Origin of the sequence: Pseudoduganella guangdongensis, from assembly GCF_009857475.1 — a bacterium.
Taxonomy (GTDB): domain Bacteria; phylum Pseudomonadota; class Gammaproteobacteria; order Burkholderiales; family Burkholderiaceae_D; genus Rugamonas; species Rugamonas guangdongensis.
Genome location: NZ_WWCJ01000006.1, coordinates 112,983 through 168,633 on the forward strand (window position 1 = coordinate 112,983; position 55,651 = coordinate 168,633).

At 64.7% G+C, this 55,651-nt stretch carries 51 protein-coding genes, 1 tRNA gene and 2 pseudogenes (2 of these 54 only partly in view); 16 read left to right on the plus strand and 38 right to left on the minus strand.

Annotated elements, in window-relative coordinates:
* A protein-coding gene (locus GTP41_RS09825) for a helix-turn-helix domain-containing protein (protein ID WP_161025406.1) crosses the window boundary here: on the plus strand, positions 1 to 265 show its 3' portion. 548 nt of this gene lie to the left of the window's left edge; 265 of the gene's 813 nt are visible here — the last part of the coding sequence; the start codon falls outside the window, past its left edge; the stop codon is at positions 263 to 265.
* 105 nt (positions 266 to 370) lie between these two features.
* Here the strand turns inward: GTP41_RS09825 and GTP41_RS09830 are convergent, their stop codons facing one another.
* From GTP41_RS09830 to GTP41_RS09855, 6 genes are all read right to left on the minus strand, one after another.
* Entirely contained in the window at positions 371 to 577 is a 207-nt protein-coding gene (locus GTP41_RS09830) for a type II toxin-antitoxin system MqsA family antitoxin (RefSeq protein ID WP_161025407.1), read from the minus strand.
* Between the two features lie 176 nt (positions 578 to 753).
* Positions 754 to 1,632, minus strand: a complete 879-nt coding sequence (locus tag GTP41_RS09835; protein ID WP_161025408.1) for an SMP-30/gluconolactonase/LRE family protein — start codon at positions 1,630 to 1,632, stop codon at positions 754 to 756.
* The gene (locus tag GTP41_RS09840; protein ID WP_161025409.1) at positions 1,632 to 3,041 is read right to left on the minus strand and encodes an MFS transporter; all 1,410 of its coding nucleotides are present in this window, start codon (positions 3,039 to 3,041) and stop codon (positions 1,632 to 1,634) included. The genes GTP41_RS09835 and GTP41_RS09840 overlap by 1 nt, the downstream gene beginning before the upstream one ends.
* Positions 3,042 to 3,094: 53 nt before the next feature.
* Positions 3,095 to 4,675: an aldehyde dehydrogenase (NADP(+)) gene (locus GTP41_RS09845; protein WP_161025410.1), complete on the minus strand. Its 1,581-nt coding sequence runs from the start codon at positions 4,673 to 4,675 to the stop codon at positions 3,095 to 3,097.
* Positions 4,675 to 5,586, minus strand: a complete 912-nt coding sequence (gene kdgD / locus GTP41_RS09850) for a 5-dehydro-4-deoxyglucarate dehydratase (protein WP_161025411.1) — start codon at positions 5,584 to 5,586, stop codon at positions 4,675 to 4,677. The genes GTP41_RS09845 and kdgD overlap by 1 nt, the downstream gene beginning before the upstream one ends.
* A 177-nt stretch (positions 5,587 to 5,763) precedes the next feature.
* The gene (locus tag GTP41_RS09855) at positions 5,764 to 6,495 is read right to left on the minus strand and encodes a FadR/GntR family transcriptional regulator (RefSeq protein ID WP_161025412.1); all 732 of its coding nucleotides are present in this window, start codon (positions 6,493 to 6,495) and stop codon (positions 5,764 to 5,766) included.
* A 135-nt stretch (positions 6,496 to 6,630) separates the two neighbouring features.
* Here GTP41_RS09855 and GTP41_RS09860 point away from each other — a divergent pair, with 135 nt between their 5' ends.
* Together GTP41_RS09860 and GTP41_RS09865 are read left to right on the plus strand one after the other, a co-directional pair.
* Entirely contained in the window at positions 6,631 to 7,332 is a 702-nt protein-coding gene (locus tag GTP41_RS09860) for a FadR/GntR family transcriptional regulator (protein WP_161025413.1), read from the plus strand.
* A 75-nt stretch (positions 7,333 to 7,407) separates the two neighbouring features.
* Positions 7,408 to 9,180 (plus strand): pectate lyase family protein, encoded by a 1,773-nt coding sequence (locus tag GTP41_RS09865; protein WP_161025414.1) that lies wholly within the window; start codon positions 7,408 to 7,410, stop codon positions 9,178 to 9,180.
* Here the strand turns inward: GTP41_RS09865 and GTP41_RS09870 are convergent.
* The 4 genes from GTP41_RS09870 to garD are packed head-to-tail and all read right to left on the minus strand — an operon-like array spanning position 9,177 to position 14,065.
* Positions 9,177 to 10,793 (minus strand): glycoside hydrolase family 43 protein, encoded by a 1,617-nt coding sequence (locus GTP41_RS09870; RefSeq protein WP_161025415.1) that lies wholly within the window; start codon positions 10,791 to 10,793, stop codon positions 9,177 to 9,179. The two genes, GTP41_RS09865 and GTP41_RS09870, sit on opposite strands and share 4 nt — an antisense overlap.
* Positions 10,790 to 11,674 (minus strand): aldose 1-epimerase, encoded by an 885-nt coding sequence (locus GTP41_RS09875; RefSeq protein ID WP_161025416.1) that lies wholly within the window; start codon positions 11,672 to 11,674, stop codon positions 10,790 to 10,792. Before GTP41_RS09875 ends, GTP41_RS09870 begins: the two co-directional genes overlap by 4 nt.
* Positions 11,671 to 12,486, minus strand: a complete 816-nt coding sequence (locus GTP41_RS09880; RefSeq protein ID WP_161025417.1) for an NAD-dependent epimerase/dehydratase family protein — start codon at positions 12,484 to 12,486, stop codon at positions 11,671 to 11,673. The genes GTP41_RS09875 and GTP41_RS09880 overlap by 4 nt, the downstream gene beginning before the upstream one ends.
* A 16-nt stretch (positions 12,487 to 12,502) precedes the next feature.
* Positions 12,503 to 14,065: a galactarate dehydratase gene (gene garD, locus GTP41_RS09885; protein WP_161025418.1), complete on the minus strand. Its 1,563-nt coding sequence runs from the start codon at positions 14,063 to 14,065 to the stop codon at positions 12,503 to 12,505.
* A 158-nt stretch (positions 14,066 to 14,223) separates the two neighbouring features.
* On the opposite strand from garD, the gene GTP41_RS09890 reads away from it, so the two are divergent.
* From GTP41_RS09890 to GTP41_RS09905, 4 genes are all read left to right on the plus strand, one after another.
* On the plus strand, positions 14,224 to 15,627 hold the full coding sequence (locus tag GTP41_RS09890; protein WP_161025419.1) for a glycoside hydrolase family 88/105 protein: 1,404 nt from the start codon (positions 14,224 to 14,226) through the stop codon (positions 15,625 to 15,627).
* Positions 15,628 to 15,639: 12 nt separating this feature from the next.
* Positions 15,640 to 16,851, plus strand: a complete 1,212-nt coding sequence (locus GTP41_RS09895; RefSeq protein ID WP_161025420.1) for a BT3233 family polysaccharide utilization protein — start codon at positions 15,640 to 15,642, stop codon at positions 16,849 to 16,851.
* A gap of 83 nt (positions 16,852 to 16,934) precedes the next feature.
* Positions 16,935 to 17,450 (plus strand): hypothetical protein, encoded by a 516-nt coding sequence (locus GTP41_RS09900; RefSeq protein ID WP_161025421.1) that lies wholly within the window; start codon positions 16,935 to 16,937, stop codon positions 17,448 to 17,450.
* Between the two features lie 10 nt (positions 17,451 to 17,460).
* Entirely contained in the window at positions 17,461 to 17,799 is a 339-nt protein-coding gene (locus GTP41_RS09905) for an HD-GYP domain-containing protein (protein ID WP_229502809.1), read from the plus strand.
* A gap of 1 nt (position 17,800) precedes the next feature.
* Here the strand turns inward: GTP41_RS09905 and tnpA are convergent.
* A pseudogene (gene tnpA, locus GTP41_RS09910) lies at positions 17,801 to 18,204 on the minus strand (IS200/IS605 family transposase).
* A gap of 21 nt (positions 18,205 to 18,225) precedes the next feature.
* On the opposite strand from tnpA, the gene GTP41_RS09915 reads away from it, so the two are divergent.
* The 4 genes from GTP41_RS09915 to GTP41_RS09930 all read left to right on the plus strand — a co-directional run bounded on the left by GTP41_RS09915 (position 18,226) and on the right by GTP41_RS09930 (position 20,464).
* Complete coding sequence (locus GTP41_RS09915; protein ID WP_161025423.1) at positions 18,226 to 19,449, plus strand: RNA-guided endonuclease InsQ/TnpB family protein; 1,224 nt, start codon at positions 18,226 to 18,228, stop codon at positions 19,447 to 19,449.
* 77 nt (positions 19,450 to 19,526) lie between these two features.
* Complete coding sequence (locus GTP41_RS09920; RefSeq protein WP_161025424.1) at positions 19,527 to 19,700, plus strand: hypothetical protein; 174 nt, start codon at positions 19,527 to 19,529, stop codon at positions 19,698 to 19,700.
* Positions 19,701 to 19,739: 39 nt separating this feature from the next.
* Positions 19,740 to 19,949, plus strand: coding sequence for a helix-turn-helix domain-containing protein (locus tag GTP41_RS09925; RefSeq protein WP_161025425.1), 210 nt, complete (start codon positions 19,740 to 19,742; stop codon positions 19,947 to 19,949).
* Between the two features lie 11 nt (positions 19,950 to 19,960).
* The gene (locus tag GTP41_RS09930) at positions 19,961 to 20,464 is read left to right on the plus strand and encodes a Clp protease N-terminal domain-containing protein (protein WP_161025426.1); all 504 of its coding nucleotides are present in this window, start codon (positions 19,961 to 19,963) and stop codon (positions 20,462 to 20,464) included.
* Between the two features lie 6 nt (positions 20,465 to 20,470).
* Here GTP41_RS09930 and GTP41_RS09935 read toward each other — a convergent pair whose 3' ends face one another.
* The 13 genes from GTP41_RS09935 to nosZ form a co-directional block, all read right to left on the minus strand.
* Complete coding sequence (locus GTP41_RS09935; protein WP_161025427.1) at positions 20,471 to 21,862, minus strand: serine hydrolase domain-containing protein; 1,392 nt, start codon at positions 21,860 to 21,862, stop codon at positions 20,471 to 20,473.
* The gene (locus GTP41_RS09940; RefSeq protein WP_161025428.1) at positions 21,859 to 23,745 is read right to left on the minus strand and encodes an NHL repeat-containing protein; all 1,887 of its coding nucleotides are present in this window, start codon (positions 23,743 to 23,745) and stop codon (positions 21,859 to 21,861) included. Before GTP41_RS09940 ends, GTP41_RS09935 begins: the two co-directional genes overlap by 4 nt.
* A 7-nt stretch (positions 23,746 to 23,752) precedes the next feature.
* Positions 23,753 to 24,121, minus strand: coding sequence for a YbaN family protein (locus GTP41_RS09945; protein ID WP_161025429.1), 369 nt, complete (start codon positions 24,119 to 24,121; stop codon positions 23,753 to 23,755).
* Between the two features lie 7 nt (positions 24,122 to 24,128).
* Positions 24,129 to 24,704: an MEDS domain-containing protein gene (locus tag GTP41_RS09950; protein ID WP_161025430.1), complete on the minus strand. Its 576-nt coding sequence runs from the start codon at positions 24,702 to 24,704 to the stop codon at positions 24,129 to 24,131.
* Between the two features lie 66 nt (positions 24,705 to 24,770).
* Complete coding sequence (locus GTP41_RS09955; RefSeq protein ID WP_161025431.1) at positions 24,771 to 25,079, minus strand: cupin domain-containing protein; 309 nt, start codon at positions 25,077 to 25,079, stop codon at positions 24,771 to 24,773.
* Entirely contained in the window at positions 25,027 to 26,094 is a 1,068-nt protein-coding gene (locus GTP41_RS09960) for an FAD:protein FMN transferase (RefSeq protein ID WP_161025432.1), read from the minus strand. Before GTP41_RS09960 ends, GTP41_RS09955 begins: the two co-directional genes overlap by 53 nt.
* A gap of 2 nt (positions 26,095 to 26,096) precedes the next feature.
* Positions 26,097 to 26,420, minus strand: a complete 324-nt coding sequence (locus tag GTP41_RS09965; RefSeq protein WP_161025433.1) for a c-type cytochrome — start codon at positions 26,418 to 26,420, stop codon at positions 26,097 to 26,099.
* Between the two features lie 34 nt (positions 26,421 to 26,454).
* Positions 26,455 to 26,973 carry a nitrous oxide reductase accessory protein NosL gene (locus GTP41_RS09970; protein WP_161025434.1) on the minus strand — a complete coding sequence of 173 codons (519 nt, stop codon included), beginning with the start codon at positions 26,971 to 26,973 and terminating at the stop codon, positions 26,455 to 26,457.
* Positions 26,970 to 27,794 carry an ABC transporter permease subunit gene (locus GTP41_RS09975; protein WP_161025435.1) on the minus strand — a complete coding sequence of 275 codons (825 nt, stop codon included), beginning with the start codon at positions 27,792 to 27,794 and terminating at the stop codon, positions 26,970 to 26,972. Before GTP41_RS09975 ends, GTP41_RS09970 begins: the two co-directional genes overlap by 4 nt.
* Positions 27,778 to 28,698 carry an ABC transporter ATP-binding protein gene (locus GTP41_RS09980; protein ID WP_161025436.1) on the minus strand — a complete coding sequence of 307 codons (921 nt, stop codon included), beginning with the start codon at positions 28,696 to 28,698 and terminating at the stop codon, positions 27,778 to 27,780. Before GTP41_RS09980 ends, GTP41_RS09975 begins: the two co-directional genes overlap by 17 nt.
* Positions 28,679 to 29,983: a nitrous oxide reductase family maturation protein NosD gene (locus GTP41_RS09985; protein ID WP_161025437.1), complete on the minus strand. Its 1,305-nt coding sequence runs from the start codon at positions 29,981 to 29,983 to the stop codon at positions 28,679 to 28,681. The genes GTP41_RS09980 and GTP41_RS09985 overlap by 20 nt, the downstream gene beginning before the upstream one ends.
* A 4-nt stretch (positions 29,984 to 29,987) precedes the next feature.
* Positions 29,988 to 32,150, minus strand: a complete 2,163-nt coding sequence (locus GTP41_RS09990; protein WP_161025438.1) for a 4Fe-4S binding protein — start codon at positions 32,148 to 32,150, stop codon at positions 29,988 to 29,990.
* 20 nt (positions 32,151 to 32,170) lie between these two features.
* Positions 32,171 to 34,093 carry a TAT-dependent nitrous-oxide reductase gene (gene nosZ, locus GTP41_RS09995; protein WP_161025439.1) on the minus strand — a complete coding sequence of 641 codons (1,923 nt, stop codon included), beginning with the start codon at positions 34,091 to 34,093 and terminating at the stop codon, positions 32,171 to 32,173.
* A 105-nt stretch (positions 34,094 to 34,198) separates the two neighbouring features.
* On the opposite strand from nosZ, the gene GTP41_RS10000 reads away from it, so the two are divergent.
* Positions 34,199 to 36,355, plus strand: a complete 2,157-nt coding sequence (locus GTP41_RS10000) for a hypothetical protein (protein ID WP_229502810.1) — start codon at positions 34,199 to 34,201, stop codon at positions 36,353 to 36,355.
* 25 nt (positions 36,356 to 36,380) lie between these two features.
* Here GTP41_RS10000 and GTP41_RS10005 read toward each other — a convergent pair whose 3' ends face one another.
* On the minus strand, positions 36,381 to 36,962 hold the full coding sequence (locus tag GTP41_RS10005; RefSeq protein ID WP_161025440.1) for a DJ-1/PfpI family protein: 582 nt from the start codon (positions 36,960 to 36,962) through the stop codon (positions 36,381 to 36,383).
* 123 nt (positions 36,963 to 37,085) lie between these two features.
* On the opposite strand from GTP41_RS10005, the pseudogene GTP41_RS10010 reads away from it, so the two are divergent.
* Positions 37,086 to 37,722 (plus strand): annotated as a pseudogene (locus GTP41_RS10010) (helix-turn-helix domain-containing protein).
* A gap of 81 nt (positions 37,723 to 37,803) precedes the next feature.
* The gene (locus GTP41_RS10015) at positions 37,804 to 38,733 is read left to right on the plus strand and encodes an alpha/beta fold hydrolase (protein WP_161025441.1); all 930 of its coding nucleotides are present in this window, start codon (positions 37,804 to 37,806) and stop codon (positions 38,731 to 38,733) included.
* A 5-nt stretch (positions 38,734 to 38,738) separates the two neighbouring features.
* Here GTP41_RS10015 and GTP41_RS10020 read toward each other — a convergent pair whose 3' ends face one another.
* A complete protein-coding gene (locus GTP41_RS10020) occupies positions 38,739 to 39,791 on the minus strand; it encodes a DUF5694 domain-containing protein (RefSeq protein WP_161025442.1) in 1,053 nt (350 codons plus the stop codon).
* A gap of 199 nt (positions 39,792 to 39,990) precedes the next feature.
* Here GTP41_RS10020 and GTP41_RS10025 point away from each other — a divergent pair, with 199 nt between their 5' ends.
* Positions 39,991 to 41,559, plus strand: coding sequence for a methyl-accepting chemotaxis protein (locus GTP41_RS10025; protein ID WP_161025443.1), 1,569 nt, complete (start codon positions 39,991 to 39,993; stop codon positions 41,557 to 41,559).
* 3 nt (positions 41,560 to 41,562) lie between these two features.
* Here GTP41_RS10025 and GTP41_RS10030 read toward each other — a convergent pair whose 3' ends face one another.
* Genes GTP41_RS10030 through GTP41_RS10040 form a run of 3 tightly spaced genes read right to left on the minus strand, consistent with a single transcriptional unit; the run spans position 41,563 to position 45,678 of the window.
* Entirely contained in the window at positions 41,563 to 42,396 is an 834-nt protein-coding gene (locus tag GTP41_RS10030) for a hypothetical protein (protein ID WP_161025444.1), read from the minus strand.
* Complete coding sequence (locus GTP41_RS10035) at positions 42,393 to 43,985, minus strand: hypothetical protein (protein ID WP_161025445.1); 1,593 nt, start codon at positions 43,983 to 43,985, stop codon at positions 42,393 to 42,395. Before GTP41_RS10035 ends, GTP41_RS10030 begins: the two co-directional genes overlap by 4 nt.
* A gap of 13 nt (positions 43,986 to 43,998) precedes the next feature.
* Entirely contained in the window at positions 43,999 to 45,678 is a 1,680-nt protein-coding gene (locus GTP41_RS10040; protein WP_161025446.1) for an OmpA family protein, read from the minus strand.
* A 315-nt stretch (positions 45,679 to 45,993) separates the two neighbouring features.
* Between GTP41_RS10040 and GTP41_RS10045 the strand changes: the two genes are divergently transcribed.
* Positions 45,994 to 46,713, plus strand: a complete 720-nt coding sequence (locus GTP41_RS10045; RefSeq protein ID WP_161025447.1) for a hypothetical protein — start codon at positions 45,994 to 45,996, stop codon at positions 46,711 to 46,713.
* Between the two features lie 113 nt (positions 46,714 to 46,826).
* On the opposite strand, the gene GTP41_RS10050 is transcribed toward GTP41_RS10045, so the two are convergent.
* The 9 genes from GTP41_RS10050 to GTP41_RS10090 all read right to left on the minus strand — a co-directional run.
* On the minus strand, positions 46,827 to 48,356 hold the full coding sequence (locus GTP41_RS10050; protein ID WP_161025448.1) for a hypothetical protein: 1,530 nt from the start codon (positions 48,354 to 48,356) through the stop codon (positions 46,827 to 46,829).
* 102 nt (positions 48,357 to 48,458) lie between these two features.
* Positions 48,459 to 48,890 (minus strand): helix-turn-helix domain-containing protein, encoded by a 432-nt coding sequence (locus GTP41_RS10055; RefSeq protein WP_161025449.1) that lies wholly within the window; start codon positions 48,888 to 48,890, stop codon positions 48,459 to 48,461.
* Entirely contained in the window at positions 48,878 to 49,159 is a 282-nt protein-coding gene (locus GTP41_RS10060) for a type II toxin-antitoxin system HigB family toxin (protein WP_161025450.1), read from the minus strand. The genes GTP41_RS10055 and GTP41_RS10060 overlap by 13 nt, the downstream gene beginning before the upstream one ends.
* Positions 49,160 to 49,439: 280 nt before the next feature.
* Positions 49,440 to 49,518 (minus strand) — tRNA-Ile (locus GTP41_RS10065).
* Positions 49,519 to 49,561: 43 nt separating this feature from the next.
* A complete protein-coding gene (gene rpoD / locus GTP41_RS10070; protein ID WP_161025451.1) occupies positions 49,562 to 51,802 on the minus strand; it encodes an RNA polymerase sigma factor RpoD in 2,241 nt (746 codons plus the stop codon).
* 238 nt (positions 51,803 to 52,040) lie between these two features.
* On the minus strand, positions 52,041 to 53,825 hold the full coding sequence (dnaG, locus tag GTP41_RS10075; protein WP_161025452.1) for a DNA primase: 1,785 nt from the start codon (positions 53,823 to 53,825) through the stop codon (positions 52,041 to 52,043).
* Between the two features lie 181 nt (positions 53,826 to 54,006).
* Positions 54,007 to 54,456 (minus strand): GatB/YqeY domain-containing protein, encoded by a 450-nt coding sequence (locus tag GTP41_RS10080; RefSeq protein ID WP_161025453.1) that lies wholly within the window; start codon positions 54,454 to 54,456, stop codon positions 54,007 to 54,009.
* 127 nt (positions 54,457 to 54,583) lie between these two features.
* Positions 54,584 to 54,796: a 30S ribosomal protein S21 gene (rpsU, locus tag GTP41_RS10085; RefSeq protein ID WP_005665410.1), complete on the minus strand. Its 213-nt coding sequence runs from the start codon at positions 54,794 to 54,796 to the stop codon at positions 54,584 to 54,586.
* A gap of 198 nt (positions 54,797 to 54,994) precedes the next feature.
* Positions 54,995 to 55,651 carry the 3' portion of a BaiN/RdsA family NAD(P)/FAD-dependent oxidoreductase gene (locus tag GTP41_RS10090; protein ID WP_161025454.1) on the minus strand. Its footprint extends 555 nt past the window's final position, so only the last 657 of its 1,212 coding nucleotides appear in the window; its start codon lies off the right edge, out of view — the gene reads right to left on this strand; its stop codon occupies positions 54,995 to 54,997.

Consider the following 55,651-nt stretch of genomic DNA (forward strand, 5'->3'; position numbering starts at 1 on the left):
CAAGGCGCGCGCGCTGCTGGACGCGGTGCTGTCCTATCCCGGCGTGCCGCAGCAATGGCGCCAGCGCGACCTGCGCGCCGTGCCGACGCCGACCCTGGAAACCGTGTTTGAAAGGGATGGCCGGCGCGTGGCCTTCTTCTCCACCGTCACCACCTTCGGCACCCCGCGCGACGTGACGCTGGAGGAATTGCACATCGAATCCTGCTTCCCGTCCGACGAAGCCAGCGCCGCCTTCTGCCGCGCACTGGCGGAAGGTCAGCCATGAACGAGTATATTTTCCTGATGTTCGGGAAGGTAACCCAGCCTACGAGGCCGGGGCAACAGTGGAAGTGCGCGAGCTGCCACGCACGTAACGCCGCAAGCAACGCCGCTAGGCGCGGGCGTCGACCTGCACCTGGAAGGCGCGCATCGCGGTGCCGACGCGCAGCGATTCCGCGTCGGCCATGACCATCTCGCCGCAGCCATCGCAAAAATCGCCCTCCACGTGCGGAATCACGGTGGATTCGCCCTTGTACTCAAAAGGGATATCGCGCACCGCGTGCTTCATCGCAGGCTGGTCGCAAAAGGGACAGATCATCTTTAGGCTCCGTGAAACTACTGCACGGACTCTATCAGATCGAAACTGCCCGGTAAACCAGCTTCCCGCTATGCCAGTCGGGGTTCGAAGCCCAGCTTGAGCTCCCGCATTGCAGAACCAATACGATCGGCCTCGCCATCAAATGTACAGCGCGGCGAATCCGCCACATGCGCCGCTCAGGCGGCGAACGGGACGTCCGCCACACCTTGCACGCCGGGACGCAGCAGCACAACGCTGCCCGGCCAGCCGTCGCTGACGGTGCCGTGGTCGATGGAGGTGACCAGCACGGTATCGAGCTCAGGCCCGCCGAAGCTGCACATGGACGGCTTGGCGAACGGCAGCGCGATCTCGCGGTCCAGCACGCCGGCCGGGGTGTAGCGCTGCAGCCGGCCGCCGTCGTTGGCGCAGCTCCAGTAGCAGCCGTCGGCATCGACCGCCGCACCGTCCGGGCGGCCCTGCTGGGCGCCCAGGTCGAGGAAGATGCGCTTGTTGTGCGGCGTGCCGCTCGCGATGTCGTAATCGAAGGCCCACACCATGCGCCGCTGCGGGTGCGAATCGGACAGGTACATCACCTCGCCGCGCGGCGAGAAGGCGGTGCCGTTCTGCGTCAGCATGCCGGACACGAATGGCGCCGACAGCCCGTCTTGCGCGGTGTAGCGGTACAAGTTGCCGACCGCGCGCGCCGCCGCCATGTCCATGAACATGGTGCCAGCCCAGAAGCGGCCCTGCCGGTCGCAGCGCCCGTCGTTGAAGCGCATGCCCTCGAACAGCTCGGACGATGGCGGCGCAGCCAGGCGCTCGCCCGCCACGCTGCCGTCCTCGCCCAGCGTCAGGTGGAAGATGCCGCTCTCCATGCCGGCGATCAAACCGCCGCGCGCGGCGGGCGACACGCAGGCCGCCATCTCCTGCGTTTGCCAGGAACGCGTGGCGCCGCTGGCGTAATCCAGGCGCCAGATGCGGCGCGCCGGGATATCGACCCAGTACCACGCGCCTTCCGCCGCATGCCAGGTGGGGCTTTCACCCACCATGCAATGAACTCCGCTGACTTTTTCCATTACAGGTCCGTGATTTCCTTATGCGCCGGCACCAGCGCCTTCATGATGCACCAGGCCAGCAGGTAGGCCAGCGCGCAGAAGGTGAACATGATCATGTAGCCGGTCTGGATCTGGCCCAGCGCGTTGTAATGGTCGAACAGCTTGCCCGCCACCTTGGTGATCAACACGCCGCCCAGGCCGCCCGCCATGCCGCCGATGCCGACCACGGAGCCGACGCTATGCTTCGGGAACATGTCGGACACGGTGGTGAACAGGTTGGCCGACCAGGCCTGGTGCGCCGAGGCGCCAATGCCGATCAGGAGCACCGGCACCCACACGCCCAGGTAGCCGAAAGGCTGCGCCAGCAGCACCGCCAGCGGGAAGAAGGCGATGGTCAGCATGGCGCGCATGCGGCCGTGGTAGACGCTGGCGCCGCGATTGATGAAGTAAGCCGGGAACCAGCCGCCGCCGATGGAGCCGACCATGGTCATGGAATACAGCACCGCCAGCGGGACCACCATCTCGGTGGTGGTCATGCCGTATTGCGCCGACATGAATTTGGGCAGCCAGAACAGGAAGAACCACCACACGCCGTCGGTCAGGAATTTGCCGGCCGTGAAGGCCCAGGTCTGGCGGTAGGCCAGCAGCTTGAACCAGGACGCCTTGCGCGGGGCCTCCGTTGCAGCGGCCGGAGCGGCGGCATCGGCCGCGTCGCTGTTGATGTAGTCCAGTTCCGCGCGCGACAGGCGCTTCTGGCGCGCCGGGGTTTCGTAGAAATACAGCCAGAAGCCCATCCACACAAAACCGACCGCGCCGATGATGATGAAGGCCGCCTGCCAGCCCCACAGCTCCGCGATCAGCGGCACCGTGATCGGCGCCAGGATCGCGCCGATATTGGCGCCGGAGTTGAAGATGCCGGTGGCGAAGGAGCGCTCCTTCTTCGGGAAGTATTCGGCGGTGGCCTTGATGGCGGCCGGGAAGTTGCCCGCCTCGCCCAGCGCCAGCACCGCGCGCCCGACCATGAAGCCGGCCACCGAAATCGGCACCGCGGCCAGGCCGACGCTGACAAACAGGTTGCTGACCGCCGTGCCGATCGCCACCGAGTAGGCGTGCAGGATGGCGCCGAACGACCACACCACAATGGCCAGCACAAAGGCGCGGCGCGTGCCCATCTTGTCGATCACGCGGCCCGCGAACAGCATCGAGATCGCGTACACGAACTGGAACACGGCGGCGATGTTGGCGTAGTCGTTGTTCGACCAGCCGAATTCTTTGGACAGCGCGGGCGCCAGCAGCGACAGCACCTGGCGGTCCAGGTAGTTGATGGTGGTGGCAAAGAACAGCAGGCCACAGATGGTCCAGCGGTATTTGCCGATGGCGGCAGCCGGCGCGTCGGCCAGGCCGACGGCTTGCGGGTTGTGCTGATTCATAGTTTTAATATCAGTCAAAGCGGCCGGTGTCTCCCCCGGCCGTACTACACAAATTAAATTGCCGTGCGCAGCTCGCCATCCACAATGCGCGCCAGGCGCAGTGGATTATCGTCCCGCAAGGCCGCCGGCAGCAAGGCCTGCGGCACGTTCTGGTAGCTCACCGGACGCAGGAAGCGCTCTATCGCCATGGCGCCGACCGAGGTGGTGCGCGTGTCCGAGGTGGCCGGGAACGGGCCGCCATGCACCATCGCGTGGCACACTTCGACGCCGGTCGGGAAACCGTTGAACAGCACGCGGCCCGCCTTGCGCTCCAGCGTTGGCAGCAGCTTGGCGGCAAAGCCATGATCGTCCGCCGTGCAATGCACGGTGGCGGTCAGCTGGCCTTCCAGGCCGGCCGCCAGGCGCAGCACCTCGGCCTCGTCGCGGCAAGCGATCAGCAGCGAGGCCGGACCGAACACCTCCTCCTGCAGCGCGTGGCTGGCCAGGAAGGTCTCGGCATCGACGCGGAACAGCGCAGCTTGCGCGGCGCAGCCGGCGCCCTCCTGCTGCCCGGTGGCCAGTACCTGCACGCCGTCCACCTGCGACAGGCGCCCGACGCCGGACTGGTAGGCGCTGTGGATGCCGGCGGTCAGCATGGTGCCCGCCCCCTTCGGCTGCAGCGCGGCGGCGGCGGCGGCGGCAAAGCGGTCGAAGTCGGGACCGGCCACGCCGATCACCAGGCCGGGGTTGGTGCAGAACTGGCCCACGCCCATGGTCAGCGATTCAACGAAGGCCGCGCCCAGCGCCTCGGCACCGCCGGCCAGCACGGCCGGCAGCATGAAGACCGGGTTGATCGAGCTCATTTCGGCATAGACCGGGATCGGTTCCGGGCGCGCCGCAGCGGTGCGCATCAGCGCCGTGCCGCCCTGGCGCGAACCGGTAAAGCCCACCGCCTTGATCGACGGATGCGCCACCAGCGCCTGGCCCACGGTGCGGCCGTCGCCATGGATCATGGAGAACACGCCTTCCGGCAGGCCGCTGTCGGCAACCGCCTTCTGCACCGCGCGCGCCACCAGCTCCGAGGTGCCGGGGTGGGCGCCGTGCGCCTTCACCACCACCGGGCAGCCCGCTGCCAGCGCGGACGCCGTATCGCCGCCCGCCACCGAAAACGCCAGCGGGAAATTGGAAGCGCCGAACACCGCCACCGGGCCCACCGCGATCTTGCGCAGGCGCAGGTCGGGACGCGGCGGCGTGCGCTGCGGCAGCGCCGAATCCAGCGTCGCCTGCTGCCAGTGGCCGTCGCGCACCACTTTGGCGAACAGGCGCAGCTGGTTCACAGTGCGGCCGCGCTCACCTTCCAGGCGCGCTTGCGGCAGGCCGGTTTCGGCCATGGCACGCTCGGTCAGGGTGGCACCCAGCGCATCGATATTGTTCGCCACCGCCTCCAGGAAGGCAGCGCGCACTTCCGGCGTGGTGCTGCGGTAAGCGTCAAACGCCTGTTCCGCCAGCGCGCAAGCGCGCTCCACGTCCGCCGCGTCGGCCTGGCCGAACTGGGGCAGCATGGTCGCCTTGGTGGCCGGGTTAAAGGCCAGCTGGGTGCCGGCCGCGCCGCGCACCAGCTGCTGGCCGATGATCATTTCACCGGTGAGCTGCATTATTGGGCACCCTGCTTTTTGATCAGCGCCAGCAGCATGGCATCTTCTTCCGCCGTCATATCGGTCAGCGGAGGACGCACCGGACCGCCCGAATGACCCACCAGGCGCGCGCCGGCCTTCACGATCGAGACCGCGTAACCCGCCTTGCGGTTGCGGATCTCCAGGTAAGGCAGGAAGAATTCATCGAGCATGCGGTCGGTTTCGGCGGTATTGCCGGCGGCGGTCGCGTGGTAGAAGTCCATCGCCAGTTTCGGCACGAAGTTGAACACGGCCGACGAATAGACCGGCGTGCCCAGTGCCTTGTAGGCGCCGGCATACACTTCCGCAGTCGGCAGGCCGCCCAGGTAGGAGAAACGGTCGCCCAGCTTGCGGTAGATCTGCACCATCAGTTCGATATCGCCGATGCCGTCCTTGAAGCCGATCAGGTTCGGGCAGCGTTCGGCCAGGATCGCCAGCGAATTGGCCGACAGGCGGCAGTTGGCGCGGTTGTAGACGATGACGCCGATCTTCACGGAAGCGCAGACCGCCGCCACGTGCTCGATCAGGCCATCCTGGCTCGCCTCGGTCAGGTAATGCGGCAGCAGCAGCAAACCATCGGCGCCCAGGCGCTCCGCTTCCTGCGCCAGCGCGATCGCCTGGCGGGTCGGGCCGCCGGTACCGGCCAGCAGCGGCACCTTGCCACGGCAGCTATCCACCGCCACCTTGATCACTTCCGAATACTCCGGCGCGGTCAGCGAGAAGAACTCACCGGTGCCGCCCGCCGCGAACAGCGCGCTGGCGCCGTACGGCGCCAGCCACTCCAGGCGGCCGGCGTAGGACAGCGCATTGAAATTACCTTGCGCGTCAAAGTCCGTAATCGGGAAAGAAAGCAGGCCGGACGACATGACTTTTTTGAGTTCTTGCGGGGACATCGACATCATTGACTCCTTTGTGTGGTGTAGGAACAGACTTCAGTTGTAAGTCATCGTACAACTCAATCGAAGCGAACGCAAGCAAAATCGGGGTAAAAAATCGGGGTCAGGTCTGACAATCGGACAAATCTTGCGCTGCGCGCAAGATTTGTCCGATTGTCAGACCTGACCCCGAATTTAAGCGGCGCTTTCGAAGCGTTGCTGGGCTTGCAGCAGTCGTTCGCGCGAATTGGAAAGGTGGGTGCGCATGGCCGCGCGGGCAGCTTCCCCATCCTGGCGCTGGATGGCGCGGTAGATGTCTTCATGCTCGCGGTGCACGCGTTCGAGGTAGTCGGCCGGGCGGTCTTGCGCCAGGCCGGCGGTGTTGACGCGGGCGCGCGGAATGATGGCCTGCCCCAACTGGCCGAGGATGTCGACGAAGTAGCGGTTGCCGGTGGCCTTGGCGATCACCAGGTGGAAGCGGCGGTCGGCCTCCACCGAGGCGCGGCCCTGCTCCATGGCTTGCCGCATATCGCCCAGCGCCTGCGCCAGTTCGGCCACTTGTTCCTCGCTGCGGCGCGCGGCGGCCAGGCCGGCGGTCTCGGTTTCCATGCTGATGCGCAGCTCGAGGATGGCCAGCACGTCGCGCACGGTGACAATGCTCTCGGCATCGATCCCCAGGCCGCTCGCCTGGCGCGGCTTTTCCAGTACGAAGGTGCCGATGCCGTGGCGCGTCTGCACCAGGCCGGCCGCCTGCAGGTGCGAAATCGCCTCGCGCACCACGGTGCGGCTCACGCCGTGCTGCTCCATGATGGCCGATTCGGTCGGCAGCTTGTCGCCGGGCTTCAGCACGCCGCCGTTGATGCTGGCGCTGATTTGTTCGACCACGCCCTGGGCCAGGGTGTGTCGCTTGCGGGGAAGGATAGTCATGTCCCCATTATACACGCGAGAAAGACGTCAGACATCCTATCAGAGACATCTTATTCCGGGCTTTTCTTGCGAAATTGGCCAGACCAAATTAAAATCGGGCGACCATTTCCCCCCTCTATAAAAGGCCTTGGCCGCATGAATAAGAAGACTGTCGCAACGGAGTCACATCCAGCCAGCGAACAACGCCTGTACCGCGTGGTCGCGGCGAAGATCCAGGACCTGATCCGCGCTGAAAACATCAAGCCCGGCACCCGCTTGCCGGCCGAGCGCGAACTGTCGGTGAAACTGAACGTCAGCCGCGCTTCCCTGCGCGAGGCGCTGATTGCGCTGGAGCTGTCCGGCGTGGTGGAAGTGCGCGGCGGTTCGGGCGTGTACGTGAGCGAGCAGACCACCGCCCCGTCCGACGTGACCGAGGGCGGCCCCGGTCCGTTCGAGGTGCTGGCGGCGCGCCGCCTGATCGAATCCGAAGTGGCGGCGATTGCGGCCAAGATGGCGACCGATTCGGCCATCGACGCCATCCTGCGCGCGGCGGCGGATATGGAGCGCCACCACGACGACCGCGCCAGCAACGAGCAGGCCGACCGCAACTTCCACCTGGCTATTGCGCGCGCCACCGGCAATACGGCGCTGGTGGGCGTGGTGGAGACGCTGTGGAACCAGCGCGGCACCATGTGGCATAAGCTGAAAGAGCACTTCCAGACCGAGGAACTGCGCCAGCACACGCTGGACGACCACCGCAACATCGTGGCGGCCATCGCGGCGCACGATGCGGCCGGCGCGCGCCAGGCCATGCGCGCCCACCTGGAACGCGTCACCAAAACCTTCTCGCGCGGTTGATTAAAATATTTGGCCTGACCACTTGATTGTGCGGTCAGGCCAAAATAGAATGGGCTTATCCTTTGGAGGAGCCTCATGCTGCGCCACGTCCTGCTTTCCCTTGCCTGCCTCACTTCCCTCTCCGCCGCGCAGGCGGCTGACCGCATCATCCTGACCGGCGATTCGACCGTCGCCAGCGGCGGCGGCTACGGCGACTACTTGTGCCGCCGCCAGCGCCCCGGCACGCAATGCCTCAACCTGGCCAAGAACGGCCGCAGCTCCGGCTCCTTCCGCGCGGAAGGGCGCTGGGACGAGGTGCAGGCCTTGCTGCGCAATAGCGCAGGTTTCAACCAGACCTATGTGCTGATGCAGTTTGGCCACAACGACCAGCCGGGCAAACCGGGGCGTTCGACGGACCTGGTGCGCGAGTACCCGGCCAACCTGGCGCGCTACGTGGCGGACGTGAAGGCGGGCGGCGGCGTGCCGGTGCTGGTGACGTCCCTCACCCGCCGCAGCTTCCGCAACGGCTACGTGTGGAACGACCTGGCGCCGTGGGCGGCGGCGGCGCGCGAGGTGGCGCGGCGCGAGGGTGCCGCCCTGCTGGACCTGAATGCCTTGTCGCTGGCTGCGGTGCAGGAAATGGGGCCTGAGCAGGCCGATACGCTGGCCGCGCCCAAGGGCGCCGGTTTCGATTACACCCACCTCGGGCCGAAGGGCGGCCGCTTCTTCGGCGATATGGCGGCGCGCGAGCTGGTGCGCCTGTTCCCTGCCCTCGGCCCGCTGGTCGATCCGGCCGATACGGCGCGCGGATTGGCGCGCGAGCACGCACCGGCCGATGGCTGGGCGGGCATGGAGGGCGGCACGCAGGGCGGCGCTGCCGCCGCTGCCGGCGCGGTGCATACGATCGGCACGCGCGCGGAGCTGCTGGCGGCGCTCAAGACTGCCGATGCGGCCCGCATCATCCAGGTGCGCGGCACCATCGACATGGCGGACGGCGCCAAGCCGGGCGTGGTGCGGCTGCCTTCCAACACCACGCTGATCGGGCTGGGCGAGGATGCGGGGTTCGTGAACGCCAGCCTGCAGCTGTCGAATGTGAGTCAGGTCATCATCCGCAACCTGTCGATCCGCAATCCCTGCGATCCCGCGCCGAAATGGGATGCGCAGGATGGCGCCAACGGCAACTGGAATTCGGTCTATGACGGCATCGCGGTCTCCGGCTCGCACCATGTGTGGATCGACCATAACAGCTTTACCGATGCGCCGCACACGGACGGCCAGGCGCCGCGTGAGAATGGCATGCTGAAACAGTGCCACGACGGCGCGCTGGATATTACCGGCGGTTCGGACTTTGTCACCGTGTCGTACAACCATTTCTCGCTGCACGAGAAGAACACGCTGGTGGGCGCCAGCGATGCCGCCATCGGCGATGAGGGCCACTTGCGCGTGACGTTTGCCAACAACTTCTTCGACCATGTTTCGACCCGCGCGCCGCGCGTGCGCTTCGGGCAGGTGCATTTGCTGAACAACTTCCATAAGGGCTCGCGCAAGCATGCGGAATATGCGCATGGCTACAGCGTGGGCATCGCCAAACAGGCGCGCGTGATTATTGATGCCAATGCCTACGAGATCGAGGGTGCGCGCGGCTGCGGCGATGTACTGCGCAATCCCGGCGGCGCCGATGCCGGCGCAGTGCTCGATCGCGGCTCGCAGCTGAATGGCAAGGCGCTGGTGGAATGCGGTTTGGCGGGCGACGTCGGCTGGAGCGTGCCATATCGCTTCACCGCCCTGCCGGCGGCGGATGTGCAGCCCAACGTCATGTCCAACGCCGGCGCCGGCCGCCTTGGCCTGCTGCGCCCTGCGCCGCGCTAAGGGGTGATGCGCAGGTAGTCGATGTCGGCATGGGCGCCGTTGGCGCCGCGTGCGAACAGGGCGATCTGGGCGCCGACCCAGCGCCCCATGGCGGCGTTGAATGGAACGCCGATGGGCGTGTAGAGCTTGCCGTCGGCGCTGAAGGCGAAAGTGGTTTGGCCGCTGGCGGCGACTTGCATTTGCAGGTGCATGGCCGGCGCCGGCGCGGGCAGGACGGCGCTGTCCTGTTCCTGGCATTTCTCGTTGGCCGCTTCGCAGCGTACCTGCACGATACGCACCACGCCGTCTTCGCGGCGCAGGCCTAACCAGGCGTAATTTTGTCCATACATCGCCAGGCCTGCCGCATCACCATCGGCGACAGCATGCAGTTCCAGTTTCGCGACGGCGGTGAAGGCGGGTGCGGGAAGCTTTTGCGTCAACACGGAGGGCATGGCTCGCAGCGGAGCATGGCCGCCAGGCACAGGCTGCGCGTGCAGGCGCAGATGGCCGGCGCGGGCGGCTAGCGAGTACCAGGCAGGTTGCGGATTGGCGACCCATTGCCACTGCGGGGCAAGCTGCGCCGCGTCGAACTCGTCGCCGACGGCGGGAGATGGCGCGCCCAGCGCATTCGCTCCGCGTGTGACCGGCTTGGCATGCTCGATCACCGGCTGCCCCACGCCGCTCCTGGCGGAAGGTTCGCCGATGATCGGCCAGCCGTCTGCCTGCCAGCGCATAGGCTGCAGGTGTACCACGCGGCCAAAGGCGCGCTTGTCCTGGAAGTGGAAGAACCAGTCGCTGCCATCTTCAGCGCGCACCCATGCGCCCTGGTGCGGGCCGTTGGTGGCGCTCGCGCCCTGCTCCATCACGATGCGGGCTTCGTAGGGGCCGTCGACATGCCGTGAGCGGAACACCGACTGCCAGCCGAACTCCACGCCGCCTGCTGGCGCGAACACGTAGTACCAGCCATTGTGCTTGTAGAACTTGGGGCCTTCCAGCGTCTTGTAGCCGGGCAGCGCGTTGCCGTCGATGACGACACGGCTCACGTCGTCCAGCATGCGGCTGCCATCCGGCGCCATGGAGCGCAGGCTAAGCACGTTGTTAAAGCCTGCGCGCGATCTCGCCCAGCCGTGCAGCAGCCAGGCCTTGCCGTCGTCGTCCCACAATGGCGTGGGGTCGATCAGGCCCTTGCCGGCCATGAGCAGGCGCGGCTTGCTCCAGGGCCCGGCGAAGGTTTGTGCGGTGATGACGTAGATGCCGTGGTCCGGGTCGGGATAGAAGATCCAGAACTTGCCGGCATGGTGGCGCAGGCTCGGGGCCCAGACGCCTTTGCCGTGCTGCGGCGTGCGGAAGGCGGCTTCCGGCACCAATCGCGGCAGCGCGTGGCCGACCAGGCGCCAGTTCACCATATCGTCCGATTCCAGCAGCGGCAAGCCGGGCACGTTGCTGAAACTGGAGGAGGTCATGTAATAGCGCTTGCCGACGCGGATGGCGTCCGGATCGGAGTAGTCGGCGTGCAGGATGGGGTTGCGGTAGCGGCCATTGCCGAGGTCGGGCGTCCAGGGCGCGGCGGAGGCGGAAACGGCGGCCCCGGCCAACGCGGCGGCGCCCAGCGCTGCCATCAGCAACTTGTTCATGCGATGTCCTCGACGGCGAAGGTCACGGTGCGCCACAGGTCCTGGCCCGGCGCCAGCACGGTCAGGCCATTGGCGACCGCGCCGTCCGGCAGGTTGAAGGCGTTGATTGGATGATCCACCGGCTCGAAGCAGAAGAAGTCTTTGCCCGGCGGTGCGTACAGGATGTAATAGCCCATGTCGGCCTCGATGCGCAGGCGCAGCTTGCGCGCGGGCCAGTCGATCTGCGCGCGGCCATCCCAGCCGGTGAAGGCGTTGTCCACGCCTTCACGCGGCAAGGGGCGCGGCGCGGCGCTGGAGAAGTCCCACGCGGCGGGCGGCGCCACGCGTTGGCTGGGCAGCTTGTCGGCGCCGGACAACCAGACGCCATCCGCAGCGGCGCGCAGGCGCGCCTCCTCCGGGTGCGGCAGCCACGGGTGCAGGCCCAGGCCGAACGGCAACGCGTGGGCGCCATTATTGGTGGCCTTCAGCGTCACGCGCAGGCTGTCGGCGGACAAGGCGTACGCCATGTGGGCGGTAAAGGCGAAGGGCGACGCATCGCGGCGGTAGAGCGACAGCACCACGCTGGATTCGTCGCGCGATTCGACTTGCCATGGCAGGCGCCAGCCATCGCCGTGGATCGGGCATGGTTCGCCTTCACGCGTCGGCGCGGGCGTGTAGCGGCGACCTTCGAATTCAAAGCCGCCGGGGGCAATGCGGTTGGACCAGGGAACCAGCGGGAAGCAGGCCAGCTGGCCCGGCAAGGGTTGCGCCACGCCGTCTGGCGCCGGACGCAGGACCGGCTGCGGCGTGCCGTCGGCAGCTAGCCGGTCGAAACGCGCCAGGCCGCCGCCGGCGGCGGGCAAGACCACCGCCCGCAGGCCGCCCTTGCGCAGCTCGATCATTTGAACATCGGGCCGTCGAGCAGGAACTTGCCGCCCTGGTAGATGGTGGTCACATCGTCCTTGGCCGGGAACTCGCTGCTGTCCGGGAACAGGTGCGCGAACTTGGCCGAGGAATCTTTCGGGCGGTAGCCCAGGTGCGCGGCGTAGCGGTTATCCCACCACACGGAATCGTTGTCCGACATACCGAACACGATGGTATGGCCGACGCGCGGCGCGAACAGCGAGCAGCGCAGCAGCTCGGTCAGGTCGTCGTAAGACAGGTAGGTGGACATCATGCGCTTGTTGGCCGGCTGCGGGAAGCTGGAGCCGATGCGGATGCACACGGTCTCGATGCCGAAACGGTCGTAGTAGTAGCGCGACATCTGCTCGCCGAACACCTTGGAAATGCCGTACATGCTGTCCGGGCGGGTCGGCATGTTCGCATCCAGCATGTCAGTGGTCTTGTAGTAGCCGATGGCGTGATTCGAGCTGGCGAACATCAGGCGCTTCACGCCGTGCTTGTAGGCCGCCTCGTACAGGTTGGCCACGCCCAGGATATTGGCCTGCATGATGGCCTCGAACGGCGCCTCGGTCGAGATGCCGCCGAAGTGCAGCACCGCATCCACGCCCTCCATCAGCGCCATCACCGCCGCCTTGTCGGACAAATCACAGCGCACCAGTTCCTCGCCCGGACGCGCCTCGCCCATGTCGGCGATATCGCTCAGTCGCACCACATCGGCCCACGGCTTGATGCGGTCGCGCAGCACCTTGCCCAGGCCGCCGGCGGCGCCGGTCATCAGGATGCGCTTGAAGGGTTTTGCGGTTTGCGTCATAGTCTTTTACTCCGTATCAGGTAACCGGCGCGGGGTTGAACAGCGCCAGCGAATTATGGATCTTCCAGTGTTCGGCCCAGGTCTTTTTGCCGCTCGCCACATCGAGCATCAGGCGGAACAGCTCCCAGCCGATGTCCTCGATGGTGGCTTCGCCGCTGGCAATGCGGCCGGCGTTCACGTCCATCAGGTCGTGCCAGCGCTGCGCCAGGTCGTTGCGGGTGGCGACTTTAATCACCGGCACCGCCGCCAGGCCGTAAGGCGTGCCGCGACCGGTGGTGAAGACGTGGATATTCATGCCCGCCGCCATCTGCAGCGTGCCGCAAATGAAGTCGCTGGCCGGGGTGGCGGCGTAGATCAGGCCTTTCCGCGCCAGCTTTTCGCCCGGCGACAGCACGCCGTGGATGGCGCCCGAGCCGGACTTGACGATCGAACCCATGGCTTTTTCCACGATGTTCGACAGGCCGCCCTTCTTGTTGCCCGGCGTGGTGTTGGCGCTGCGGTCAACGCTGCCGCGCTTCAGGTAATCGTCGTACCACTGCATCTCGCGGATCATGGCCTGCGCCACTTCCGGCGTTTCCGCGCGCGAGGTGAGCTGGTCGATGCCGTCGCGCACCTCGGTCACTTCGGAGAACATCACGGCGGCGCCGGCGCGCACCAGCAAGTCGGTGGCAAAGCCCACCGCAGGGTTGGCGGTCACGCCGGAGAAGGCGTCGCTGCCGCCGCACTGCACCCCCACCACCAGCTCCGAGGCAGGCACGGTTTCGCGCTTGCGCGCGTTCAGAATTTTCAAGTGGTGCTCGGCGGTCTGCATGATCGACTCGATCATCGACATGAAGCCGACATGGGCGCCGTCCTGCAGGCAGACCACATCCGGCTCGCCGGCCGGCGCGTTCGCGTTGGACGAGGTGATCGGGATCGAACCGGCCGGGAACAGGCGGGTCGGCGGCAGCTTTTCGCAGCCCAGCGACACCACCATGACCTGGTTGCCGAAGTTCGGGTTCTTGCTGATATTGCGCAGCGTGCGGATCGGCACGTCGGCGCCCGGCGCATCGATCGCCACGCCGCAGCCGTAAATATGCTCCAGCCCCACCACGTCGTCCACGTTCGGGTAGCGCGGCAGCAGTTCTTCCTTGATGCGCTTGACCGCAAAGTCCACCACGCCCGAGACGCACTGCACGGTGGTGGTCACGGCCAGGATATTGCGCGTGCCGACCGAACCGTCGGCATTGCGGTAGCCCTCGAAGGTGTAGCCTTCCAGCGGCGGCAGCGGGGCCGGCTTGCGGGTGCCGATCGGCAGGCCGTCCAGCGAACGGGCGCCGGGCATGCGCAGCACCTTTTCCGACACCCAGGAGCCGCGCGGAATGGCGTGGTCGGCATAGCCGATGGTCACGTTGTAGCGCGTCACCGCATCGCCCTCGGCCAGGTCGGCCAGCGCCACCTTGTGCCCCTGCGGCACGCCTTCCACCAGCACCAGGCCGTCCTCAAACACCGAGCCGGCCGGCAAGCCGCCGTCATTGACCACGATGGCAACATTGTCTGCCTCGTGCATCTTGATGTAGCGTGCGCCTGTAATTGTCATGTTCTTTTTTCCTTTGCGGGTCCTGGCCTTCGTTTTCAGTATGCCACACAAAAAACGCGATTGGCTAGTCCACCTTGCAGTTTTGGTCTGACCAAATTAGAATGGCCTGACCAGATGACGCACTTTCACCACACTTAAAACGTCGCACCCGGAGACCTATGAAGCCGAATTTGCCCCTGCTCGCAGCCGCCCTGGCCTGCCTGTTCGCCCTCAGCCCGGCGCATGCCGAAGGCCCTTACCGCAATCCCGACAACAAGAACCCGAACGACCAGGGTGAAGGAACCTATCCGGTGCCGTACAAGATGCCGCCGGTGGCCGAGATCAGCGCCACCCTGCACAAGGTGCGCGGCTATATGGACAGCGTGACGCCGACCCGCGTCATCAGCAAAAAAACCGGCGCCGCCATCAGCGACCTGAAAACCCCGGTGGCCGACGCGATTTTCGAGCCGAGCAAGGGCGACTTCGGCATCCAGGTGTATGAAATGGGCGTAGTGCACGCCGGCCTGCTGCGCGCCGCCGAAGCCACCGGCGACAAGAGCTTCACCGCCATGACCGAGCGCCACTTCAACTTCTTCAAGGAGACCAAGGGCTACTTCGCGGCGCAGGAAAAGCTGTTCAAGCTGGAACGCGCCAACAGTTTCTCGCGCTTCCTCGACCCGCGCTCGCTGGACGACTCGGGTTCGATGTGCGCGGCCCTGATGCGCGCGCGCGCCGCCAAAATCGGCCCGGACCTGGCCGACATGATCGCCACCTGCAGCGACTGGGTCGCCAACAAGCAATTCCGCCTGAAGGACGGCACCCTGGCGCGCAAACGCCCGCAAGCTGAATCGCTGTGGGGCGACGACCTGTATATGAGCGTACCGGCGCTGGCCGAAATGGGGCGCATGACCGGCAAGCAGGCCTACTTCGACGACGCGGTGAAAAATGTGCTGAACATGTCCGGCTACCTGTTCAACCCGCAGACCAACCTGTACACCCACGGCTGGCACGCCGGCATGCACGACGCGCCGAACTTCTACTGGTCGCGCGCCAATGGCTGGTCGGTGCTGGCCATGTCCGACCTGCTGGACGTGCTGCCGAAAGACCATCCCGGCTATCCCAAGGTGCTGGCGCAACTGCGCCTGGCGCTGAAGGGCATCGCCGAGCGCCAGTCCGGCAGCGGCCTGTGGCACCAGATGATCGACCGCAACGACTCCTACCTGGAGACCTCGGCCTCCGCCATCTTCACCTATGTGATCGCGCACGCGGTCAACCAGGGCTGGGTGTCGCCGGCACCGTATGGCTCCATCGCGCAAGCCGGCTGGGCGGGCCTGCAGACCAAGATCACCGACAAGGGCGAAGTGGAAGGCACCTGCGTCGGCACCACGCTGGCCGGCGACATGGTGTACTACTACAACCGCCCCACCAGCAAACACGCCCTGCACGGCTACGGCCCGGTGCTGCTGGCCGGCGCCGAGATGATCAAGCTGGTCTCCAATCCCAAGCTCGACATCCAGTTCCGCGTGCGCACCTACCACTACCTGCCGAAGGGCGGCACCACCGACTACCGCGAGCACCACTAAGGAGCACTGGCGATGAAAACCACCCGCATCCTGGCCGCATTGGCCGCAGCACTGCCCGCGCTGGGCGCCAGCGCCGCCGAACGCCTGGCCATCACGCTGCAGCACGACCTCGACATCGCGCGCCCGTCCGAGACGGTGACCGTGCCCTGGTCGGAAGTGAACAAGGCCCTGCCGCACGCGCTGGTGCAAAAGATCGCCGTGCGCGACGCCAAGGGTCGCGTGGTGCCGCACCAGGTCACCAATGTGGCGCCGCAGGCCAAGGATCCGCAGAATATCGGCATCGCCTACGGCGAGCTGATTTTCCAGCACAGCTTCAAGGCCGGCGAAAAGAGCGCCAGCTACACCGTGGAAAAGATCGACACCGTGGCGCCACCCGCGCCGCCGCAGACCTTCGCCCGCTACGTGCAGGAGCGGCTTGACGATTTCGCCTGGGAGAACGACAAGCTCGCGCACCGCACCTACGGCCCCGCCCTGGCCGCGCCCGCGCCGGCCGGCGTGGTGAAGGAAGTGCTGGTCACGTCCGGCCTCGACCTGTGGTTCAAGCGCGTGCCCTACCCCATTGTCGACCGCTGGTACAACAAAGGCCACGACCATTACCACCATGACGAAGGCGAAGGCATGGACATGTACAACGTGGGCCGCTCGCGCGGCGCCGGCGGCACCGGCGTCTGGCAAGGCGGCAAACTGTACGTCTCCACCAACTACGCCGGCTGGAAGGTGCTGGCCAACGGCCCGGTACGCACGGTGTTCGAGTTGTCTTACGCCGCCTGGGACGCGGCCGGCCTGCCGGTCACCGAAACCAAGCGCTTCACGGTGGACGCCGGCCATCAGCTCGACATGATCGAATCGACCTTCAGCTACGCCGGCGAGCAGGCGCTGACGGTGGCCGTTGGCCTGAACAAGAACCCCGCCGACAAAGGCCAGAGCCCGCAGATCGCCACCAAACGCGAAGGCCAGGTGCTGCTGCAATGGATCGAACAAGCCAGCAACGGCGCCTTCGGCACCGCCGTCATCGTGCCGGGCGCGCAAGGCTTCGCCGAGGATGCATTGAATGAGCTGATCCTCGCCCCGGCCAGCGCCGGCAAGCCGCTGCGCTACTACGCCGGCGGCGCCTGGAGCCGCGCCGGCGACATCACCAGCCGCGCGCAATGGGAGAGCTACGTCGCCAACGCCGCCACCCGCGCCGCCAACCCGATCCGCATACGCCTTAACAACACCCCGTAAATGTCCATCCTGGGGTCAGGAAGAAAAGTGGACATTTTCTGAGAAAATGTCCACTTCCGTTCCTGACCCCGAGGTGGACAAAAATGGCTAGCGAGTTGCAAGCGATGGAGGTGCCGGGCGAGAGCCCGCACTTCGTGCGTTCGGTGACGGAGATGGGCGATACGCGCGATGTCGTCGCCAGCGAGGATATCTACGCCAGCAATGGCACCAAGCTGCTGGCCAAGGGTGCGCGTATCGATAGCAAGCAGTTCGAAAAACTGACGCGCTATAAGCTGTCGGCGCCATTGGACCAGGTGCTGTCGTCGGAAAAGGCGACCGATGCGGAAGCGCTGGCCATCGAGTTTGATCGCTTGCTGGAGCACGAAGGGCCCTACCGCCAATTGCTGGCGCGCGCCGGCGATCCGCGCCAGCTTAAACATTGCACCGCCAACCTGCGGCTGCATTCCACCCTGGAGCTGTGCCTGACCGTCATGTCGGACAAGCATCCGGAAATGTTCGTGCACACCCTGCATAGCGCCGTGATTGCCTTTGCCTGCCCCCAGCGCATGGGCGTGGCGCCTGGCGAGCTGCCGGCTGCTGCTGGGGGCCTTGTGCCATGACTTCGGCGAGATGCATACCGATCCCCATATTCTGGACCAATCGCACCAGATCACGGCCGATGAACGCCGTTTCGTCCACGCCCATCCTTTAACCGGCTACCTGCTACTGAAGGATTTGAAGGGCTTTCCGCCGTCCGCCGCCAAGGCGGTGCTGCAGCACCATGAACGGCTCGATGGCAGCGGTTATCCGCACGGCCTGCGTGGCGAACAGGTGGACAAGCTGGCGCGCATCGTGGCGGCGGCCGACGTGACGGAGGCGGTGCTGCGCCGGCTTGATCCAATGCGCGGCAAACCCCGTCGTTCAAGGCGGGGTCAAGAGCGCGGACGGCGCAGCCGTCCATTCTATTGAGTTAATGCGGAGTTTGCTGTTGCTCTATGTATTGTCGGATGACGGCATTAGGAGCGCCGCCACATAGGAGGGTGACCATAAAGCGCCACCCTATAATTTCTGCCGTATGCTTGGGTAGTTCTTTTTACGGATCACCCGGCTGGAAGCGCCTTTCAGGCTATTCACCAGGCACGACACCGCAACCTTGGGCGGGTAGTTCACCAGCAGGTGAACATGATCGTCCTCGCCATCGAATTCCACCAGTTCCGCCTCGAAGTCAGTGCAGACGCGGTCAAGGATCTGGCGTAAGTCATCCAATATCGCCCGTGTGAAGACGTGGCGGCGGTATTTGGTGACAAAGACTAAATGGATATGCATCATAAAGACGCAATGTCTGCCATGGCGGAGCTCGCTTGAACTGTCCATAGGCCAAACTATACTGAAGGGATGCTACGCCTTCAAGCCTTCCGCTTCGAACTGCTTCCCAATGGCCAACAGCGACACGCCATGTGCCGCTTCGCGGGTGCGTGCCGCCACGTCTTCAACAAAGCATTGGCGATCCAGCAGGAAAACCATGCCGCGGGCAAGTCCTACATCGGCTATGTGGCGATGGCCAAGCTGCTGACCGCATGGCGCAATGGCCTGGAAACGCCCTGGTTGCGGGAGGCGCCTTGTCACCCCTTGCAGCATGCGCTAAAACACCTCGATCAAGCGTTCAAGAACTTCTTCGCCCAACGTGCGGCCTATCCGCGCTTCAAGCGCAAAGGACGCGGCGATGCGTTCCGCTTCCCGGATGCCAAACAGATCAAACTTGACCAAGGGAATAGCCGCATTTTCCTGCCCAAGCTGGGCTGGCTGCGTTATTGGAATAGCCGTATGGTGCTAGGTGAAGTACGCAATGTGACGGTGCGCTGCGTTGCGGGGAAGTGGTTTATTTCGATCCAGACGCAACGCGATGTCGAATCCGTGCCAACAGCGGCAACGAGCGCGGTGGGGATCGATGTGGGCGTGGTCCGGTTTGCGACATTAAGTGACGGCACTCCCGTCGAACCGACGAACTGTTTTAAGCGCCATCAGCAGCGCTTGGCCAGGTATCAACGGCAAATGAGCCGCAAGGTGAAGTTCAGCAAGAACTGGCGCAAGGCCAAGGCGCGTGTGCAGCGACTGCACGTGCGCATCGCCAACATGCGCCGCGACTTTCTGCATAAAGCCAGCACGACGATCAGTGCCGGCCATGCGATTGTTTGTATTGAGGATCTGCAGATAGGCAATATGGTCAGGTCTGCCAGGGGCACAGTACAACAAGTGGGCAAGCAAGTAGCGCAAAAGCGTGGTTTGAACCGCAGCATCCTGGATCAGGGCTGGGGCGAATTCAGGCGCCAACTGGCCTATAAAATGACGTGGGGAGGTGGCACACTGCTCGCAGTGCCACCACACCACACGAGCCAGACTTGCCCCTGTTGCGGTCACGTGGCAGCAGCAAACCGCCGCACTCAAGCCGCGTTCGAATGTATCGCATGCGGCTATCAAAACCACGCCGACGTGGTGGGTGCCATCAACATCCTAGAGCGGGGACTCCGCTTGCTAGCCTGTGGAGAGCCGGTGCATCCAGGCCACTCTGTGAAGCAGGAACCCGCCGATGCGATTGGACAAGTTTGTCCAGCGCAGTAGGAATCCTCGCCCTTTCCGCGCAAGCGGTGGCCGAAGGCCGAGGGCGAGGAGGATGTCAACCGGATAACCTGGCCAGCATGCTGACTCTGGTGCAGGACGATCCTGCCATGCTGGCGGAGCTGCGCGCCCTGCTGGACGAGATGGATTGGCTGCTGGTCGACCTGGCCAATGAGATCGACCGCCGCTCGCCGGAACTGGATGGCTTGTCGGCCGGCGCGCTGAAAGACTTGCAGGGCTTCCTGCGTCAATAAAAGTTGACAGCCCGGATATCGTCAACTAGAGTTGACGATATGACGACACTGAAATCACTTCCCTCACCTGACGATCCGGCCGAGGCGCTGGCGGCTGTGGTGGCGCTGCGCGTGATGGCCGACCGGCTCGAGCGCAGCGCGGTCGATGCCGCCCTGGCGCAGGGCTGGAGCTGGGCCCAAATCGCGGAAGCTCTCGGCGTGTCGAAGCAGGCCGCGCATAAGCGCCTGTCGCGCCCCGACCATCCATAGGAGACGCCACCATGTTCACCAGCATTAAACGCCGCCTGGCCGATATGGCCACCATCAAAACCTTGTGCATGGCAGCGGAACGGCATGCCAACGCCGAAGGCCGGCAGCAGCCGGGCGCGGAACACTTTATCCTGGCTGCGCTGGAACTGCCGGACGGCAGCGCCGCCGCAGCATTCCGCCGCTTGCAGGCCGATCCGGCCGCCTTCCGCGCGGCGATCGAGCGGCAGTATGAGGATGCGTTGTCCGGTGTTGGCGGCGGCGCGGCGCTGCCGGATGCCGTGCCGGTGACGGCGGATGGTGGCGTGTACCGGGCCGGCGCCTCGGGCCAGGCGCTGTTGCAGGCGCTGGCGGCGCAAGATAAGGCGGGCCAGCCGCTGCTGGGCGCGCACGTGCTGCTGGCGGCCAGCGCTGCGCAGCAGGGTGTGGCTGTGCGCGCCCTGCGCGCGATGGGGATCACGCCGGACGCGCTGGCGCATGCGGCGCGGCAGGAAACCGCCACCCACGCAGCGCGCTAATCGGGCTTATTTGAGGCGCAATTCGGCCGGACCGGACGACGTCTGTAGCGCCAACACGTCGCCTGCCGTCTTGCCGGGGTAGATGCCGACCGGCGTCACGAAGTAGGCGGCGCCGTCGCCCGGCCGGCTGTAGGCGACGATGGCGGGCGGCGCGCCCTTGCGTGCCACGGCTTGGCCCAGCGCGTGGTCGGCCGAGAGCTCGGCCTTGCAATAGGCGCCTTCGCGTGTGAAGCGCACCCTTCCCTTGATGTCCTCGTTGCGCCAGCGGCCATGGTAGGCGCGCGTGCCTTCGCGGCAGGCGGCACCGGCCGCTGCCGCCTGCGTCGCCCCTTGTGCCGGCAGGTACGCGTCCAGCAGCGATTCCGCGGTCTGCGCCACCGCCGATACGAAGCTGGCGTTGGCCAGCAGGCTGACAGCCGCTTTCTGCGCGGGGTAGACGCTAAGCTGGGAACGCCCGCCCTCGATCGCGCCGGCGTGGTGGAAGTACGTCCTGCCGTAGTAATCGGTGCTGACGCGCCAGCCGATGGCCTGCTGGTAGTCCTTGCCGCCGATGCCGGTGCCATTGGCGAACTGCTGCTGCGTGGTGAAACTGGCCAGCGTACGCGGACTGATGAAGGCGGGATCGAGCGTCTTCAGGCCGAAACGCGCGATGTCGGGCGCATTGGCCAGCATGCCGCCGCCCGACCATTTGTGGGTGATGTTACGGCGCGCTTGCTCGCTGCCATCGGCCGTATACAACTGCGACCATTTGGCGCCCACCGGGGCCAGCAGCTCCGCCTGCAGCGATGGCGTGCCGGCCAATTGCGCGGTGCCCGACAGCAGCGCCAGGAAGTCCTGGCGCGCGGCCTTCTCCATCACCGCCGACAACAGGTTGTAGCCGTAGCTGGAATACACGTAGGTGGTGCCTGGCACGCTTTGCAGCGGCCGGTCCCGGAACACTGCCAGCCCTTCGCCGACCGACTTGTAGGGTTGTGCGCGATCGTCGAAGCGCTCGTCGCCGAACTCGTAATGTCCCATGCCGGACGTGTGGGTGGCCAGCTGCAGCGGCGTGAACTCGTGCTGCTTGGCGGGATAGTCGGGCAGGTAGGTGCGCACCGGCCGCTGCAGGTCGATCTTGCCCTGGTCGACCAGGCGCGCCAGCATGGCGATGGTGACGAACTTGGAGACGCTGCCCAGGCGGAATTCGGTCTCCTGCGTGACGGGCAGCTTGCGCGCCGCGTCGGCGTAGCCGGCTTCGCCATGCCAGGCCAACTGGCCGTCGCGCACAATGGCGGCGGCCATGCCGGTGACGCCGGACTGGCGCTGGAACTCCTTGAGCAGTAGGTCAGGCAGGGTCTGCGCCTGGGCCGCGGAAGCGGCGGCCAGCAGCACGGGCAATGCGGTGAAAACAGCCTTCATGGTTTCATCCTCAGGATCGTGCGTTCAGTTGCGAGATACAGCACGCCCTTGCGGTCCACGGCCAGGGCGCGCAGTTTGCCGACTGCCGCGAACAGGTCTTGGTCCTCTGTGCTGACTTCGCTGTCCGCCGACATCCTGCGCAAGATACCATCGTCGAGCAGATAAAGGTTGTTTTGCGCGTCCGCCACGGCGTGCGTGATGCGGCGGAAGCGCGCCATCAGTCCGGCGCCGTCGCTGGCGCCTTTACGTTCGCGGCTGCCCGCCGCCAGCAACTGGTGGCCGTCGCTGCCGACGCGCGTCAGGTAGTGCCCGTGCAGCATGTACACCGCGTCGCTGGGCGCCACCAGCACGTCGCCGCAGCCGTCGGCGCCTTGCAGCGCGATCTTGCGTGCCACGCCGCGCGGGCGGATGCGCCACAGCACATTGTCGGCGCAGTACCAGGCCTGGCCGTTGGCGTCGGCGGCGATGCCGTGCCGGCCCAGGCCAGTCAGCACGAACGGTTCGGCGTCCTGCGCCACGTAGGCCCAGATGCGGCGCAGCGCGGGGGCGAAACCGGTCTGTTCGGGCGCCATGCCGGGCGGGCCGCTGACGAAGGAAATCATGCCTTCGGTGCTGACCCCGGCCAGGGCGCCGTTGGCGGTGACGAAGACGCCGGTGCTGGGGCGCGCCGCCATGAAGCCGTGCAGGTCGACCTGGGCGGCGGCCTGCCCTTCGCGCAGCTTGCGGAAGCCGCCTTCCTGCTGCAGCGTGCGCACCATGCCGTCCTTGTCGAGGCGGCGCAGCTGGTCGCCGTCCAGCACGTACAGGCCGCCGTCGCGGCCCACGGCGAGGCGGCTGATGTCGCCGAAGCGCGCTTGCAGGGCGGGCCCGTCGCGGTTGAGCGAGGCGGCGTATTGCAGCGGCAGCGGCTGCGGCTCGCCGCGCGCGTTCCAGCTGGCGGCCGCCAGGCGTTCGGCCAGCAGCAGGTGCAGGTTGCCGTCGCCATCGACCGCCGCGCCGGACAGCTCGCCGGTCACGTCGCCGGCGCCGAGCAAGGGAGCGATCATGCCGTTGCGTTCAATGCGGTAGATGCTGCCGGTGGCGGGTACGGTCGCCAGCAGGCGGCCTTGCGGGTCGGCAGCCATCTGGCCGGATGGCAGCTGGGCTGCTGCGCGCGGCGTCAGCGGCATGCTGGGGGCGTGGTAGCGGCGCAGGCATTTGCCGCGCACGCAGCCATCGGCCGCCGCCGCGGCAGGGCCAGGCGCGGCGTGCGTGGCGGCCGGCGCCAGCAGCTCCTGCCAGGCGCCACGGTTGTCGATGCGCAGCGCCATGGCGGCGTCGTGCACGATGATGCCGCCGCGCCGGTCGATGGCCACGCCTTGCGGCTGCAGCGGCAAGTGCTGCGCCACGGTGCTGACCACGCCGTTGCCGGCGATCCTGCGCAACGCGCGGTTGCCGGCGTCGGCCACCAGCAGGCTGCCCGACGCCTCCAGCGCCAGGCCGGCCGGCTGATTGAAACCAGCCAGGATGCCCTTGCCGTCGCCCTTCCCCGCCGTGCCGGCATGGCCGGCCACGGTGCGCACCTCGCCCGCCGCCGATATCGCCTTCACGACGTGGTTGCCGGCATCGGCCACGAACAGCGTGCCATCCGGCCCTAGCGCCAGCCCGGCCGGGGCGATGAAGCGTCCCGGCAGCGTGGCCAGCGTGCCGTCCGCGCGCAGCACGCGCACGGAAGCGCCCTCGGTGAAGTAGACGGCGCCATCGCGCCCGGCGGCAATACCGCGCGGCGCATCCAGCGGCGCGGCATGCAGCGCCACCGGCGCACCGGCCAGCACCTCCACGGAGGCGGCGTTAGCGAAAGAGGCATGGGCCAGCAGCGCGGCGGCTGCGGCAAGGGCAATCAAGCGGGTCTTAATCATCCTGCGGATGGGAAGTGGGAAGGCGCAGCAGGTAGCAGGTCACGCCGCACGCGATCAGGAACAGCATGACCTTGAGCGCCAGGTGGGGCACTTTGTACATCGAGTAGGCCATGGACGGCCACATCATCGCCATGGCCAGGATCTTGCCGCGCAGCGGGATGCCGCGCCCGTCCTCGTAGTCGCGCAGGTAGCGGCCGAAGCGGCCGTGCGTGCGCAGCCAGTTGTGCATGCGGTCCGAACTGCGCGCGAAACAGGCCGACGCCAGCAGCAGGAAGGGCGTGGTTGGCAGCAGCGGCAGGAATATCCCCAGGACCGCCAGTACCAGGAACAGGCAGCCAAGAGTGACCAGGACGATTTTCATCGCCCCATTATAGCGGCGGGCAGACCCTCGTATGCGAGTGGCACACATCGCGGCAGCCGGCGCCGTCGCCCTGGTCGAAGCTGGCCTTGGGGTAGGCGCAGAACAGCGGGAAGGACTCACGCTGGCACAACTGCGTCCACAGGTGCTCCAGGCGCATGGTGGCGCGCTGCAGGCCGTCGTCCCACAGCAGGGCCACCATCTCGCCGAAGGCGCGCACCGTCGCATGGTTTTCGCGCGCCTTGCCCATCAATTCAGCGATGGTGTCGTTGAAGCGCGCCTCGGCCGGCCAGCCGTCGAACATGAAGCGCGCCAGCGTGGCGCGCGCATCGCGCACAATGTACTGCCCGCGCAGGGAGGCCTGCGCCACGTCGATGCCCTTGCCCTCCAGCCGCTGCGCCAGCGCCGCGCGGTGCGCCGGCGTGGCAATGACGATAACCGCCTCGTTGCCGCGGAAGCCCGCCATGACAAACGCTTCCAGCGTGTCGAGGAAATCCTCCTCGTCCTCGTACACCTGTACGCTATGGTCGCAATGGGACGTATGCTGCCAGAACTCGTCGATCGCTTCGCGCCGTGTTGCTTCCATGCCCCTGTCTCCTTGGTTTAATCACCAAGAGTAACAGATGAAAGGCGCCATAAAATGCGCGCTTTGTCACCGGCGCGAATGCAGGTGGACGGCCAGCCACATGGCGCCGTCCGATACGCGCAGCACCGTGTGCGGCGTGCGCGCGGGCAGGAACAGGTAGTCGCCCGCCTTCAGCGGCTGCGCCTCTCCCGCCACCTCGAGCAGCGCTTCGCCCTGCAGCAGCACGACCCATTCGTCCTGCTCCTGCACGTATTCCTGCGCTGTGATTTTTGATGTGCTGACGATGCGCTCGATCACCAGGTTCTGGTGCGACAGCAGCGTGTCAAATCTTTCTCCCGCCGCCGGCGGCTGGGCATTCTCGTACAGGTTCCCCATGTCCTTTTCCCTGGTCAGTGCGCGCCAGCATGGCCGGCGTGGCATGCACGCGGCCCTGGGCATCGATCAGCATGGCCTGGTCCAGGCCAAGCCGCTGCGCCATTTCACACCAGCCTTGCGGACCGACCACGAACAGCGGCTTGGAATTGCCGTCCGAACGCAGACCGGGGTCCGCGCCGCCGGAAGTGATGATGGTAACCGATGCCACCAGGTCCACCGTCTGACCGGTGCGGGCGTCGATGATATGGGCGTGGCGTTTGCCGCCTTTCATGAAGTAGCGCTCGTAGTCGCCGCTGGTGCCGATCGCCTCGTTGTCGCGCAGGGCGACGCGCGCCACCATTTGCGGCCCGCGCGGGTCGCGGATGCCGACCATCCAGGGACGGTCGCCCGGCTGGCCCAGCGCGATGGCGTTGCCGCCAACGTTGACCAGGGCCGCCTTGACGTGGGCCGCGCGCAGGATCTGCGCCGCGCGGTCCAGCGCATAGCCCTTGGCGTAGCCGCCGAAGTCGAGCATCACGGCGCGATTGCGGCTGCTGACCCGGTTGCCCTCGAATTGCAGGTCGGCCATGCGCGGCCTGGCCTGCACCAGGCGCGCGATTTCGGCATCCTTCGCGCCGGCGTCCTTGATATCGCTGCTCTGGAAGCCCCAGGCGCGGATCAGGCGCCCGATGGCGGGGTTGAAGGTGTCGCCGGAGCGCTGCGCCAGATCGCTGGCGGAGCGCAGCAGGCTGACCATCTCCTGGTCCGCCTCGAACGGCTCGCCGCGCGCAATGGCGTCGTTCAGCGCCGTCAGCTGGCTGGGCTGCCAGGCGTGGTACTTGTGGTGCAGCCGGTCGAACTCGCGCAGTACGGCGGCGCCCTGCTCCTGCGCCTCCTTGGCGGAAGGGCCGTAGATGCTGACCTCCACCTGCGTGCCGAACACATGGCCCTGCACGCGGTGCACTGCATCCTTCTCCGCGCAAGCCACCAGCAGGGGTAGCAGCGCGGCGCAAGCCAACCAGCTGCGGTGCCGCATGATCAGGTCTTGATCATGAAGTCGATGGCAGCTTTCACCTCATCGTCCTTCAGGCCTGGATTGCCACCCTTGGGCGGCATCATCTTGAAGCCTTGCAGGCCGTGGGTGTACAGCATTTCCTTGCCTTGCTTGACGCGCGGCGCCCAGGCGGCCTTGTCGCCGGCTTTCGGCGCGCCCAGCACGCCAGCGGCGTGGCAGGAGGCGCAGTTGGCGGCGTAGACCTTCTCGCCGTTGACGCCGCCCTTGGCGGCAGGGGCTGCGGCCAGGGCAGCCGGCGCCAGCATGGCGGCGGCGATGGCAAGGGTCAGGGTGTGCAATGCTTTCATGATTGTCTTCCTCTAGGTTGGTGGTAAAAAATGTTCAGCGCATGGAGTTGTCGCTGGCGTCGTGCGCCGGCTGGGTGCCCAGCTTGAGCATGGCCGGGCGGATATCCGCGAAGGGCAGCACGCGGCCGCCCTCGCGCCGGGCAAAGGCTTGCGCGTCCTCCTGCCGGGCAAAGGTGCCGATGGTCGGGCCCATGGCGCCTTCGGCGCGGCTGTCCAGCACGTAAAAAGCGCTGCGGGCCTCGATCCAGTGGCCGCGCGGCTTGTGCCAGTCGGCCTTGCCCATGTCCTGCACGTAGCTGGCGCCGATGCCCTGCTGCCCTTCTTCGCCGAACAGCACTTCAAACAATTCGGCCAGGCTGCAGAAGAAATCGACGCGCCCGCCGTGATAGGCGATCTGCGCTTTCGGGCCGGGGTAGTCCTTGATGCTCATGCCGTCCAGCGCGCACACGGCATCGTCGGCCGGCTCGCTGGCGGCGAGGCTGCGCGCCGCGTCGCCGCAGGCCGACAGCAGGAGGAAGGCGCCGATGGCGGCGGCATAACGTGGGAACCTCATTTGAACCTCCAGCTGGCAATGGCAAAGGGAACGACGATCCAGGCCAGCATGACGCCAGCCAGCAGCGCCGGATTGGTCATATGCTCGGGCATCACGGTGGCCAGGCCGTACAGGCCCTGCACCTGCTCCGAGCTGAAAATGTTCAGCAGGCGGAAGACGTCGGCCGGGTTCAGCATCAGCAAGGCGCCGAACACGCTGCTATCGAGCGCGCCCTGCGACAGCACCAGCACGCCCATCAGCACCATGTCGAACACCAGCACGAACAGGAACCACATGCCGATCGCCAGGCCGCTGGCGCGGATGCGGTTGTGCGCCAGCACCGACAGGCAGAGCGAGAGGCTGAGGAAAGCCAGGCCCAGCAGGATGGCGCTACCGGCGAAGCCGAAGAAGTGCAGGGCGTCGCGCGCATCCAGCTTATCCATCAGCACCAGCAGGGCGGCGCCGAAACCGAGCGCGGTGGCGCTTGCCAGGGCTGCCGACAGGCCGACGAACTTCCCGAGCAGCAGCTCGAAGCGCGTGATGGGCAGGGACAGCAGCAGCTCCAGCGAGCCGCGTTCGCGCTCGCCCACAATGGCGTCGTAGCCAAGCAGCAGCGCGATCAGCGGCACCAGGTAGGTGACCAGGCTGGAAAGGCTGACGATGGTGACGTCGATGCCGCGATAGCCCACGCTGCCCTGCTGCGCCATGCCGAACCAGGCGATGGCCAGGGCAAACACGGCGAATACCAGGGCCACCGCCAGTACCCAGCGGTTGCGCAGGCGGTCGCGGAATTCGCGGGCGGCGATGGTGCCCGCTGCCGACCAGTCAAGCCGCGCGCGCATGGCGTCCTCCCAGTCCGAAGAACAGGTCTTCCAGCGACGGCTCGTGGATGGCCACGTCGTCGATGGCGTCGTCCAGCGACGACAGCAGCTGCAGCACCTGCATTTTCTGGCGCGGCGCGCACGGCACGCGGATGCAGTCGCGCTCCACCCGCACCTGGTGGCCGCGCAGGGCGGCGATCACGCGCGCGGCGCCGCCGGAGCGCGCCACCAGGCGGATCTCGGCCGGCATCGAGGTGCCGGCGCGCAGTTGCGCCAGCGTGCCCTGCGCCGCCACCTTGCCGCCGCTCAGGATCACCAGCTCGTCGACCCGCTCCTGGATTTCGGCCAGGATGTGCGAGGTGATGACGATGGTGGCGCCCTCCGCGCGCAGCTGGTGCAGGATGCGGTAGAAGTCATGGATGCCGTCCGGGTCCAGGCCGTTGGTCGGCTCGTCCAGGAAGACCAGCTCCGGCGCGCCCAGCAGCAACTGGGCGAAGCCCAGGCGCTGGCGCATGCCCTTGGAATAGCCGCCCACGCGGCGCCCGGCCGCTGCGGCCAGGCCGACCCGCTCCAGCACATTGCCGCAGGCGCTGCGCGCCACCTTTTTCAGGTCGGCGAACAGGTGCAGCAGTTCCAGGCCGGTCAGGTTGTCGTAGGCGACAAAGCTCTCCGGCAGGTAGCCGATGCGGCGCCGCACGTCGCGGAAACCGGCGTCGCCGGTGGCCACGCCGCAGATGCGTACTTCGCCCGCGCTCGGCTCGATCAGGCCGAGCATCATTTTGAACAGCGTGCTCTTGCCCGCCCCGTTGTGCCCGATCAAACCAACCATACGGCCGCGCCCCACCGACAGGTCGATCCCGTCGACGGCTTGCACGGCGCCATAGCGCTTGCTTACGGCGCGCAAGTCAATCAGCTTGTCGTCCATGCCATTTTCTCCATTCGGTGTTCCAGGGCTGCATGCGGGCGTGCTGGTCGATCACGCTCGGCGCGCGCAGCAGCGGGAATTGCCGCGACACGAAGCGCAGCGTTTGTACGGCCGGGCTGCTCAGCAAAAGCTTGAGCAGCGGGTATTGCCAGTGCAGGCGGTCGACCACATCGTTGGCCTGGTACAGCACATCGCCCTGGCCGTCGTTGTCCTGGTCCCAGCCGCTGTAGTTGCTCCAGTAGTTGCCCCGGCTGCGGCCCCACTCGACGTCCTTCGAGGCCACGAATTTGACCTGCTCGGCGTTGTTGATAAAGTCGTTGCCATCCACAGCGTTGTTGCTGGAACCGGCGGTCAGGTGCACGCCGGTCTGGTTGCCGATCACCAGGTTGCCGCGCAGGGTGTTGAACTCGGCGTCGTAGATGAAGAAGCCGCGCCCGTTGCCGGACACGATATTGTTCTCGATGACGGAGTCCTGGATGGTGCGCAGCATGATGCCGTGGTCCTCGTTGCCCCAGGCGACGTTGTTGCGCACGGTGAGGTTGCGCACTTCCATCAGCGCCAGGCCGCCACGGCTCTGGTGCACGGTGTTGCCTTCCCAGATGCTGTCGTGGGTGTTCATGTAGTGCGTGCCGTAGCGCACGTGGTGCACGCGGTTGCCGCGGAAAGTGGCGCGGCGCGAGTAGTCGACATAGATGCCGTCGCGCGCGTAGCTGACGGTGTTGTCGATGACTTGCGTATCGTCGGTGTTGTAGACCTGGATGCCGTTGCCGCGCATTTGCGACATCAGGTCGCGGCGGCCGGTGATCAGGTTGCCTTGCAGGACGGCGTCGCGCGACTGTTCGAGCCAGATGCCGAACAGGTTGGTCACCAGGTCGCAGTTGCTGATGTTGATGCCGTCCGAGCCGGGCATGACGTAGATGCCGGCGTTTTGCGCGCCCAGGTCGATGCCGCTGTCGCGCACGATCAGGCCGCGAATCGTGACATCCTTGGCCTTGACGCGGATAACGTCGCCTTCATACGCGGCGCTGATGGTCGGTTTGCCGATACCTTCCAGCCGGATCGGCTTGTCGATGATGAGGCGTTCGCGGTAGGTGCCTTCGCGCACCTGCACGGTGTCGCCGGGGCGCGCCAGGCGGATGGCGGCGGCGATCGATTCGCCCTGCCGCACCTGCAGCACATGCGGGCGCGCCGAAACGGCGCCTGCCACGACTGGAGCGGCGCCGGCAGCCGGCAGTGCCGTGGTGAACGCGGCCAGGGCGGCCGCGCAAAGCCTGAGGACACTCATGGTTTTACCCTGCCTTCCTTTTCAGCTCACCGCGCACCGCGTCCAGCGAAATGAAGTAGCCGCGCCCGTCGATCGGGGTCAGCGGATCGCCGTTCTTCTCGCGCGTCTTGCGCTCCTTGGCCAGCGGCGGGCAGGCGTGGTCGTCGTAGTACATCACCATGCAGTCCAGGCAGGCCAGGCATTCCTTCTGGTCGATGCGGCCCTGGGCGTCGATGGCGTGCGAGCCGCAGCCCTTGGCGCAGGCGGTGCAGGTCTCGCATTCCTTTTTGCGCTTGAGGGCGAACAGGCGGAAGAAGCTCGGCACGGCCAGGCCGGCGCCCAGCGGACAGACGTATTTGCAGTAAGGGCGCTCGCTCAGGATGGAAATACCGAGGATGACGGCGACGAACGCTGCGAACGGCCAGCCGCGATTCAGCACGCCCACCAGGAAGGTGGTCTTGAACGGTTCGATCTCCGCCAGGTGCTCGGCCATCTCCATCGAATAGAAGGAGACGCCCACCAGCACCGCGAACGCAACGTACTTCACCCACTTCAGCTTATCGTGCACGCGCTTGGGCAGCAGGCCCTGGAAGCGCCCCAGGCCGATCCAGCCGCCCAGCTTGAATGCCAGGTGCTGCAGCGAGCCGAACGGGCATACCCAGCCGCAGAACACGCCGCGCCCCCACAGCACCACCGTCACCACCATGAACCACCAGAACAGGAAGATGAACGGGTCGGACAGGAACAGCTCCCACTTCCACTGGTGGATCAGGGAATGGAACCAGGTCATCACCTGGGTGATGGACGGCTGCGCCTTCAGGTACAGGCCGAAGAAGCCGACCGAGGTAATCCACAGCAGCGTGCGCGGGATCGTGATCAGCGGCTTGCTCTTGCGGTTGGAAGCGCGCACCAGGCGGTCGCGCTGCGCATACAGCGCGGCGGTCGTCAGCAGCACCAGCACGAACAGGATGATCTCGCCTTGGCGCGCCAGCCAGGCCGCCTTCCAGGCCGGCACCGGGCGCTCGACTTTCGGGCGCCCGCCTTCCAGGTAGCGCGCCGGAGTCCAGTATTCCTGGTCGAAGTGGACGAAGACCTTGGTATGCGTTTGCAGGTCCAGCTTATTGGCCAGCAGGCTCAGTTGCCACGGCCAGGCCGGGTTGAAATTCGGTGAACGGACGATGAAGATCGCCGACTCCTGGTAGGCCGGCGTGTCGGCCGGGTCCAGGTGGTACAGGTTCAGGTAATCGGTATCGCGGAAGGTAAAGCGGTCGGTGTCCTGGCGCACCTGGATGCGGTCATAGATGCCGCCGCGCACAAAGCCCGAGCCCTTGAACGAATCCAGGCCGGTGCCGATGATGAAGATGGCATGTTCATCCTCCTTCAGGTCCTGCATCAGGCGCGCATAATTGCGTTCGCCCAGCAGGCTGCTGCCGATGCTCGGCACATTCAGGTAGCCGAAGTGCAGGTCCATGTACGGCTTGCCGTTCGACGGCAGGCCGACCTCCTCCGCTTCCACCCGCAGGTGCCGGACCGCGCCCTCCTTAACGAGCGCGGCCCAGTCCAGACGTTCGCGCAGCGGCGTGAAATGAGCGCGCGGTTTGACCATCCCCTTGAAGATGCCCACCTGCTTGCCAATCTCATACGCGCTTTGCGCAATGGTCTGGTTCTCGGCTATGGCCGTTACGGTGGCCCCGCTGATCGCATCAAGATCACCACCGTCCCGCCCAAGGCCGAGTTCCAGCTTGGCGTCGCCGGGTTTGCCGAAGTACTGCCTGACGAATTTGGTCAGCACAGTTTCGGGAATGCCCGCCAACAAAATCGGTTCCGAGTGCTTCAGAATCCGCACACCGGAAATCACACCTTTGGTATCCATGCCGATCAGCGTGACCATCGGCTTGCCCGAGTAGGCCGGTATGTCCACCACATCGGTGGACAGGAACACATAGCCGACCAGGCGCTGCTTGCCCTGCTCCAGCGCGTAGCCCTCTACATAGGCCGGCGCGCCTTTGCGCTTGGAAAATACCGTCGCCGCCGGCAGCACTTCGCTGCAAGGGGCTTCGGCGCACAAATCGGGGCCACTCATCAACGCCGCGGACAGCACGGTGTCGTACATCGAGGTGGCCGCGGCGGGCGCTGCACACAATATGGTGAGCAGCGCCGCCCACAGCAGGGGAATCAAGCGAAGCATGGATACATCACCCTTGCGGGTTAACCCTCCACCAGGAAGCGGCTGCGCATTTCAAGGTGCAGCGCGTGGCAGAAGTGCGTGCAATACAGCCAGAACGCACCGGCATGGTCAGCCTTGAAGGTGACCGACTTGGTCTCCTGCGGGTTGACGATGAAGTTGACGTTGTAGGTCGGGATTGCGCAACCGTGGGTCAAGTCCTCCACCTTGTCGTGGTTGGTCAGGGTGATGGTCACTTCGTCGCCCTTCTTGACCTTGATGACCGGCAGGCTGAAAGCCGGTGCCTGCGACATCAGGCGCACGTGCACCTTGTTGCCGTTGCGGGTGATGCCCGCGTTCTCGGCCGTCACCTTGTTCGGGAAGTCGTCCAGGTTGTAGATCTGGCGCGTCTTCACGATATCGCGGCGCACGATGATTGCGTCGTGCGGTTCCGGATACGCGGTGTGGTCGGACACGATCACCATCTTGTCGCCGGTGATGTCGATCAGCTGCTCGGTTTCGCTATGCAGCGGGCCGACCGGCAGGAAGCGGTCCTTCGAGAACTTGTTACCGGAGTTGAAGTATTTGCCGTCCGCCTCTTTGGTTTCGCCCATGGAGGCGTAGCCATGGCCCGGCTGGTAGTGCACGTCAACGCGGTCGACCACCGGCTTGGCGGACTTGTCGCCCTTGAACTGCGCGATGGCGGCGGCCACGTTCCACTTGACGATCTGGCTGTCCAGGAACAGGGTGGTGAAGGCGTTGCCTTTGCCGTCGAAGGCGGTGTGCAACGGGCCCAGGCCGATTTCCGGCTCCGCCACGACTGCATCGCGCTCGGTTTTCAGTTCGCCGTCGAACCACTTGGCCACCAGGGCCACTTCGATCACGGTGGCAGTCGGCGACAGCTTGCCGGAGCAGACCATGTATTTGCCGTCCGGCGAAGCGTTGACGCCGTGCGGGTTCTTGCCGACCGGGACGTAGCAGGTCACGGCGGTTTTCGGATCGGCGTTGGCCGCCTTGCGGCCGTCAACCACAGGCACCTTGGAGGAGCCGATGGTGGTGAACTTGCCGGCTTTGACCATTGCTTCAACACGGGCCACGTCGAAGAAGACGCAGGCGTCGCGCTCGGCCGACATCATGCCCGCCTGGTCCGGCGCGTTCTCGGTGTTGTACTGGTTGGAGCAGGCGAAGCGGCCGTCGTACGAGGTGGCGGTCAAGTCCATATTGCCGTCCACGCGCACTTGCCAGCGCACGGCCATGGTTTCCGCATCCACGCAGGTGAACAGCGAGCCCCACTTGGACGGATCGTCCAGGTCGCGGCCGTCGTTCGGGAACGGAATCGCGAATTCCGCGCCGCAGAACACGCGGGTGGTGTGGTTGATGGACTTGTCGACCGGGTCGCACTTGTCCGGGAAGATGCCGTGGAAGCCCTGCACGTTCGGCAGTTCGGTGATCTTGTCGCATTCCATGGTATCCATGCGGATACGGGCCAGGCGCGAATGGATCTTGTCGTTCACCCACAGGTAACGGCCGTCATAGGTGCCGTCCTTGTAGGAACCGTGCACGTGGTGGGTGTCGCCGGTGGTGTATTTCAGGCTGCCGTCGGCCTTGGTGCCGAGGATCGCCTTCGATTCGTTGGTGATACCCCAACCGACCATAGGATCGATATTGAAAACGGGGATCCGGCGCAGTTCGCGTCCGGAAGGAATGCCGATGATGCGGGCTTCGCCGGAGTGGCCGCCGCTGGAGAACAGGTAATAGTCGTCCAGCTGGCCCGGTTCTACGTGAACCTTGCTGCCGCTGTGCGATTTGGCCGCTGCAGATGCAGAAGAAGAAGCGGCAGCCCCCGCGCCGTTCTCTTTGCAACCCGCCAGCACACCAGCACCGGCCAGGCCGAGCGCTGCACTCTTACCCAGGAAACGACGACGGCTGCTTACTTCCGTGTCGTGCACATCACGATCGCTACCCATGTTTCAATACTCCTACTCTGTGTTATTCCAGGTAGCGACTGTACGGAGTTTGTCGAAAAATTAAATTGACTCAGGTCAAGCGCTTTCAAATTGAGAGGATCTGCCATGAAACATGTCCTGTCGTGCCTTGCTTCTGTCTTGGCCGCGAGCGGCGCGCTCGCGGCGCAACTGCCATCCATCCAGCTGGTTGAAACGTCGATGCAGGCGCAGTTCAACCTGCCCCTGACGTTCGGCCAGGTGTTCGCCAAAGGCGACCTGAAGGCCGGTGAAAGCGTCACCGCCGCCTACAAGGGCGCCGCCCTGCCGATCCAGGTCGACGTCAAGGCCACGCACGACGACGGGTCGGTGCGGCACGCGGTGCTGAGCGCCATCGTGCCGCAACTGGCCGCCGGCGAGACAGCGAGCGTGCAACTCGCATCGTCCGCCACCCCGCCCTTGATGCCACCGGCCTTGCGCCCGAGCGCGCTGCTGGCGAGCGGCTTTAACGCCGTAGTGCGCCTGAACGTGGGCGGTGTGCTGTACAGCGCCGACGCCGCGCAGCTATTACGCAGCAAGCCATACAAGCACTGGCTGAACGGCATGCGCGCCATTGAATGGCAGGTGTCCGCGCCGGTGCAGACGGCGGACGGCGTAGCGCATCCCCACCTGTCGGTGCGGTTTGCGATCCGCAACTACCCCTACCCCAATATTGAAAGCCCCGGCCCGGCACGGGTCGACATCACCTTGGAAAACAACTGGGCCTTCGAACCCGATCCGAAGAACGTCACCTACGATGCCGAGATCCTGGTCAACAACCAGCCTGTCTACAGCAAGGCCGCGCTCACCCACTTCCACCACGCGCGCTGGCGCAAGGTGTTCTGGACCGGCGCCGAACCAAAACTGCATGTGCGGCACGACGCGGCCTACGCCTCGGCCTCCGGCGCCGTGCCCAATTACGACCGCGGCATCGTCCCTTCCGCCACCGCACTGGCCAAGATGAAGACCGACTGGGAGGCCGCCGATAGCGGCCCGATGGCCATGCCCTTGATTAACAAGTACATGCCCGCCACCGGCGGCCGGCCCGACATCGGCCTGCACCATGCCTGGGGCGCGATGTATGTGTTGAGCATGGACGCGCGCGCGCGCCAGGTCACCATGGGCCTGGGCGACCTGGCCGGCAGCTGGCCGATCCACTACCGCGACAAGGCGACCGACGAAGTGGTCTCCATCCTCCAGTACCCCTATGTGCGTGACATGCGCATTGGCAGCGACAGTTACAACCCGGTGACCAAAAAGCACGAGGACATGCCGCGCTGTACTTCGACCGAAGCCGGCGCCTGCAGCACGCCTTACTCGCCGGACTCCGCGCACCAGCCCTCGCTGGCCTACCTGCCCTACCTGTTCACGGGCGACAGCTACTACCTGGACGAGCTGCTGTTCTGGGCCAACTGGAACCTCACCACGATGAACCCGCACTACCGGGGCCTGGCCAAAGGCCTGGTGAAGGGCAACCAGGTGCGCGGCCAGGCCTGGAATATGCGCACGCTGGGCCACGCCGCCTACATCACGCCGGACAGCCACCCGATGAAGGTCTATTTCAAGCAGGTCCTGCAGAACAACCTGGACTTCTACAACACCACCTTCGCCGGCAGCGCCACCAACCAGCTCGGCTTCATCGACAACACCGCCACCAGCTACGCAGTGGCCTATGGCGGCCCGACCGGACCCGGCACCGGCGTCGCGCCCTGGCAGGACGACTTCTTCACGTCCGTCGTCGGCCACCTGCATGAAATGGGTTTCGCCAGCGCCAAGCCTATCCTGGACTGGAAGGCGCGCTTCCCGATCGGCCGCATGATGGCCCCCGGTTATTGCTGGATCGACGGCGCCGTTTATGCGCTGATGGTGCGGCCCGGCGCCGCGTCGCCCTACTTCACCAGCATGGCGCAAGCCTACCAGGCCACCATGCGCAAGAACGACGGCACACCGATGGTGAACAGCAGCGGCGCGCTCTACCTCGACCAGCCGTGCGCCAGCCAGGCCCAGGCCGACTGGCGCACGCAGGCCGACAAGGATGCCAAGATCTGGCGCACGCCGTGGCTGGCGGGCGAGATGACGGGCTACGCCACTTCGCCGGAAGGCTACCCGGCCAATATGCAGCCGGCGCTGGCGATGGCTGCCGCCACCGGCCTGCCCAACGCGCGCGAAGCGTGGGCGCGCTTCGCCGGCCGCGCCGCCAAGGCGAACTACAGCGAGCGGCCGCAGTTCGCCATCGTGCCGCGCTGAGGCCAGGGCGCGGCGGCGGCGCGGTTCAGGGCTTGATCTCGCTGCCGAGGACTTTGAGGAATTGCGCCATCCATTGCGGATGCGCGGGCCAGGCCGGCGCGGTGACGAAGTTGCCGTCCGTGACCGCCTGGTCCATCTCCAGCGCCACATACTCGCCGCCGGCAGCGCGCACTTCCGGCGCGCAGGCTGGATAAGCCGAGATGCGCTTGCCCTGCACCACGCCGGCCGCCGTCAGGATTTGCGCGCCGTGGCAAATCGCCGCCACCGGCTTGCCGGCAGCCACAAATTCCTGCACCGTTTCCAGCACGCGCGAATTCAGGCGCAGGTATTCCGGCGCGCGGCCGCCGGCAATCACCAGCGCGTCGTAATCGGCCACGCGCGCCTCGTCGAAGCTGGCGTTGAGGGCGAACTGGTGGCCCGGCTTTTCAGTGTAGGTCTGGTCGCCCTCGAAATCGTGGATCGCGGTCTTGACCTTCTCGCCCGCCTTCTTGCCGGGACACACCGCATGCACCGTATGCCCCACCATCAGCAGCGCCTGGAACGGCACCATGGTCTCGTAGTCTTCCGCGAAATCGCCCGTCAACAGCATGATCTTCTTGATGCCCATTCCGATCTCCTTGTCTAAGCTTGCATGAAGAAATGCGCTTCGCTTGCGCCGCGCAGTTGACCAGAATAGCACCGCCCGCAGGCGCCTGCCGGCAATGGCTGTATCATCTGTTTACCACTTTTTATGCCATCAGCGATGAAAATCGGATTTCTGTTGCCGCCCGGCTTCCAGATCATGGGGCTGGCCGCCGCCTCCGCCTTTGAACTGGCCAATACCACGGCCGGCCGGTGCCTGTACGAAATCGGCTTCCATTCCGAATTCGGCGGCAGCGTCGCCAATTCCTTTGGTGCCGCCATTGAAACGCAGCCCATCGCGCGGCGCCGGCTCGACACCCTGATCGTTTGCGGCCTGGTCGCGCCCGCACCGACCGCGCCTGGCCTGCTGGCGCGATTGCGCGCGGCGGCCCGGCTGGCGCGGCGCACCACTTCGGTCTGCACCGGCGCCTTCCTGCTCGGCGAAGCGGGGCTGCTCGACGGCCGCCGCGTCACCACGCACTGGATGTTCGCACGCGAACTGCAGGAGCAAGTCCCGACCGCGCAGGTGGAGGCGGACCGCATCTGAAACCGGCCAGCCGCCGGCCAAAGCCATCGCCACGCTGCGCGTGGAGTGCGCCCGCCTGCTGGTCGAGCAAAGCCGCCTGAGCGTCGAGGAAATCGCCATGGAAGCAGGTTTCAGCGATGCCGAACGCATGCGGCGCGCATTCCTGCGCGCTTTCGGCCAGCCACCGCAGGCTTTGCGGCGCGCGGCGCGGATGTCCTGAAACGAGGGTTTTACGACATTTACGCCATTTCATGCGCAACCTATATTGAAGCCATCCCCACCATACGACAGGAGCTTCGATATGACCACCCTCCACACCGCACTGGCCGCCGTTGCAGCGGCCAGCGTGCTGGCCATGCCAGCCGGCGCCGCCGAGCCCGCAACCGGCTTCGTCCGGATCAGCACCGATATCACCCTGCGGCGCATCGTCGTCGCCCCCGCCAAGCCGAAGGGCACCGTCCTGCTGCTGCATGGATTCCCTGAGACAGCACTGGCCTGGAACCAGGTCGCCCGCCAGCTGGGCGCCGACTATGAAGTCCACGCCTTCGACTGGCCCGGCTACGGCGGCTCGTCGCGCCCGCCGCTGGCTCGCTTCACCTACGCGCCGCGCGATTACGCCCGGGTGGTGCAGCAGTACATCCGTGCAGCAGGCATCGACAGCCGCAATCTGGTCATCTACGCCACCGACATCGGCGGCCTGCCGCCGCTGCTGCTCGCACTGGAGGAACCCGGCATCGCGCGGAAGATCATTGTCGGCGACTTCGCCCCGCTCGACCGTCCCCAATACATGGCTGAACGCCTGCGCAAGCTGAAAGCGCCGGAAAGCGCGCAAGCCACCCGCGCCGCCATCAACCAGACCTACCGCGAGATCATCGGCAACGCCTTCCAACGCGGCCTGCCCGCCGGCAGCCAGTTCCAGGTCAGCCCCGAATTCGAGGCCGACATGCAGGCCGGCTGGCAGCGCGGCGGCATGAGCAGCGGCGACGCCTTCTACCACTACTATTCCCACTTCACGCGCGACCAGGTCTACCTGGAGGACAACCTGGCGCGCCTGTCAACGCCGGTGCGCGTGGTGTGGGGCGCGCTGGACATCTACATCGACAAGAAGATGGGCGAGGAATTCGCCGCCCGTTCCGGCAGCCCTTTCGCCGCCCTGCCCGGCCTGGGCCACTATCCGCACCTGCAGGACCCGCAACAGACCGCCAGTGAGATCCGCGCCGCCTTCGATTGAATGCGCTACTTCAGCACCGCAGCCGCGTCGACGATCTCGACGCCCTGCAGCTGTCCAAGCCACGCATCGAACCACGGCTTGTGCGAGGCGCCGACGATGGACAGCACGCGCGCGCCGGGCCGTTCGCGGAAGGTTTCGCGGATATTCGCCACCATGCGCAGGTTGCGTACTTCCCAGCCGCCGACCCAGATTTTCGGATAGGCCGGCAGCGACGCGTCGCGCATCATCGGCAGCACATTGGCCTCGGCGTAGACGCGCATGGTGCCGGGCTGGTTGATGTAGCGGTACAGCGGCAGCAAGTCGTCGGCCGGCGCCAGTTCGCCCTCGCGCTTTTGCACCGCCTTCATCTCGACGTTGCCGGCCGCCCATACCGCCTCGACCGATTTGACGAAGGGCTTGATGTCGGGCAGGTCGATGCGGTCGCCGGTATGGTTGTCCACCGCGTACACGCGCTGGTGGCCCAGGCGGGCAGCCAGCGGTGCGGCGATCAGGTTGTCCTCGTTCTTGCGCTGCATAAGCTTGCCCAGGCGTTCGACCAGCTTCGCGCTCAGGCCATCGCCCTCGCGCCGTTCCGCCTGCGGCAGCTGCAGCCACTGCACCTGGGCCGATGCCGGCTCGCTGGCCGCCAGGAAGGCTGCCGCCAGGCGCCGGCGCTGCGACGGCGATGGTTGCGCCGGCCAGTTCTTGAGGGTCTTGTCCACCTCCGCCAGGGCAGCGGGGATATCGAGGCCGGTCGCCTCCTGCGCCGCCGCCGTGCTCGGGCACCAGTCCGGCCCGTACTTGGCGGGATGGCGCGCCGCCAGGTCGCAGTCCTCGCCCGGCTCCTGCTCGATGGTGATGATGTCCGGCTTGAAGGCCGCCAGCCGGTCGATCACGCTGCCTAAGGCGGCCGGTTTGAAGCCCGCCGGCATGCCGCTCAAATGCATGGTACCCAGCACCAGCACCTGCGACTTCGGCCCGGCCATATCGCGGTCCAGCTTCGTCAGATCCACCTGCGCCTGCGCCACCAGCGGTGCCGCCGCCAGCGCGCCCCACACTACCTTGTTCCATTTGCCCATATCGCTCCTCTGCGCTTTGCCAATCGGAGCCGCGATTCTAGGCAGGTACGCGCGCCGCCGCCACGGCAATCCGACAGCCTGCAGGATCGCGGGAACGAATTGCAAAATTGGCATAACAGCCATAACTTCTTTAACCATCTTAAGGACGCCGCGCGCAATCCCACGTGAAATATAGGGATACATATAAAAAGGAGATGGTATGAGCTGGAAGAACCTGAAAATCGGCGTGCGGCTGGGAATTGGTTTCGCCTTGGTGATGGTGCTGATGCTGGTGATCGCCGTGGCAAGCGCATGGCGCATGCAGCAAATCCAGGGCAACCTGGATTACGTGGTCAACGACAACAACGTGAAGATCGCCGCCGCCAACCGCATGGCCGACGTGGTGCGCGATGTCGCGATCAGCGTGCGCGACATGATATTCCTGGAGCAGGACGGCGAGATCGCCCGCCAGTGGGCCATGATCGCCGAGCGCCGCAAGGACTATGCGGCCAGCGTGGACGTGCTGGAGCGGCTGGTGCGGGACGATGCCGGCAAAGCCCTGCTGGCCCGGGTGGCCGCGCACCGCAATACCGTCGTGCCGCTGGTGGACAAAGCCGCCGCCCTGGGCCGCCGCAAGATGAAGGATGACGCCACCCTGGTGCTGCTGGAGGAAGTGCGCGAGCCGCAGGCCGGGTGGATCGGCGCCCTGCGCGACCTGGTGCGCTACCAGGAGCAGAAAGCCAGGGAGATGGTGGAGCTGGCGCGCGCGGAATACGCGCAAGCGCGCAACCAGACCTTCGCGCTCACCGCCATTGCCATGGCCCTGGGCAGCGCATTCGCCTGGCTGATCACCCACAGCATCACTACTCCGCTCAACAAGGCCGTGCAGGTGGCGCGCACGGTCGCCGCCGGCGACCTGAGCAGCCGCGTGGAAGTCACCACCAGCGAGGAAACCGGCAAGCTGCTGGGCGCCTTGCGGCATATGAATGAAAACCTGGTGAAGATCGTCGCCGATGTGCGGGCCGGCACGGAGACCATCAGCACGGCGTCCGGCGAAATCGCCAACGGCAACCTCGATCTCTCGGCGCGCACCGAACAGCAGGCCAGCTCGCTGGAGGAAACAGCCTCCTCGATGGAGCAGCTGACGTCCACCGTCAAGCTCAATGCCGACCACGCCCGGCAGGCCAACAGTCTGGCCCTGGCCGCCTCCGAAGTGGCGGCGCGCGGCGGCCACGTGGTGGCGCAGGTGGTGCAAACCATGGGCTCGATCAACGCGTCGTCGCGCAAGATTGTGGATATCACCGAAGTTATCGACAGCATCGCCTTCCAGACCAATATCCTGGCGCTGAATGCCGCCGTGGAGGCGGCGCGCGCCGGCGAGCAAGGGCGCGGCTTTGCCGTCGTCGCGTCCGAGGTGCGCAACCTGGCGCAGCGCTCCGCCGCGGCGGCCAGGCAGATCAAGGACCTGATCGACAGCTCGGTGGACAAGATCGACACCGGCAGCCTGCTGGTGGGCCAGGCCGGCACCACCATGGAGGAAATCGTGACCAGCATCCGCCGCGTCACCGACATCATGGGCGAAATCAGCCACGCCACCCACGAGCAAACCATCGGCATTGAGCAGATTAACCGGGCAATCTCGGAGATGGACAGCGTGACGCAGCAGAACGCTGCGCTGGTGGAGGAGGCATCGGCTGCGGCCAGCGCGATGGAGGAGCAGGCTTGCGGGCTGGCCCGGGCGGTGAGTGTGTTCCACCTTGGGCCAGCGCCGCATGCCGGCGTCAGCTAAACCTTACTGGCGCATTGGGCGCAGCAAGGCCGGCTGGCCGAACTCCACCAGTTCGGCATGCGACTTTTGCATATAGGCCGACCAGAATTCGGCCAGCGCTTGCATGGTCTTGGGATCGCGGTAGGACTTGGCATTCGCGGCATCGACCGACAGCAGGCCAGCGCCGATCACGTACACCTTGGCACCGCCGAAATTACCCAGCAGCTTATTGTCCTCAACGGAACGCAGCTCCTTGCCGGCGTCGATCTTGCGCACCGACTTGCCTTGCTCGGCATAGAAGTTGCCAACCGAGGAGTTCTCCAGCATGTCGGAAACGATCAGCACGATTTTTTGCGGCGCGCGCGATTCCGCCGCCAGCGCGGAGACGGCCTTCAGGCTGGCCAGCACATCCGACTTGGCGATGGAGCCGCTGCTCTCGGCGAAGGCGGAGCGCAGCGCCGTGCCGGCCACCTGCATCGCCTGCGCCGGCTGGCGTCCCAGGCATTGTTCAAACTTGTTCAGCACCGGCTTGGAAATGTCGTCGCGCACGGCCTTGGGCAGCGCAGCTTCAATCCGGCCCGACGCCAGCACTTCCGTATAGCGGCCCTGGGTATAGGCCGAGAACACGGCGATCGAGAACGCGTGGCCCGGCTGCAGGTAGGCTTTGACGTTGTCGGCCACCATCTGCTTGAGCGATGGGCTGAGCGGGGTGGTCTGGTCGATGGCGACGATCAGTTCCGTTTCCGGCGCACGCGGCGCCGGCAGCGGCTTTTCGTGGCAGCTGCGGATGGCGTCGAGCTGCGCCGCCATCACGGAGCTGGAAAACAGCAGCGGCGCTGCCAGCAAGGTCCACTTCACAGCAGGCCCTCCACCTCGGCGTCGCGCGCCTTGCGCTCGGCTTCCGCCTTCTGCGCACGCAGCGCGTCAATCACGGCAGCGCGGGTTTCGGACGACAAGGTGTCCAGCAGGTCGAGCTTGGCCTTCTTGTCTTCGCCCAGCGCGGCCAGGCGCGCCAGCACCTCGGCCAGTTCCGGCGCTGCATCCGCCGGCGCGGCGGCTACCGCAGCCGGTGCGGGCGCCGGTGCTGGTGCCGGTGCCGCAGCCGGTGCAGCTTGCGCCGCAGACGCCGCCACTTGCGCGGCCAGGGCAGCCGCCTTGGCCGCCTTCTGCGCCGAAGCTTCCGCATGGCGGCGCTGGTCATCGCGGTCCGCCTCGTCCAGTTCACGCGACTCCTGCATGAAGTCGCGGAAGGTCTTCTTCAGGCGGGTGCCCACCGTACCGCTATCGCCGGTATTTTTCATGATGCGCTGCTGCAGCACCGCCAGGCGCGCCTGCGCCGTATCAGCGGTACGGCGATAGTTTTCGCGCACCGCCGCATAACTGGAATAGCGCCCGCCACCGATATCGCGGTTGGCCTGGCTGCTCTCCTTGCCGGCAAAGCCCCAGCGGAAGCCAAAGATCACGCCCAGGATCTGCAGGAACACAAAGATGAAGGCCAGGATGATGAAGGTCGCCCAGCCGCCATGGCGGTCCAGGCTGGCCTCATCGGCAACCGCCTTCTTGTCGGCGATATTGTCCGACGCCTCGTCCGCGCCAGGCAAACGCACCGCGCCCGCCGACATATCCATGCCGTCGGCGGCCGGGCTGGCGCCCTGGGTAATCTGCTGGCCGGCCAGCGTCACGCGCGCCGCCAGTTCCTTCTCCAGCACCTGGCCGCGCACATAGGTCGCAAAGCCGGCAATAACCACCACGAACACCAGGGTGCCCCAGCACAGGAAGTAATTCGGATGCGCGCCCACGCGGCTGCACAACTGGTTACAGGCTGGTTCGTGGTTATCCTTGCTCTGCGGCTCATCCAGGCCCAGGGTGCCATCCTTCAGCGGCGGTTCGCAGCCATTGGCCACCCACACCTTGCGCGCATTCTTGATCAGGTTTGAGCGGTACAGCTGGTGGCCCGCCAAGTGGGTGAACGCCACCAGTACCACCGAGATCAGGAAAGCGATGCCGTAGGCGCCGGTCTGCTGCAGGTTCTCGCTCGCGCCGGGAATGGTATAGCCGGCCAGCACATAGGAGAAACCCATCGCCTCGACAAAGACCATCGCCACCGTCAAGGCCCAGATCCAGCCCGGCATCGCGCTGCGGCCATTGTCGCCGGCCTTTTTCAGGTAAGTCTTCTTCTCGTTGAAGTCATGTTCGTCCTGGATATGCGCGAAGTCCTTGTACTCCTGGCACAAGGTGCGCTCCGCCGTGTACCAGCCGGGGAACGACTGGTCGGCGCTCGGATCGCGCGACAGGCGCGCAATGCGGCCGACCACCGGGAAACTGACCCAGGTGTTAAACCACCACCATTTCACCTTCTCCCACAACAGCATGATCACCACCGCCGCGCACAGCGTGCTGACCACGCTCCACGCCAGCAGTGGATAAGTTTGAAAGAACTCTTTCATCGCATTTCCCCTTTTATTTTTGGTAGATCTTTGGTTTGAAATCTGCTGCGTACTGCACCGCGCCGCGTTCATAGACGATGCGGCCCGCCTTGGCCGCCGGACCGCCTTCGCTGTGGAACACGATGTCGACGCAGGACAAGCCGGCGCGGCCGTCCAGGAACACGCGGTACAGCAAGCCGCGCTCGCCCAGGTAGGTATTCACTTCCGGCGAGATGCTGACGTCCGGCGCCGGGTTGCTGTTGCGGGCCGGGTTGTAGTTGGCATAGACCTTGAACTCCGGCAGGTTCGCCAGCGAACCGTCGCCCGCCAGCACGGACACCTTGTTCAGCACGATCTGGTGCGCATTCACCTGGTCGGTCCAGGTTTTGCCGTACAGGCCCGGCAGGAACTCGCTGGTGCGATAGGTCTTGCCGCTGGCCAGCGATTTGACGCCATGCGCCAAGCGCGGACGGTCGCGCGTGCAGTCGGCCAGGTCGGCCATCTCGGACGCATGCGCGCTGCTGATCAGGGAGAAGTAGGACTTGTTCGATTCCAGCTGGCCGATGCTGGCCAGCGCGCCCGATTTGGCCAGCGGCATGCCGCCGAAATCCAATGCCGGGCCGCTGCTGCGCGCACGGCTGCTGGCAGGTGGCGCTGGCTGCGCCGAAGCGGCCGGGGTGACCGCTGCAACGCGCGCGCCAGTCCGGCTGTCCGCCGCCTTGGCTTCAGCCAGTTTGGCTGGTGCAGCCTTTTCCTTCGCCAGCTTGGCCGGCGCCGCGGGCGTGGCAGGCTTTTGCTGGGCCGCAGGCGCAGTCGGTTCGGCCGGCCGCGCGGCTGCCTCCTGCGCGCGATAAAAAGCATAGCGCGGCTTGCGCGCCGCGAGGAAGCGCTCGAAGGTGCCAGCGTCGGCCACTTCCACGATCTCAACGCGGCGGTTGCGCGCGCGCCCTTGCTCGCTGGCGTTGTCGGCAATCGGATACGACTCGCCCGCACCCTGGTAGAACAGCACCTCGCGCGGAATGCCCTGCTTCTCCATGAATTCGGTCACCGCCTTGGCGCGGCGCTCCGACAGGTCCGCATTCAGGCGCGAACTACCGCTATCGTCGGTATGTCCGATCAACAGGATCTTGCGCGATGCGATTTGCGCAATGTACTTCTGGCGCTCCGCCGGGTCCTGGATGTGGCTGGCCATGGTGCGCGCAGAATAGGACTGCGCAATCGCCGTAAAGTAGGATTGCGCGCGCGGCGTCAACTGATCGGAATTGCTGTCGAACTGCGCGCCCTCGCCCTGCTTGTCGCGCACCTCCACCACCATGCCCACGCCCGCATCCTTACTGGTACTGGCCTGGGCCGGGTCGCTCGCCGCCTGCACCGTGCCGTCGGCCGACACATTGGCCACCGTCATGTCCAGCTCATACTGCTTGGCCACGCGCGCCAGCTCGCAGCGGCGGCGGTCCATATCGTGGCCAATCAGGCCGCCGGCGGCAGCGCCCACCAGCGCGCCCAGGATGCGGCCCTTGTCCGAATGTTTGACCTGGTTGCCAATGATCGCCCCGGCGATGGCGCCGACCGCGATACCGATATTGCGCGAATTGTTCGAGCACGGGTCGTCGCTGGCAAAAGTCTCTTTGAACGATGGCTGGCCAGTCCGTGGATCGGTCGCGCAGCTCGTCAACATGGTGGCGCCAACTACGGCGACTACGACTTTCTTCATCCGCATCCCTCGATATTTAACCAACAATAAGATTATCCATTTTACAAAAAGAATCTTCTCATAAAATTTGATTCATAGAAACATTATTTCCTAATAAATATGATCTGAATGTTGTTTTGGCCTATACAGTCTAGAAAGGCGGAACAGCCCGGACTTGAGGCATATCAAAGGCGCCGCCACTCGCACGCCTGCGCCAACCGCGCCCCCGCTCGGCGTCCTGAATTCCAGCAAACGGCGACAAGCCGGGCGTTGCGGATGCGTTTATCATGTTTGCCAGATCAGGCATTTCGACCTGATCCAACAATGGAGACAAACATGAATAAACTGTTCCAATGCCTGGCGGCGGCAACGCTCGTCGTCGCCACCATCACCCCAGCCCTGGCGGCGAGCGAGGTATTCCTGCTTGGCACGCTGTACAAACGCCACGAGCAAGTACCCGCCTACAATGTGGACACCCTGGTCCGTATCGTCGAGAAAGTCGCGCCGGACGTCTTAGTGCTCGATGTCACGCCGGACGAACTGCGCAAGCGCACCGTCTTCCCCGGCAAGATCGAATACACCCACGGCATCTTCCCCCTGATGGACAAGCGCAAGTTCATCACCTACCCCGCCGAGCCGGCCGAGCCGCTGTTCAGCGAAATTGTGGAATCCGTCAAATCGCGCATCCAGCAGTTCGACAAAGAGCAGCCCGAGTTGTCCGCCAGCTTTAAGCGCACGGAAAAGAATATGTATGCCATGCTCGGCAAGCACTGGAGTAGCGCCGCCCGTGTGCAGGACGACGCGACCAGCGAAATGATTGACGCCAGCGCCCGGCTCTACGCCGAGATCCTGGGCCCAGTGAAGAAGGACGCCGACGAGCGCTGGGACAAGCACACGGCGGATATGGTGAAACGCGCTGTCAGCGAACACCCCGGCAAGCGCGTGCTGGTACTGACCGGCATCCGCAACCGCCCGCTGGTGCAGCGCAACCTGCAAGGCGACCCGGCGATCAAGCTGGTCGACATGCCAGCCTGGCTGACCCAGGCCGGATTCTAGGCGGGCCTTAGTTCGCGTCCCCGGCGCCCACCGGCGCCGGATAGCGCGCCAGGGTATGGATGATGGGGCCCTGCTCGAACCCAGCCAGAAGAGTGCTAGCTCCCCGGTTCATCTCACGCCGCCGCGTTGAACAGCAACGACAGCTGTGCGCTCTCCTTGCTGCCGCAGCTGCTCTCCAGCTGCTCCGGCGACAAGGTGCGGTCAAACGACACCTGCTTGAGCGCGCCGTTGTAGGGCAGCGTGAAAGTCGAGGCATCATCGTAATAGACCAGCACCTGCGGTAGCGCCTTGCCGTCATCGTCCTGCAGGTTGAAGACCTCCAGTTCAACCTTGCCCCTGCTCTCATCGAAGCCGGCCACGGCATGGCCCGTCACGCTGAAGCGGCAACTGCCCGCCTTCTGTTCATAGACGTAGTCGAAGGAAGGAACGCCCTTGTTATCCACCTTGTACTGGCTGACCCGCAGCGAATGCTCCACCCCTCCGGAGTGGAGCTTGAAGCGTGGCTCCGCATCGGTAGCGTGGCTATCCTTCATCGCACCAAGGTTTAGCGACAGCTTGCCCGCGCCATCCTGCGACAGCAGGAACCATTGGCCGGCGTTCGTGGCAACAAATAGGGGTTCGCCGGCGGCCAGTTGCAGCGCATCCTCCTTACCGCTGGCAGGTGAAATCTTGCGCAGCTCGCGGGCACTTCCCTTCCCGCTGCATGGTTGGCGCACCGCGAGCAGGGTACTGCCATACTCCGCCATCGAATGCGTTTTGCAGAATTGTCCTTCGTAGCTGACCGCTGCAAGCTGCTTGCCTTCCGGGCTGGTCAGCACCAGCGTTGAAGCGCCCTCGTCACCGGCAAGCGAATACGTCACGCCGCGCGGCGAGACCCCTTGTTTCACATCGCGCATTTTCTGCTTGAAAGGACGCATGCTCCAAACGTAGCCGCCATTCGCCAACAGCAGCGAATGCGCGTAATCGTCCACGTAGTCCGACTTGCCCAGCTTCGCCGGATTGAAGCTGCCGGCAATATACAAACGGTCGCCGACGAATCGCGCAGTGGCCGAGCTGCTAAATGCGCCCGTCTTGCGGATGCTTGGCTTGCCCTCAACCAGGTGCTTGTCGAACTGCGTGGTGAACAAGGAATAGAACTCGCTGCCTTCATCCTCGTCCTTGATATATCCCGCAATCTGAACGCCGGATGCAAGCGGCGCCATGGTGTAAGCGAACTTGTTCCGTCCAGGAAGGGCGAGCTTTTTATAGCCGATTTGCTTACCGTCTGCGCTGAACTGGAGGACGTACACCAAGGTCTGGTTCAAAGACTGCGCAGCCTGCGTGTTGACGTTGGCCAGCACATACACGAATTCACTGTCGAAAGCGCATTGCGCTGCAGTCAGGGCCACATAGCCATTCGGCGCAGGGATGTGCTTTTTCCACAGCACCGCATTGGATTTGTAATCGACCAAAAGCAGCTCGCCGCTGTTCTGGGCCGCGTCCGGGTCAAAGTTATCGCCCACCAGGCAGGCGCGCGCGCCATCCGCTGCAAAGCCGATGTGGTTGGGATCAAATTGTTTGGCCTGGATCTGCAGGTCCAGGGCCTGAGCGTGCGAAAAAGAAAGCGCTGCGACAGCTGCTGCGAGGGTGCGGAAAATCTTCATGGTGCGGAAGATTACCATAACAACAAGTTAAGCTACCGCACCTAAAGCGGGACTCACAGCCCCTACTACGCGCCCCATCCGCAAGTAAGATGTAAAGTAGCTTTATGCCGGTTTCAGAAATGCTGAAACCGGGAGATGGAAGCGCTTGGCAAGTGCGCGCGCCTGCCGCAAGTTAAGATCGCGTTTTCCGCTCAGCACTTCAGATACAACGCCCTGCGAGCCTATCTCGGTAAGATCCGATTGCCGAAGCTCGTGCTGCTCCATCATGAAACGCAACATATCGACTGGCGTCGCTTGCGCAAGTGGATGATGCGCACCTTCATATTCCGCAATGAGCAAGCCCAGGACATGTACAAGGCCAGCCAGTTCGTGCTTCTCATTAGCGCCTCCAGCGTCGAGTAATGAGTTCATTACACTGACAGCGTGCGTGTAGGTGGCCTCGTCCTCAATGGCGTGCAGCGGAACGCGTGCCGAAAGCACCCGAAAATTGCGCGCTATTTCAACGATTTCACTGCTCTCATCTATGCATTCCATGAGTCATACTCCCGATGGGTGAACACATGCCGGACAAAAAGCGTCCGCCGGTCGAAGTGTACCGCCGCAACAATTCGATATTTGTTTCCACCTACGTTAAACACAAGATAGCGACCTACTCGATCAACCGAATTGAATGTTGCCTTTAGTTCGGCAAAGTTGGCGAAATCTCGCAACTCGATCGATCGCCGCCACGTTTGCAAAGTCTTACCGGCTTCGATGTGAGTCAGCGCAAACTCCAGCAAAGCCTTATTCGAAATCACACGCATGATGATCCTAGCGAAATAATATCTCAGATTGAGATTCGACGCAGAGCACCGGTATAAGCGCCTTGCTGTTGAAGCTGAAATACTGGGGCTAAAGTTGATCAGGCAGCTTGTGCGAACGCAAATCGCCGGTGCAAGGATCACATGGAGGCTTGTTCAAATGCAAAAAAGCCGCCCAATGAGCGGCTTTTCGTTCTCATGTGGAGCCGACTGTGTGTCAACTCTAGTGATGAGAGGTAAAAGTCTGAGCCTTACTGACATCACTGTCAGCAGGCTGGAATCTTGGTAGGCCCTCGCGGAGTCGAACCGCGCACCAAAGGATTATGAGTCCTCTGCTCTAACCAAGCATGAGCTAAGGGCCCTGAGAACCCGGCAGGATAGGGCCACTGGCCCCATCCGTCAAGTTTAGTTACCTTCCAGGAAACTCTTCAGTTTATCGGAGCGCGAAGGGTGGCGCAGCTTGCGCAGTGCCTTGGCTTCGATCTGGCGGATACGCTCGCGGGTCACGTCGAACTGCTTGCCGACCTCTTCCAGCGTGTGGTCGGTCGACATTTCGATACCGAAACGCATACGCAGCACTTTCGCCTCGCGCGGGGTCAGCGAATCCAGCACATCCTTCACCACACCGCGCATCGAAGCATGCAGCGCCGCGTCCGAAGGCGCCAGCGTGTTGTTGTCCTCGATGAAGTCGCCCAGATGGGAATCGTCGTCGTCACCGATCGGCGTTTCCATCGAGATCGGCTCTTTCGCGATCTTCATGATCTTGCGGATCTTATCCTCTGGCATTTCCATCTTGATCGCCAGGGTGGCCGGATCCGGCTCGGCGCCGGTTTCCTGCAGGATCTGGCGCGAGATCCGGTTCATCTTGTTGATCGTTTCGATCATGTGCACCGGAATACGGATGGTGCGCGCCTGGTCGGCGATGGAACGGGTGATCGCCTGGCGGATCCACCACGTGGCGTAGGTGGAGAACTTGTAGCCGCGACGGTATTCGAACTTGTCCACCGCTTTCATCAGGCCGATATTGCCTTCCTGGATCAGGTCGAGGAATTGCAGGCCGCGGTTGGTGTACTTCTTCGCAATCGAGATCACCAGGCGCAGGTTGGCCTCGGTCATTTCACGCTTGGCCTTGCGCGCTTTCATTTCACCAGCCGCCATCTGGCGGTTGATGTTGCGCAGATCCGGCAGCGGCAGCACGACGCGCGCTTGCAGGTCGATCAGGCGCTGCTGCAGTTCCTTGATGGTCGGGATGTTGCGGCCCAGGATCGCGCTGTACGCGTGACCGGCGGCGACTTCGCCATCCACCCATTCCAGATTGGTTTCGTTACCCGGGAAGACCTTGATGAAGTGGGCGCGCGGCATGCCGCACTTGTTCACGGCCACGTCGAGGATCTGCTTCTCGATATGGCGCACTTCATCGACCTGGCCGCGCAGGGTGTCGCACAGCTTCTCCACCACTTTGGCGGTGAAGCGGATGCCCAGCAGCTCGGCGGAAATCGATTCCTGCGCCTTCAGGTAGGCTTTCGAGTTGTAGCCATCCTTCTCGAAGGCCTTGCGCATGCGCTCGAACTGGTTGGCGATGTTGTCGAATTTTTCGAGGGCGGCCTGCTTCATCGCTTCCAGCTGCTCGGCGGTGTAGCCGGCGGCGGCGCTGGCGCTCGGCGCTTCTTCCTCTTCCTCTTCGCCCTCTTCCGCCTCGTCCTCGTCTTCTTCCTCTTCGTCGGAAGCGGCTGGCGCGGCGGCGGCTTCGCCTTCCTCATCGACCAGGCCGTCGACGATCTCATCAATCTTGATTTCGTCGATGCGGATGCGTTCGGACGTCGCCAGGATCTCGGCGATGGTGACCGGGCAGGCGGAAATCGCCTGGATCATGTCGCGCAGGCCGTCTTCGATCCGCTTGGCGATTTCAATTTCGCCCTCGCGCGTCAGCAGCTCGACCGAACCCATTTCGCGCATATACATGCGGACCGGGTCGGTGGTGCGGCCGAAGTCGGAATCAACGGTGGACAGGGCGGCTTCGGCGGCGGCTTCGGCCTCGTCGTCGCTGGTGACCGTGGCCACGTTGTCCGACAGCAGCAGGGTTTCGGCATCGGGCGCGTGTTCATACACGGCGATGCCCATGTCGTTGAAGGTGCCGATAATGCCCTCGATCGCTTCCGGATCGACGATATTTTCGGGCAGGTGGTCGTTGATCTCGGCGTAGGTGAGGAAGCCGCGTTCCTTACCGAACTTGATCAGCGTTTTCAGTTTTTGGCGGCGGCGCTCCAGCTCTTCTTCCGTCGCTTCGGTGTCGGACGAGAACGCGTCTTTCAGCAGTGCCTTTTCCTTGGCTTTGCGGTCCTTGGCCTTGGCCTTGTCCGCCGCCTTCATTTCGGCGCGCTCGACGGCGTTCAGTGCTGCCACCTCGTCATTTTCAGGCTGGAATTCCTTCGGCTTGCGGCCACGGCGGCCCGGCACCTTGACGGTCGGCAGCACGTATCCGGAAGTGTCGATGGCAGCCAGGGCGGCTGCATCCGTAGTCTGACTAACCACCGGCGGTGCCTTTGAGACGCGAGTAGCCGGTTTATCAGCCGACTTCGTCGCAGGCTTGGCGGTCACTTTGCGAGGCTTTTCAGCCGCTTTGGTTTCAGGTTTCTTTGCTGGCACAGGCGCTTTCGGGAATAGTTAAGTCCACTACAAACTGCAACAACTACTGCTCTAACTTACTGAAAACAAACGAAAATACTGCCCCGCTAAATATTGCAATATTTAGCATTTTATTATAGCACGCCACTTTACAATTACCAGACGGGAAGGGTTGCGTGCGCCGCGGCAATTCGGTGCCAGGTCTGTCAATCGGACATTGGTCTAGACCAATGTCCGATTGACAGACCTGGCACCGAATTTACCCCGCCTCTGCCTCCTTCCGCAGCTGATCTTGCTTGGCAGTAATTTCGCGGTAGCGTACACCAATTTCCTCAGAAGACAAACCCGCGGCGAACAGCTGGTCCAGCTCCTGTTTTAACGCATCCATTTTCAAGTGGCGCACGGTTGCCATCAACCACAGGCGCTCGGCGTCGATATCCGGCTCCGGCGCGGCGCCGATTTCACTGATGAGTGCATCGTACTCGCTGCCGGTCTCTTTTAACAATTGGCACAGGGCGGCGAAACTGCCCTGCTCGCCCAGCGACTGGGCTTGCACCACCAGCCAGATCAGCCGCTCGGCCGCTTCCTGGCCGAAGTGGGCGAAGGCCAGCAGGGCCTCGTCGTCCAGGTTGAGCGACAGCGTGGGGTGGGCGATCATCACGCGGATCAGCTTCAACTCCAGCCCCACCGGCTGCTCGCGCCGGCTTTTCGGCGGCGCGATCTTGTTGGCGGCCACCGGTTTGGCCAGCTCGAACAACTGCTCCACCTCTCCCGGCGTGCTCTGCGTCATCGTCGCCAGGCCGCGCACGATTTGCAGGCGCAGCGCGGTCGGCGTCATCGCCTGCAGCAGCGGTTTGGCGTCGAACTGGACGCGGGCGCGGCCTTCCGGCGAGGTCAAATCATGCTCGCCCGCCGCTTCGCGCAGCAGGAACTGCGACAGCGGCATGGCTTCGTGCACCTGCTGCTCGAAGGCCGCGGCGCCATATTCGCGGATATAGCTGTCCGGGTCGTGTTCGGCGGGCAGGAACAGGAACTTGATGGTCTTGTCGTCCGACACATGCGGCAGGCAGGCTTCCAGCGCGCGGCGGGCGGCGCGGCGGCCGGCCTTGTCGCCGTCGAAGCTGAAGATGACCGTGTCGGTTTGGCGCAACAATTTCTGGACGTGGGTGGTGGTGCATGCCGTTCCCAGCGTGGCCACCGCCTGCGGGAAGCCCATCTGGGCCAGGGCCACCACGTCCATATAACCTTCCGTCACCAGCACATAGCCGGCGTCGCGGATGGCCTGGCGCGCCTCGAACAAGCCATACAGTTCCGAGCCCTTTGAAAATAAAGGCGTTTCCGGGGAATTCAAGTACTTGGGTTCGCCTTGGTCCATGATGCGGCCGCCGAAGGCGATCACCTGGCCTTTGGTATTGCGGATCGGAAACATCACGCGCTCGCGGAAGCGGTCATAGCGCTTGGTGCGGCGGCCGTCCTCTTCCACGTTCTGGATGATCAGGCCGGCCTCCACCAGCACCGGGCTGTCATAGTCCGGGAACACGGCTTTCAGGGCATCCCAGCCGCTGGGCGAATAGCCGAGGGCGAAGCGGGCCGCGATTTCGCCGGTCAGGCCGCGGCCTTTCAGGTAGCTGATGGCTTGCGGCGCGTGGCGCAGCTGGGCTTTATAGAATTCCGCAGCCTTGCTCATGGCTTCCGACAGGGCCATCGATTGCTGCTGCATGGCCGCGCGCTGGGCGGGCGGGATCTTGTCGTCCTGCTCCGGCACCACCATGCCCACGTTCTGGGCCAGGTCCTTCACCGCATCGACGAAGCCCATGCCCGAATACTCGATCAGGAAGCCGATCGCCGTGCCGTGGGCGCCGCAGCCGAAGCAATGGTAGAACTGCTTGGTCGGGCTGACCGTAAAGCTGGGGGATTTTTCGTTATGGAAAGGGCACAGGCCCTGGAAATTGGCGCCGCCCTTTTTGAGCTGGACGTAGCGCCCCACCACATCGACGATATCGACGCGGTTCAGCAGATCGGCAATGAAAGACTGTGGAATCACGAGGCTGAACGGTATTTGTTATAAATCAGACTATACCGCCGCGCGCGCGAAGTGTTTGATCCACCTCAACACGCACGGCCCACGGCATGGCTTCGGCGAAATGTCCGCCTTGGGGTCAGGAAGAAAAGTGGACATTCCTGGAAGGAATGTCCACTTTTCTTCCTGACCCCGAAGTGGACATTTATGCGGGGGTCAGGGCTTTTTTGACCAGGGCGGAGACGACGGTCATGTCGGCGCGGCCGGCGAGCTTGGGCTTGACGATGGCCATCACCTTGCCCATGTCTTGCGGGCCGGCGGCGCCGGATTCGGCCACGGCGGCTTTCACTTCGGCGGCGATTTCTTCGTCGCTCAGGCCGGCCGGCATGTAGTCGACCAGGAAGGCCAGTTCGGCTTTCTCAATGTCGGCCAGGTCGGGACGGCCACCCGCTTCGAACTGGGTGATGGAGTCCTTGCGCTGCTTGATCATCTTTTCAACGATGGCCACGGTCTGGGCGTCGTTGACTTCGATCTGCTCGTCCACTTCCTTGCGCTTGATCTCGGCCAGCAGCAGGCGGATGGTGGCCAGCTTGCCGGCTTCCTTGGCGCGCATGGCGGCTTTCATGTCATCAGTGATCTTGGCTTTCAGGCTCATAGCTACCTCAAAAGTGTGCGTGAAAAAAGGAAAACCCGCTGCGGTAGCGACCGGAGCGGGTTGAAACTCTGGCGTGGGCATCCGTGGCGATCAATGCGCCTGCGAGGATGACCAACGAAGAGTCAAATTAGTACAGCTTCTTAGGCAGTTGCTGGCTGCGGATGCGCTTGTAGTGACGCTTCACGGCAGCTGCCAGCTTGCGCTTGCGCTCTGCGGTTGGCTTTTCGTAGAACTCGCGTGCGCGCAGTTCGGTCAGCAGACCGGTCTTTTCGATGGTGCGCTTGAAGCGACGCATTGCGACTTCGAACGGCTCGTTTTCTTTAAGGCGGATAGTAGTCATGTAAAAATTCAAACCGTTAGGGTTCAGGAAAGACAGCGATATTAGCAGCTTTTGCTCAAAAATGGAAGAGGCAAACAGACGCCAAAACCGGCCATTCAGGCGGTTTCCAAGGGAAATCGGCGTCTTTCGCGGGCAATCTTTCAGCCCAGCTAACATCATGAATCCGGCGGAAAAAGCTTTGCCGGGAGTCGAACTATATCAGATTGCGAGCCCGGCGGCCACTCCGGAGGCCCAGGCCCATTGGAAGTTGTAGCCACCCAACCATCCGGTCACGTCCACCGTTTCGCCGATGAAATACAGGCCCGGCACGTTCTTGCACTCCATCGATTGCTGCGACAGTTCGCGCGTATCGACCCCGCCGCGCGTGACTTCGGCCTTGCGGTAGCCTTCCGAGCCGTTGGGGGTGATGGTCCACTGGTTGACGGCGCGGCCCAGCTTGCGCAGCGCGTCGTCCTTCATGTCGGCGATGCGCGCCTCCGGGTCGAAACCGTGCGCTTGCAGCAGGCCTTCGGCCAGGCGGGACGGCAGCCATTGCGCGAGCAGGTTGCCGAGCTGCTTTTTCAGGGTGCCCTTGCCTTCGATCAGGGTTTGCGCCAGGTCCATCTCCGGCAGCAGGTTGATGGTGATCGGCGTGCCGGGCTGCCAGAACGAGGAGATCTGCAGGATGGCCGGGCCGCTCAGGCCGCGGTGGGTGAACAGCAGGTCTTCGCGGAAGCGCGCGCCGGTCGGGTTGCGGCCCTTGAGCGAGCCGGTTTCCACATCCACCTCCAGCGACACGCCGGCCAGCGGCACGAAGGGCGCCCACTCGTCGGCGTCGAAGGTCAGCGGCACCAGGGCCGGCCGGGGCTCGACCAG

What these genes read in the sequence shown, in the direction of transcription:
- GTP41_RS09830 (WP_161025407.1), bottom strand. Translation starts at nt 577, where the DNA reads ATGATCTGTCCCTTTTGCGACCAGCCTGCGATGAAGCACGCGGTGCGC.
- GTP41_RS09835 (WP_161025408.1), bottom strand. Translation starts at nt 1,632, where the DNA reads ATGGAAAAAGTCAGCGGAGTTCATTGCATGGTGGGTGAAAGCCCCACC.
- GTP41_RS09840 (WP_161025409.1), bottom strand. Translation starts at nt 3,041, where the DNA reads ATGAATCAGCACAACCCGCAAGCCGTCGGCCTGGCCGACGCGCCGGCT.
- GTP41_RS09845 (WP_161025410.1), bottom strand. Translation starts at nt 4,675, where the DNA reads ATGCAGCTCACCGGTGAAATGATCATCGGCCAGCAGCTGGTGCGCGGC.
- kdgD (WP_161025411.1), bottom strand. Translation starts at nt 5,586, where the DNA reads ATGTCCCCGCAAGAACTCAAAAAAGTCATGTCGTCCGGCCTGCTTTCT.
- GTP41_RS09855 (WP_161025412.1), bottom strand. Translation starts at nt 6,495, where the DNA reads ATGACTATCCTTCCCCGCAAGCGACACACCCTGGCCCAGGGCGTGGTC.
- GTP41_RS09860 (WP_161025413.1), top strand. Translation starts at nt 6,631, where the DNA reads ATGAATAAGAAGACTGTCGCAACGGAGTCACATCCAGCCAGCGAACAA.
- GTP41_RS09865 (WP_161025414.1), top strand. Translation starts at nt 7,408, where the DNA reads ATGCTGCGCCACGTCCTGCTTTCCCTTGCCTGCCTCACTTCCCTCTCC.
- GTP41_RS09870 (WP_161025415.1), bottom strand. Translation starts at nt 10,793, where the DNA reads ATGAACAAGTTGCTGATGGCAGCGCTGGGCGCCGCCGCGTTGGCCGGG.
- GTP41_RS09875 (WP_161025416.1), bottom strand. Translation starts at nt 11,674, where the DNA reads ATGATCGAGCTGCGCAAGGGCGGCCTGCGGGCGGTGGTCTTGCCCGCC.
- GTP41_RS09880 (WP_161025417.1), bottom strand. Translation starts at nt 12,486, where the DNA reads ATGACGCAAACCGCAAAACCCTTCAAGCGCATCCTGATGACCGGCGCC.
- garD (WP_161025418.1), bottom strand. Translation starts at nt 14,065, where the DNA reads ATGACAATTACAGGCGCACGCTACATCAAGATGCACGAGGCAGACAAT.
- GTP41_RS09890 (WP_161025419.1), top strand. Translation starts at nt 14,224, where the DNA reads ATGAAGCCGAATTTGCCCCTGCTCGCAGCCGCCCTGGCCTGCCTGTTC.
- GTP41_RS09895 (WP_161025420.1), top strand. Translation starts at nt 15,640, where the DNA reads ATGAAAACCACCCGCATCCTGGCCGCATTGGCCGCAGCACTGCCCGCG.
- GTP41_RS09900 (WP_161025421.1), top strand. Translation starts at nt 16,935, where the DNA reads ATGGCTAGCGAGTTGCAAGCGATGGAGGTGCCGGGCGAGAGCCCGCAC.
- GTP41_RS09905 (WP_229502809.1), top strand. Translation starts at nt 17,461, where the DNA reads ATGCATACCGATCCCCATATTCTGGACCAATCGCACCAGATCACGGCC.
- GTP41_RS09915 (WP_161025423.1), top strand. Translation starts at nt 18,226, where the DNA reads ATGCTACGCCTTCAAGCCTTCCGCTTCGAACTGCTTCCCAATGGCCAA.
- GTP41_RS09920 (WP_161025424.1), top strand. Translation starts at nt 19,527, where the DNA reads ATGCTGACTCTGGTGCAGGACGATCCTGCCATGCTGGCGGAGCTGCGC.
- GTP41_RS09925 (WP_161025425.1), top strand. Translation starts at nt 19,740, where the DNA reads ATGACGACACTGAAATCACTTCCCTCACCTGACGATCCGGCCGAGGCG.
- GTP41_RS09930 (WP_161025426.1), top strand. Translation starts at nt 19,961, where the DNA reads ATGTTCACCAGCATTAAACGCCGCCTGGCCGATATGGCCACCATCAAA.
- GTP41_RS09935 (WP_161025427.1), bottom strand. Translation starts at nt 21,862, where the DNA reads ATGAAGGCTGTTTTCACCGCATTGCCCGTGCTGCTGGCCGCCGCTTCC.
- GTP41_RS09945 (WP_161025429.1), bottom strand. Translation starts at nt 24,121, where the DNA reads ATGAAAATCGTCCTGGTCACTCTTGGCTGCCTGTTCCTGGTACTGGCG.
- GTP41_RS09950 (WP_161025430.1), bottom strand. Translation starts at nt 24,704, where the DNA reads ATGGAAGCAACACGGCGCGAAGCGATCGACGAGTTCTGGCAGCATACG.
- GTP41_RS09955 (WP_161025431.1), bottom strand. Translation starts at nt 25,079, where the DNA reads ATGGGGAACCTGTACGAGAATGCCCAGCCGCCGGCGGCGGGAGAAAGA.
- GTP41_RS09960 (WP_161025432.1), bottom strand. Translation starts at nt 26,094, where the DNA reads ATGCGGCACCGCAGCTGGTTGGCTTGCGCCGCGCTGCTACCCCTGCTG.
- GTP41_RS09965 (WP_161025433.1), bottom strand. Translation starts at nt 26,420, where the DNA reads ATGAAAGCATTGCACACCCTGACCCTTGCCATCGCCGCCGCCATGCTG.
- GTP41_RS09970 (WP_161025434.1), bottom strand. Translation starts at nt 26,973, where the DNA reads ATGAGGTTCCCACGTTATGCCGCCGCCATCGGCGCCTTCCTCCTGCTG.
- GTP41_RS09975 (WP_161025435.1), bottom strand. Translation starts at nt 27,794, where the DNA reads ATGCGCGCGCGGCTTGACTGGTCGGCAGCGGGCACCATCGCCGCCCGC.
- GTP41_RS09980 (WP_161025436.1), bottom strand. Translation starts at nt 28,698, where the DNA reads ATGGACGACAAGCTGATTGACTTGCGCGCCGTAAGCAAGCGCTATGGC.
- GTP41_RS09985 (WP_161025437.1), bottom strand. Translation starts at nt 29,983, where the DNA reads ATGAGTGTCCTCAGGCTTTGCGCGGCCGCCCTGGCCGCGTTCACCACG.
- GTP41_RS09990 (WP_161025438.1), bottom strand. Translation starts at nt 32,150, where the DNA reads ATGCTTCGCTTGATTCCCCTGCTGTGGGCGGCGCTGCTCACCATATTG.
- nosZ (WP_161025439.1), bottom strand. Translation starts at nt 34,093, where the DNA reads ATGGGTAGCGATCGTGATGTGCACGACACGGAAGTAAGCAGCCGTCGT.
- GTP41_RS10000 (WP_229502810.1), top strand. Translation starts at nt 34,199, where the DNA reads ATGAAACATGTCCTGTCGTGCCTTGCTTCTGTCTTGGCCGCGAGCGGC.
- GTP41_RS10005 (WP_161025440.1), bottom strand. Translation starts at nt 36,962, where the DNA reads ATGGGCATCAAGAAGATCATGCTGTTGACGGGCGATTTCGCGGAAGAC.
- GTP41_RS10015 (WP_161025441.1), top strand. Translation starts at nt 37,804, where the DNA reads ATGACCACCCTCCACACCGCACTGGCCGCCGTTGCAGCGGCCAGCGTG.
- GTP41_RS10020 (WP_161025442.1), bottom strand. Translation starts at nt 39,791, where the DNA reads ATGGGCAAATGGAACAAGGTAGTGTGGGGCGCGCTGGCGGCGGCACCG.
- GTP41_RS10025 (WP_161025443.1), top strand. Translation starts at nt 39,991, where the DNA reads ATGAGCTGGAAGAACCTGAAAATCGGCGTGCGGCTGGGAATTGGTTTC.
- GTP41_RS10035 (WP_161025445.1), bottom strand. Translation starts at nt 43,985, where the DNA reads ATGAAAGAGTTCTTTCAAACTTATCCACTGCTGGCGTGGAGCGTGGTC.
- GTP41_RS10040 (WP_161025446.1), bottom strand. Translation starts at nt 45,678, where the DNA reads ATGAAGAAAGTCGTAGTCGCCGTAGTTGGCGCCACCATGTTGACGAGC.
- GTP41_RS10045 (WP_161025447.1), top strand. Translation starts at nt 45,994, where the DNA reads ATGAATAAACTGTTCCAATGCCTGGCGGCGGCAACGCTCGTCGTCGCC.
- GTP41_RS10050 (WP_161025448.1), bottom strand. Translation starts at nt 48,356, where the DNA reads ATGAAGATTTTCCGCACCCTCGCAGCAGCTGTCGCAGCGCTTTCTTTT.
- GTP41_RS10055 (WP_161025449.1), bottom strand. Translation starts at nt 48,890, where the DNA reads ATGGAATGCATAGATGAGAGCAGTGAAATCGTTGAAATAGCGCGCAAT.
- GTP41_RS10060 (WP_161025450.1), bottom strand. Translation starts at nt 49,159, where the DNA reads ATGCGTGTGATTTCGAATAAGGCTTTGCTGGAGTTTGCGCTGACTCAC.
- GTP41_RS10080 (WP_161025453.1), bottom strand. Translation starts at nt 54,456, where the DNA reads ATGAGCCTGAAAGCCAAGATCACTGATGACATGAAAGCCGCCATGCGC.
- rpsU (WP_005665410.1), bottom strand. Translation starts at nt 54,796, where the DNA reads ATGACTACTATCCGCCTTAAAGAAAACGAGCCGTTCGAAGTCGCAATG.